At 40.0% G+C, this 57,671-nt stretch carries 53 protein-coding genes; 34 read left to right on the plus strand and 19 right to left on the minus strand.

What is annotated here, in order from left to right; translation table 11 throughout:
* The 3 genes from HY960_00740 to HY960_00750 all read left to right on the plus strand — a co-directional run.
* Window positions 1-4,298, plus strand: a 4,298-nt coding sequence (locus tag HY960_00740; GenBank protein ID MBI5214259.1) for a T9SS type A sorting domain-containing protein, incomplete at its 5' end; no start/stop codon positions are given.
* 832 nt (window positions 4,299-5,130) lie between these two features.
* Complete coding sequence (locus tag HY960_00745) at window positions 5,131-5,592, plus strand: PIN domain-containing protein (GenBank protein MBI5214260.1); 462 nt, start codon at window positions 5,131-5,133, stop codon at window positions 5,590-5,592.
* Window positions 5,582-5,743 carry a hypothetical protein gene (locus HY960_00750; protein ID MBI5214261.1) on the plus strand — a complete coding sequence of 54 codons (162 nt, stop codon included), beginning with the start codon at window positions 5,582-5,584 and terminating at the stop codon, window positions 5,741-5,743. The genes HY960_00745 and HY960_00750 overlap by 11 nt, the downstream gene beginning before the upstream one ends.
* A gap of 190 nt (window positions 5,744-5,933) precedes the next feature.
* On the opposite strand, the gene HY960_00755 is transcribed toward HY960_00750, so the two are convergent.
* The 16 genes from HY960_00755 to HY960_00830 form a co-directional block, all read right to left on the minus strand.
* Window positions 5,934-6,737, minus strand: a complete 804-nt coding sequence (locus tag HY960_00755) for a purine-nucleoside phosphorylase (protein ID MBI5214262.1) — start codon at window positions 6,735-6,737, stop codon at window positions 5,934-5,936.
* Entirely contained in the window at window positions 6,730-8,079 is a 1,350-nt protein-coding gene (locus HY960_00760) for a NupC/NupG family nucleoside CNT transporter (GenBank protein MBI5214263.1), read from the minus strand. The genes HY960_00755 and HY960_00760 overlap by 8 nt, the downstream gene beginning before the upstream one ends.
* Before the next feature lie 33 nt (window positions 8,080-8,112).
* Complete coding sequence (locus HY960_00765) at window positions 8,113-8,688, minus strand: thymidine kinase (protein MBI5214264.1); 576 nt, start codon at window positions 8,686-8,688, stop codon at window positions 8,113-8,115.
* Between the two features lie 2 nt (window positions 8,689-8,690).
* A complete protein-coding gene (gene cdd / locus HY960_00770; GenBank protein MBI5214265.1) occupies window positions 8,691-9,110 on the minus strand; it encodes a cytidine deaminase in 420 nt (139 codons plus the stop codon).
* Window positions 9,111-9,161: 51 nt separating this feature from the next.
* Entirely contained in the window at window positions 9,162-10,595 is a 1,434-nt protein-coding gene (locus HY960_00775) for a B12-binding domain-containing radical SAM protein (protein ID MBI5214266.1), read from the minus strand.
* A 123-nt stretch (window positions 10,596-10,718) separates the two neighbouring features.
* Window positions 10,719-11,750, minus strand: a complete 1,032-nt coding sequence (locus HY960_00780; GenBank protein MBI5214267.1) for a radical SAM protein — start codon at window positions 11,748-11,750, stop codon at window positions 10,719-10,721.
* Between the two features lie 5 nt (window positions 11,751-11,755).
* Entirely contained in the window at window positions 11,756-12,313 is a 558-nt protein-coding gene (locus tag HY960_00785) for a nucleoside deaminase (GenBank protein MBI5214268.1), read from the minus strand.
* Window positions 12,310-14,565 carry a glycosyltransferase gene (locus tag HY960_00790; protein MBI5214269.1) on the minus strand — a complete coding sequence of 752 codons (2,256 nt, stop codon included), beginning with the start codon at window positions 14,563-14,565 and terminating at the stop codon, window positions 12,310-12,312. Before HY960_00790 ends, HY960_00785 begins: the two co-directional genes overlap by 4 nt.
* Window positions 14,566-14,595: 30 nt before the next feature.
* Window positions 14,596-14,805, minus strand: coding sequence for a type II toxin-antitoxin system HicB family antitoxin (locus HY960_00795; GenBank protein ID MBI5214270.1), 210 nt, complete (start codon window positions 14,803-14,805; stop codon window positions 14,596-14,598).
* A gap of 404 nt (window positions 14,806-15,209) precedes the next feature.
* On the minus strand, window positions 15,210-16,853 hold the full coding sequence (locus tag HY960_00800) for a sodium-dependent transporter (protein MBI5214271.1): 1,644 nt from the start codon (window positions 16,851-16,853) through the stop codon (window positions 15,210-15,212).
* A 62-nt stretch (window positions 16,854-16,915) separates the two neighbouring features.
* Window positions 16,916-18,454: a GNAT family N-acetyltransferase gene (locus HY960_00805; protein MBI5214272.1), complete on the minus strand. Its 1,539-nt coding sequence runs from the start codon at window positions 18,452-18,454 to the stop codon at window positions 16,916-16,918.
* A 9-nt stretch (window positions 18,455-18,463) separates the two neighbouring features.
* The gene (gene nhaA / locus HY960_00810) at window positions 18,464-19,630 is read right to left on the minus strand and encodes a Na+/H+ antiporter NhaA (GenBank protein ID MBI5214273.1); all 1,167 of its coding nucleotides are present in this window, start codon (window positions 19,628-19,630) and stop codon (window positions 18,464-18,466) included.
* A gap of 34 nt (window positions 19,631-19,664) precedes the next feature.
* Entirely contained in the window at window positions 19,665-20,210 is a 546-nt protein-coding gene (locus HY960_00815; GenBank protein MBI5214274.1) for a hypothetical protein, read from the minus strand.
* 353 nt (window positions 20,211-20,563) lie between these two features.
* Window positions 20,564-20,914, minus strand: coding sequence for a hypothetical protein (locus HY960_00820; GenBank protein MBI5214275.1), 351 nt, complete (start codon window positions 20,912-20,914; stop codon window positions 20,564-20,566).
* Between the two features lie 111 nt (window positions 20,915-21,025).
* The gene (locus tag HY960_00825; GenBank protein MBI5214276.1) at window positions 21,026-22,234 is read right to left on the minus strand and encodes a cation:dicarboxylase symporter family transporter; all 1,209 of its coding nucleotides are present in this window, start codon (window positions 22,232-22,234) and stop codon (window positions 21,026-21,028) included.
* A gap of 140 nt (window positions 22,235-22,374) precedes the next feature.
* Window positions 22,375-23,010 carry a VTT domain-containing protein gene (locus HY960_00830; protein MBI5214277.1) on the minus strand — a complete coding sequence of 212 codons (636 nt, stop codon included), beginning with the start codon at window positions 23,008-23,010 and terminating at the stop codon, window positions 22,375-22,377.
* 194 nt (window positions 23,011-23,204) lie between these two features.
* Between HY960_00830 and HY960_00835 the strand changes: the two genes are divergently transcribed.
* The 7 genes from HY960_00835 (at window position 23,205) to ccsA (HY960_00865) (ending at window position 29,638) form a co-directional block, all read left to right on the plus strand.
* Window positions 23,205-24,173: an endonuclease/exonuclease/phosphatase gene (locus HY960_00835; protein MBI5214278.1), complete on the plus strand. Its 969-nt coding sequence runs from the start codon at window positions 23,205-23,207 to the stop codon at window positions 24,171-24,173.
* A 151-nt stretch (window positions 24,174-24,324) separates the two neighbouring features.
* Window positions 24,325-25,011 carry a hypothetical protein gene (locus HY960_00840; GenBank protein ID MBI5214279.1) on the plus strand — a complete coding sequence of 229 codons (687 nt, stop codon included), beginning with the start codon at window positions 24,325-24,327 and terminating at the stop codon, window positions 25,009-25,011.
* 237 nt (window positions 25,012-25,248) lie between these two features.
* Window positions 25,249-25,863, plus strand: coding sequence for an acetolactate decarboxylase (locus HY960_00845; GenBank protein ID MBI5214280.1), 615 nt, complete (start codon window positions 25,249-25,251; stop codon window positions 25,861-25,863).
* 138 nt (window positions 25,864-26,001) lie between these two features.
* Window positions 26,002-26,691: a cytochrome c biogenesis protein CcsA gene (gene ccsA / locus HY960_00850; GenBank protein ID MBI5214281.1), complete on the plus strand. Its 690-nt coding sequence runs from the start codon at window positions 26,002-26,004 to the stop codon at window positions 26,689-26,691.
* On the plus strand, window positions 26,692-26,826 hold the full coding sequence (locus tag HY960_00855) for a CcmD family protein (GenBank protein MBI5214282.1): 135 nt from the start codon (window positions 26,692-26,694) through the stop codon (window positions 26,824-26,826).
* 9 nt (window positions 26,827-26,835) lie between these two features.
* On the plus strand, window positions 26,836-27,225 hold the full coding sequence (locus HY960_00860) for a cytochrome c maturation protein CcmE (GenBank protein MBI5214283.1): 390 nt from the start codon (window positions 26,836-26,838) through the stop codon (window positions 27,223-27,225).
* A gap of 76 nt (window positions 27,226-27,301) precedes the next feature.
* Window positions 27,302-29,638, plus strand: a complete 2,337-nt coding sequence (gene ccsA, locus HY960_00865; protein ID MBI5214284.1) for a cytochrome c biogenesis protein CcsA — start codon at window positions 27,302-27,304, stop codon at window positions 29,636-29,638.
* A gap of 3 nt (window positions 29,639-29,641) precedes the next feature.
* Here ccsA (HY960_00865) and HY960_00870 read toward each other — a convergent pair whose 3' ends face one another.
* Window positions 29,642-29,983, minus strand: a complete 342-nt coding sequence (locus HY960_00870; GenBank protein ID MBI5214285.1) for a heavy-metal-associated domain-containing protein — start codon at window positions 29,981-29,983, stop codon at window positions 29,642-29,644.
* A gap of 68 nt (window positions 29,984-30,051) precedes the next feature.
* A complete protein-coding gene (locus HY960_00875; protein MBI5214286.1) occupies window positions 30,052-30,324 on the minus strand; it encodes a hypothetical protein in 273 nt (90 codons plus the stop codon).
* 167 nt (window positions 30,325-30,491) lie between these two features.
* On the opposite strand from HY960_00875, the gene HY960_00880 reads away from it, so the two are divergent.
* The 3 genes from HY960_00880 (at window position 30,492) to HY960_00890 (ending at window position 33,109) form a co-directional block, all read left to right on the plus strand.
* Complete coding sequence (locus HY960_00880) at window positions 30,492-30,734, plus strand: hypothetical protein (GenBank protein ID MBI5214287.1); 243 nt, start codon at window positions 30,492-30,494, stop codon at window positions 30,732-30,734.
* Between the two features lie 218 nt (window positions 30,735-30,952).
* A complete protein-coding gene (locus tag HY960_00885; protein MBI5214288.1) occupies window positions 30,953-32,092 on the plus strand; it encodes a hypothetical protein in 1,140 nt (379 codons plus the stop codon).
* Window positions 32,093-32,110: 18 nt separating this feature from the next.
* Window positions 32,111-33,109: a sigma-54-dependent Fis family transcriptional regulator gene (locus tag HY960_00890; GenBank protein MBI5214289.1), complete on the plus strand. Its 999-nt coding sequence runs from the start codon at window positions 32,111-32,113 to the stop codon at window positions 33,107-33,109.
* Between the two features lie 34 nt (window positions 33,110-33,143).
* On the opposite strand, the gene HY960_00895 is transcribed toward HY960_00890, so the two are convergent.
* Complete coding sequence (locus tag HY960_00895; protein ID MBI5214290.1) at window positions 33,144-34,250, minus strand: glycosyltransferase; 1,107 nt, start codon at window positions 34,248-34,250, stop codon at window positions 33,144-33,146.
* An 84-nt stretch (window positions 34,251-34,334) separates the two neighbouring features.
* Between HY960_00895 and udk the strand changes: the two genes are divergently transcribed.
* From udk to HY960_01000, 21 genes are all read left to right on the plus strand, one after another.
* Window positions 34,335-34,967 (plus strand): uridine kinase, encoded by a 633-nt coding sequence (udk, locus tag HY960_00900; GenBank protein ID MBI5214291.1) that lies wholly within the window; start codon window positions 34,335-34,337, stop codon window positions 34,965-34,967.
* Between the two features lie 11 nt (window positions 34,968-34,978).
* The gene (locus HY960_00905; GenBank protein MBI5214292.1) at window positions 34,979-39,994 is read left to right on the plus strand and encodes a PAS domain S-box protein; all 5,016 of its coding nucleotides are present in this window, start codon (window positions 34,979-34,981) and stop codon (window positions 39,992-39,994) included.
* Window positions 39,995-40,031: 37 nt separating this feature from the next.
* Window positions 40,032-41,414 (plus strand): sigma-54-dependent Fis family transcriptional regulator, encoded by a 1,383-nt coding sequence (locus HY960_00910; protein MBI5214293.1) that lies wholly within the window; start codon window positions 40,032-40,034, stop codon window positions 41,412-41,414.
* Between the two features lie 414 nt (window positions 41,415-41,828).
* Window positions 41,829-42,710, plus strand: a complete 882-nt coding sequence (locus HY960_00915) for an ATP-binding cassette domain-containing protein (protein ID MBI5214294.1) — start codon at window positions 41,829-41,831, stop codon at window positions 42,708-42,710.
* Entirely contained in the window at window positions 42,707-44,323 is a 1,617-nt protein-coding gene (locus HY960_00920) for a hypothetical protein (protein MBI5214295.1), read from the plus strand. The genes HY960_00915 and HY960_00920 overlap by 4 nt, the downstream gene beginning before the upstream one ends.
* Before the next feature lie 112 nt (window positions 44,324-44,435).
* Window positions 44,436-44,708, plus strand: a complete 273-nt coding sequence (locus HY960_00925) for an acylphosphatase (protein MBI5214296.1) — start codon at window positions 44,436-44,438, stop codon at window positions 44,706-44,708.
* Window positions 44,709-44,717: 9 nt separating this feature from the next.
* Complete coding sequence (locus HY960_00930) at window positions 44,718-45,203, plus strand: 2-C-methyl-D-erythritol 2,4-cyclodiphosphate synthase (protein ID MBI5214297.1); 486 nt, start codon at window positions 44,718-44,720, stop codon at window positions 45,201-45,203.
* Window positions 45,200-45,814 (plus strand): DedA family protein, encoded by a 615-nt coding sequence (locus HY960_00935; protein MBI5214298.1) that lies wholly within the window; start codon window positions 45,200-45,202, stop codon window positions 45,812-45,814. Before HY960_00930 ends, HY960_00935 begins: the two co-directional genes overlap by 4 nt.
* Before the next feature lie 49 nt (window positions 45,815-45,863).
* Window positions 45,864-46,406 (plus strand): phosphatase PAP2 family protein, encoded by a 543-nt coding sequence (locus HY960_00940; protein ID MBI5214299.1) that lies wholly within the window; start codon window positions 45,864-45,866, stop codon window positions 46,404-46,406.
* A gap of 84 nt (window positions 46,407-46,490) precedes the next feature.
* Window positions 46,491-48,080 carry an apolipoprotein N-acyltransferase gene (lnt, locus tag HY960_00945; protein MBI5214300.1) on the plus strand — a complete coding sequence of 530 codons (1,590 nt, stop codon included), beginning with the start codon at window positions 46,491-46,493 and terminating at the stop codon, window positions 48,078-48,080.
* On the plus strand, window positions 48,067-49,098 hold the full coding sequence (gene ltaE / locus HY960_00950; GenBank protein MBI5214301.1) for a low-specificity L-threonine aldolase: 1,032 nt from the start codon (window positions 48,067-48,069) through the stop codon (window positions 49,096-49,098). The genes lnt and ltaE overlap by 14 nt, the downstream gene beginning before the upstream one ends.
* A complete protein-coding gene (locus HY960_00955; protein ID MBI5214302.1) occupies window positions 49,095-49,526 on the plus strand; it encodes an acyl-CoA thioesterase in 432 nt (143 codons plus the stop codon). Before ltaE ends, HY960_00955 begins: the two co-directional genes overlap by 4 nt.
* 145 nt (window positions 49,527-49,671) lie before the next feature.
* Complete coding sequence (gene aspS / locus HY960_00960; GenBank protein ID MBI5214303.1) at window positions 49,672-51,438, plus strand: aspartate--tRNA ligase; 1,767 nt, start codon at window positions 49,672-49,674, stop codon at window positions 51,436-51,438.
* Complete coding sequence (locus tag HY960_00965) at window positions 51,435-51,785, plus strand: nucleotidyltransferase domain-containing protein (protein ID MBI5214304.1); 351 nt, start codon at window positions 51,435-51,437, stop codon at window positions 51,783-51,785. The genes aspS and HY960_00965 overlap by 4 nt, the downstream gene beginning before the upstream one ends.
* Entirely contained in the window at window positions 51,785-52,198 is a 414-nt protein-coding gene (locus HY960_00970; GenBank protein MBI5214305.1) for a HEPN domain-containing protein, read from the plus strand. Before HY960_00965 ends, HY960_00970 begins: the two co-directional genes overlap by 1 nt.
* Window positions 52,199-52,206: 8 nt before the next feature.
* Window positions 52,207-53,253: a hydroxymethylglutaryl-CoA synthase gene (locus HY960_00975; protein ID MBI5214306.1), complete on the plus strand. Its 1,047-nt coding sequence runs from the start codon at window positions 52,207-52,209 to the stop codon at window positions 53,251-53,253.
* A gap of 11 nt (window positions 53,254-53,264) precedes the next feature.
* Window positions 53,265-54,416, plus strand: a complete 1,152-nt coding sequence (locus HY960_00980; GenBank protein ID MBI5214307.1) for a thiolase domain-containing protein — start codon at window positions 53,265-53,267, stop codon at window positions 54,414-54,416.
* A complete protein-coding gene (locus HY960_00985) occupies window positions 54,413-54,802 on the plus strand; it encodes a Zn-ribbon domain-containing OB-fold protein (protein MBI5214308.1) in 390 nt (129 codons plus the stop codon). The genes HY960_00980 and HY960_00985 overlap by 4 nt, the downstream gene beginning before the upstream one ends.
* Window positions 54,803-54,954: 152 nt before the next feature.
* Window positions 54,955-56,316, plus strand: a complete 1,362-nt coding sequence (locus HY960_00990) for a DUF1446 domain-containing protein (GenBank protein ID MBI5214309.1) — start codon at window positions 54,955-54,957, stop codon at window positions 56,314-56,316.
* Window positions 56,317-56,334: 18 nt separating this feature from the next.
* Window positions 56,335-57,150, plus strand: a complete 816-nt coding sequence (locus tag HY960_00995) for a hypothetical protein (GenBank protein ID MBI5214310.1) — start codon at window positions 56,335-56,337, stop codon at window positions 57,148-57,150.
* A 26-nt stretch (window positions 57,151-57,176) separates the two neighbouring features.
* Window positions 57,177-57,506 (plus strand): hypothetical protein, encoded by a 330-nt coding sequence (locus tag HY960_01000; GenBank protein MBI5214311.1) that lies wholly within the window; start codon window positions 57,177-57,179, stop codon window positions 57,504-57,506.
* Window positions 57,507-57,671 lie beyond the last annotated feature (165 nt).

Below are 57,671 nucleotides of genomic sequence, written 5' to 3' on the forward strand. Positions count from 1 at the left end.
CGATTACAGTTCAGTTAAAGGATGTGAATGGAAATAATTTGACGAGCGGAGGAGCCACGGTTGCTCTTTCAACAACATCAGGTTCACTTGGTTCGGTAACTGATAATAGCAACGGAACCTATTCAGCGACATTGACTTCATCAATAGTAACAGGAACAGCGACAATAACCGGAACACTGAATGGAAGTGCAATCACGGATGATGCGACGGTGATGTTTACGGTTGGTTCTGCTTCAACGGTAACATCAACAATAACTGCATCGCCAACTTCGATTACAGCCAACGGAACAAGCACGTCAACTATTACCGTGCAGTTGAAGGATGTAAATGGAAATAATTTGACAACAGGTGGAGCGACAGTTGCCCTTTCGACAACATCAGGTTCACTTGGTTCGGTGACGGATAATAACAACGGAACGTACACAGCGACATTGACTTCATCAATCGTAGCAGGAACTGCAACGATAACGGGAACGCTGAACAGTAACCCGATTACAGATGATGCGACTGTAACATTTACAGTCGGTTCGGCATCAACAGCAACCTCCACGATAACAGCCGCGCCGACATCCATCACAGCAAACGGAACAAGCACGTCAACTATTACCGTGCAGTTGAAGGATGTGAACGGAAATAATTTAACAACAGGTGGAGCTACGGTTGCGCTTTCAACAACTTCAGGTTCACTCGGTTCTGTTACGGATAATAACAACGGAACTTACACAGCGACATTGACTTCATCAATCGTAGCAGGAACTGCAACGATAACGGGAACGTTGAATGGAAGTGCAATAACGGATGATGCGACGGTTACGTTTACGGTCGGTGCGGCATCAACAGCAACCTCAACAATAACAGCATCACCAACATCCATTACAGCAAACGGAACAAGCACATCAACAATTACGATTCAGTTGAAGGATGTCAATGGAAATAACTTAACGACAGGCGGCGAAACGGTTGCTCTTTCAACTACATCAGGTTCACTCGGTTCGGTAACTGATAATAGCAACGGAACCTTTTCAGCGACATTGACTTCATCAACAGTAGCGGGTACAGCAACGATAACCGGAACGCTGAATGGAAGTGCAATCACGGATGATGCGACTGTGACGTTTACGGCTGGTTCAGTCAATAATTTTTTAGTTGAATCTGCGAGTGGCGGTTCAATCGGAAGCCAAACAGCAGGAAGTCCATTCAGTATCAAAATTACTGCAAGAGACCAATTTGGAAATACAGCAACATCATTTACAGGAACTGTTACCATCAGTTCAACCGGGACATTGAGTTCAGGAAGTGGAATAACGGCTTCATTTACGGCTGGAGTGCTTTCATCTCATAGCGTTACCATTTCAAATACCGGTACATTCACAATTACAGCAACCAATACGGCTGGAAGTGAAACAGGTACAAGTAATTCATTTACTGTTAACGCCGGAGCGGTGAATAATTTTCTTGTGGAATCATCTGCAGGTGGAAATATCGGAACACAAACAGCAGGGACGTCTTTTGCAATAAAAATTACTGCTCGTGATGCCGGAAATAATACGGTAACTTCATTCACCGGAACGGTGGATATCAGTTCGACTGGTACACTTTCATCCGGTTCGGGAACTACGGTTGCGTTTACTGCCGGTGTATTATCATCACACAGCGTTACCATCACAAATTCAGGAACGTTTACAATTACTGCCACGAAGACGGGAAGTTCAGAATCGGGTACGAGTAATTCGTTCGTCGTTAATGCGGCTACGCTTGACCACTTCCTCGTCCAATCATCATCAGGCGGAAGTATTTCAACGCAAACAGCAGGAACTACATTTGCTATCAAAGTTACAGCGAAGGATGTATTCAACAACACTGTTACAGCGTTCACGGGAACAGTTGATATTTCATCAACCGGTACATTAAGTATGGGTGGTGGTACAACTGCTCCATTCACTTCCGGCGTACTTTCATCGCACAGTGTTACAATTTCAAACACTGGGTCATTTACAATTACAGCAACGAAAACATCAGGTGTTGAATTTGGAACAAGTAATTCCTTCACGGTAAGTGCGGGAAGTGTGAACAATTTTGTAGTTGAAGCGTTTGGCGGCGGAAACATCGGCGCGCAGACGGCAGGGGTTCCATTTGCCATCACCATCACCGCCTACGACGCACTTGGAAATGTAGCAACAGGGTTTACGGGAACGGTGAACGTTACTTCAACAGGGACGATTACTGCCGGGAGCGGAACAACATTGGCATTCACTGCCGGAGTTCTTGCTTCACATTCGATAACAATTTCAAGTGTCGGTACATATACTGTTACTGCCACGAGAACAGGCGGCGCTCAGAATGGTGTCAGTAATTCCTTTGTGGTCAATCCCGGATTGCTCAGTACGTTCTTAGTTGAAAAACAGGGGGGAGGCAACATCGGAAGTCAACGAACTAATATTTCATTCAATATCCGCTTGACGGCGAAGGATGCGTTCGGAAATACAATTCCTACTTTCACCGGCACTGCTGATATATCTTCGACCGGGACGTTGTCGGCGGGAAGTGGTACGACAAGCGCCTTTGTCGCGGGTGTTTTGACTTCGCACACCGTTGCAATTTCTAATAACGGAACATTCACCATAACAGCAACCGCAACTGGAAGTTCGGAGAGTGGAACGAGTAATTCATTTAGTGTTCTTGGAGCGTCGGTCAGCGGCAACGCATATAACGATGCAAATTCAAACGGCGTGAAGGATGTCGGGGAAAACGGCTTGTCGGGTTGGACAATCAATGTAACGGGAACGAATCCGGTAAACAATCAAACCGTTACAACTGCGGCTGGCGGAAATTATACAATCTCAAATCTGGCGGCGGATACGTATACGATTGCTTTGCAGATGCAAACTAATTGGTCAGCAACGGTTCCGGTCACTGCTACATACACTGTTGCCATTACAAACGGAATTGATACAACCGGATTTACCTTCGGTGCGGTTACAGCCGGTTCGGGAACGATGATGAGAACATTTACTCCTCAGGAACTTGGCGTGAAGAAAGCTGTGAAAAAGAAAAATGTCAACACCAAGTTTACATTTCACTTTGTCAACAGAACACGCCAATCGGTTGATGGGTTGAGCGTGGAATTTAATGGTAGCGTAAGTTCAATTGAAGTCCACACGCCGTTCAGTATATATTATGATACCGACCAGAGAGGGCAGGATTGGGAATTCAGGGGAACAACAATAGCCCCCGGCGAAACGGTAACGGTCACCGGTTATACCAATTCGAAAGCAATGGATGCAGGAAAATATTGGTGGACGAGCGGCGGACAAATCATCGAGTGGACAAAAGGATTTTTACGTCCGACCGAAAAAATAAACTTGTTACCGATGCCTAATATGGCAAATGTTCGGGATGATGTATTTGCCCGCATGGGTGGAATTCTCGTTGGCGTTGCACGACCGGATAGTAAAAAAGTGTATGGCTGGGTCAATCTTACAAAGAGCGCCGACTTTCAACGTTCGATGTACGATAAGCATGAACACTACGGACCGGCAAGAGGATTTACCGTCTATGGAAAAGGTCCAAAAGTGATGGGACAACTTCGCAACATGCCTCCATCCCGGTACAATAATAAATTGTTTGCACATGTTACTGCATTAAAATTCAGTATCGAAGCGAGTGCGTTACAGGTTACTCCGGCTGGGTTGGGCGAATTGATTTATGATGAAGGAACGAATCCACTGAGCGGACTACAACTAAAAGAAATTGTCAGAAAGATCGATACGGCTCTGACGTACTGGCGACATCGTTCGCCCGCTGAATATATCAACTACGATACGACACTTGGAAAAATATTAAATGCGTTTAGCGGTTCAATGGATACAACATCGTGGGGCGATAGTTTGGTGTTGGAAGGAACACGACCGATTTCGGATGTTTCGTTCTTACGTGTGAACCCGAATGTACCTCCGGTGATTAAATCCCGCGAGAACGTTGTTACCGTTGAAGAAGAAACTCCTGAGAAATTTGCGTTGAACCAGAATTATCCGAACCCGTTCAACCCGGTTACAAATTTCGGATTTCGGATTGCGGATTTGGGATTGGTGACGTTGAAGGTGTATGATATGCTGGGAAGGGAAGTAGCGACGCTGATTGATAAACAGGAAACCGAGGAGGGAGAATATGAATTTCAATTTGACGGAAGTAATTTACCATCAGGTGTCTATGCCTATCGTCTGACAGTTGAATCAACAAATGATGAAGGAGTGAGCCGGACGTTTACCGATGTGAAGCGGATGATGCTTCTCAAATAGAATGTGAATTAAAGTAGCTGACCATAAATCCTGTCTCGAGAAATTGAGGCGGGATTTTTTGTTTCAATGTTTGGATGTTACGGTAAACACCGTGATGCGAATGTTTCAGGTTACAGAGTGGTTTGTGACCTCCGGACAGGATTAATTGGTAGTGACTGATCATAAAGTAGCTCAGAGCATTGGATTGGCAAGTACGCACGCCTGTATACCAGAAGCGAAAATTGGGCAAGACAGCCATCTTTGCCTCATGCCGGAAGGGGTTGTTGATGCTAACAAGCCTTGTTGTTGGTGCGCCGGAAGGGGTCGTTGGTGCTAACAAGCCTTGTTGTTGGTGCGCCGGAAGGGATTGTTGGTGCTAACAAGCCTTGTTGTTGGTGCGCCGGAAGGGATTGTTGGTGCTAACAAGCCTTGTTGTTGGTGCGCCGGAAGGGGTCGTTGGTGCTAACAAGCCTTGTTGTTGGTGCGCCGGAGGGTGTTGTTACTGCTAACAAGCACTGTTGTTGCCGCGCCGGAAGGGGTTGTTGGTGCTAACATGCCCTGTTGTTGCCACGCCAGAAGAGGTTGTTATTGGCAACAGATGCCTTTGTTAATGTGGAATATGTCTAAAATAGCCTATATTTGATAGATAGCTGAATTTCCGAGCTATTTTACTTGGGTGTCACGTTCCACACCGTGACACGGACGTTCAGGTCACGGAATTGTCGGTGACTTCCTTGTAAACGATTCTCCTCATAGGTTATCAACGTATGAATGTAATATCAGACGCTCTTCGTCCAACCTCAATTCCTTTCTCTTTTGGTTTTTCCATCGGAGGGAAGTACATTCATTGTAGATGAAACAACGAATATACATTGATACGTCTGTTATCGGAGGTTATTATGATGCAGAATTTGAAGCAGATACGAAGCGATTTTTTGAGAGAATCGGAAAGAAAGATTTTCTCGTTCACCTTTCGGAAATCAGTACAATCGAATTAATGCCCGCGCCGGAACGTGTGAAAGATGTCGTGAGAAAAATTCCGGCAGATTGTTTAGTATCGCTGGAGTTTACCAAAGAATCTGAAGAGTTATCGAATCATTATCTTGAAGAAAAAATACTTGGCATGAACAGTCTGAACGATGCGTACCACATTGCAATTGCAACGGTGAATCGCATTGAAGTTCTCGTAAGTTGGAATTTTAAACATATAGTGAACTTAGATAAGATAAGACTTTTTAATGCCCTGAATTTGAAATATGGCTTTCCTCTCATTGATATTCGTTCACCAAAGGAAATGATAAAATATGAAGACTAACAACCAACCACCAAGAGAATTTGATACGGTCGCATTCTTTCGGAGCGTAAAAGAAAAAATTGCAAAAGAATTAGAGGGGAAATCATTTGAACAACAAAAAGAAGTGATGAGAAAATTTCTCTCGGGAGAACAAAAACTTCAGATGGAATGAGACGTAACCGACCATCTACTTTCTTGGGTAACTAATTAGATGGGGTCGTCTCAAAAATTAGATTTCTCCGTAGGCGCAACCTTCATGGTTGTTACTTGGGTGTCACGGTCCACACCGTGACACGAATGTTCAGGTCACGGAGTGGTCCGTGACCTCCTTGTAAAACGCAGACATAAAGTCTGCGGCTACATTAAAATAATGGAATGATGGATTTCAGCAAAAGCGTAAATTTCTTCTTTGCCAAGTTCGCGGTTTCTGTCACTTCTGCGTGGGAGAGTTTCAAGTCTTTGATTCCGGTTGCGTAGTTCGTGATGCAGGAGATTCCGGCTATCTTCATCCCAAGCGCGTGAGCGAGACTGACTTCGTTCACGGTTGACATTCCCACAGCATCAGCGCCGATTCTCCGAATCATTTCAATTTCTGCGGCGGTTTCGTAGGAGGGACCTTTCACGCCGCAATAAACTCCCCGTTGCAACGGAAGAGAATGTTGAAGAGCAGTCTTGTAAATTATTTCCTGCAATAAAACATCATACAAAAAAGAAGAACGGATTTGCTTCGAGGGAGTCTTTCCTCGTAACGGACTTTCAAACGTCAGGTTGATTTGGTCGGTAATCAACATCAAATCACCAGGGTTGAATTGTTTGTTCACGCCTCCAGCCGCATTGGTGACGATGAGCGTTTTCACTCCAAGCGCACGTGCAACCTGAATGGGGAAGAGGATTGTGTTGAGTGTTCCCGTCTCATAGAAATGAACTCTGCCTTGAAACGCAAGAAGTTCTGTTTTCCCGATTCTGCCAAATACTAACTTGCCTTTATGTCCTTCGACGGTGGAAACAGGGTAGTGGGGGATTGAAGAAGTATCAATTGCGATTTTGTTTGATAACGAATCGGCAAAATCACCTAAGCCGGAACCAAGAACGATTGCGACTTTGGGTTTCGCTTTTGTTCGTGAACGAATAAACGAACCTGATTCTTTGAGTTGATTCTTATCCAAGAAGTATTCCCGCAATTGTTGCTGTCAGTAATGTCGCAAGAGAACCGCCGAGAACTGCTTTCAAACCGAGCGCGGCAATATCTTTTCTTCGCTCAGGCGCCAATGGACTGATACCGCCGATTTGAATTGCAATGGAAGAAAAATTTGCAAATCCACATAATGCGAACGTTGCCATCAATACGCCTTTCTCGGTTAATGCCCCTTCCTTGACTAAGGCAGCGAGGTCGAGATAGGCGACAAATTCATTCAGCGCCACTTTCGTGCCGATTAAACTTCCAACGTTGAGCGCATCCTGCCAAGGCACACCGACAGCAAAGGTCAAAAACTGTAAAATATATCCTAACATGAATTGCAACGTGAGCGGCTTATGATATACTGCCATGAGATACGTGTTCAATCCTGTTACCGCGCCGAATTGTTCGAGCAGGTAATTAATGAGCGTGATGAAAGCGATGAACGCTATCAACATTCCACCAACATTGAGTGAAAGTTGAAGTCCATCCGACGCGCCGCCTGCCGCCGCTTCGATAACATTTGATGCTTGTTTCTCAACTTTCAGTTTGACTGTTCCTTTTGTCATTGATTCTTCAGTTTCAGGATAAAGAATCTTCGAAATAGCTAATGAAGCAGGAGCCGCCATTACGCTTGCGGCAAGAAGTTGAACTGCAAATTTTAATTGAGCCGTTTGCAAATCAAGATGTTGGGCATCCGCGAAGGATTGACCGAGCATCTGAATGTATGCCGCCATCACACCTCCTGCAATCGTCGCCATACCGCCCACCATAATCGTCAGGAGTTCGGATTTTGTCATCGTACCGATATATGGTTTAATAAGCAATGGCGCTTCGGTTTGTCCGACAAAAATGTTTGCAGTATTCGAAAGCGATTCTGCGCCGCTTGTTCCCATCAACCGAGCCATTACCCACGCCATTCCCTGAACAACTCGTTGGAGGATTCCTAGATAATAAAGGACTGACGTTAAAGAAGAGACAAAGATGATTGTCGGAAGGACCTGAAACGCAAAGAAAAATCCAAGGCTACCTGGACCGGAATTGATTGCCAGATTTCCAAAGACAAACTTCGCCCCTTCGATGGTGAAGTTAAGAAGGCTGACAATCGCTCCACCAAGCCAATCAATTACTATTTTGGGAAGTCCGAGGGGGAAGAAGAAATTCTTCAGTGGCTCATGAAGAATAATGAAAATTGCAAACACAAGTTGAATCGCCAATCCCATTCCGACAAGTCGCCAATTGACTTTTTTCTTATTGTTAGAAAAAAGAAACGCGATGCCGAGGATGACAGCAATACCTATGATGCCTCTGATTACTGATTCGGGATTCATGAGAAAGGTTGGAGGTTAGAGGTTTGGAGATTGTTATTCTTTCGGGGGCTCGAAGCATTTCCGGCAACGGGCTTCATACACACCTTTTGCGCCGACGAGGACACGCTTTTGTTGTTTCGTGATACGCTGTGTTCGGTCGGCAGGATTTCCGCAGACAACACAGATGGCGAGCGTCTTTGTAATGTACTCAGCAACTGCGAGTAAATGGGGAATTGGTTCGAATGGCTTACCGCGATAATCCTGGTCAAGTCCGGCAACGATGACCCGTTTACCCATCGCCGCAAGTTTCTCACAAACATCAACTAAATCAAGTGAAAAGAATTGTGCTTCATCTATGCCAATCACTTGCGAGAAGAGTGCCTTTTCAAAAATCTCAGACGGTTTTGTAACGACGATTGAAGGGAGTGATTGCGTGTTATGAGAGACGATATTACTTTTGCTGTACCGTTTGTCAATTTTCGGTTTGAAGATGATAACGTTTTGCTTAGCAATTTGCGCCCTGCGAAGTCGGCGAATTAATTCTTCTGTTTTGCCGCTGTACATACAACCGGTAACGACCTCAATCCAGCCGGTGCCGCTTGGTGTGCTGTGTGGAGTTCCAATTTCCATTGTCAATCTTTCTGTAACATTTCAGGTTTGAATGCCATCGGCAGAAGTTCAGATGTTTTCTTTGTTTGAACATTGCCTTTTTTATTTGTCATGATAATATCAATGTCGCCGGCGAGTTCCATAATCACCTGACGACATGCGCCACACGGAGGGATAAATTCATCTGCGTCTGTTGAAAGAGCAATCGCTTTGAATTTTCGTTTCCCATCAGAGATTGCTTTGAAAAGCACAGTTCGTTCTGCGCAGTTTGTCAATCCGTACGAACTGTTTTCGACATTACAACCAAGAATGATTTCTCCGGTTGATGTCAACAACGCCGCGCCAACGCGAAAGCGGGAGTAAGGAGAATAAGAATTCTTCTTCGCTTTCGCTGATGCGTCTATAAGTTTTTTATATGTGGATGATAACCGTTGCTTTTTCATGGCTCGCCAATATAGGAAAATGAAGGGAGAATGAAAAGCCTAAAGGCGTTTTCACCAGTTTTCATGATGAAGAATTCTATGACGCACAAAGTTAATCATCCGTTGTTCGATTGGAAAACCGTATGAATCATTTTTGATTCGTAAGCCTGCAAGTTTCTGAAATGGTCGGATGAATCCCTTTGAATATCGTTGCTCGGTCGCGAGTTTTGTATAAAACTTAAACCGTTCGACATAATCTTGCTCAGACTTACTCACCCAGTAACCGGAATAAAGAATGAAATCAATATCACTCCACTCGGCAAGCGTCTGCGGAACGTGAAATCCTTTCTTCACAATGTAATTGAATAATTCGGTGCCGGGATAAGGCGTGAAGAAGAAAATACCAAACTCAAAATTTTGATTTACTTTCTTAATTGATTTGATGGTTTCGAGGGTCTTCAGTGTGTAACGGAATTCTTCCTCAGGAAAACCGACAATGAAATTAAACGTCGCACCGATATTGTGGCGGCTAAGCTTTTCTGCAGAGATGACTGCTTCTTCTGCAAGCGTATCTTTCTTCATAAAATCAAGCATTTCCTGAGAGCCGGATTCTGTTCCGATGGTAACACGACGCAGTCCTGCTTGCGCAACTTCACGAAGGAAATCATCTTCGAGCGGAGCCAATTGGTCTGCTCGCGAAGTTACAGCCCAAGTAAAGTGCATGTTCTTTTGATTGATTCCCTGACTAAACTCCAAGACACGATTTCGATTGGCAAAGAAGTTTTCATCCTGAAACAAGACATCATCAACAGAATATTTTTGAACAATATCAAACACATCATTCAACATGCGCGAGCCTTTGAGACCTGACCAGCGACGATTATAGACAAACGGGTCAGCACAAAACGCGCAGCGATACGGGCAGCCTTGCGATGAGTAAAAATCAATCTGCCTGATTCTTTTTAGTTTGAAATATGTTTCGGTTGGAATAAGACTATAATCGTACGTCGGAAAGTTGTTTATGTCAATAAATTTCCGCTCGGCGTTTTCCATGAATTCACCCTTGTTGAGATACGCTAATCCGAGAATCTTTTCAAACCCGGAGTTGGATTCAATCGCTTCAAGCAGTTCAAGAAATGTTATTTCACCCTGACCGAAAATGCAATAGTCGGCGTAACCATCTCGCATACATTGTTCCGGCAAAATAGAAGGATGCCATCCGCCCCAAACGATTGGAATGTTCGGTGAAACTGATTTTGCAAGTTTGGAAACCTCTACTGCATCTTTTATTGGTGTTCCGGTGATGACAGAAATTCCGAGACAGAACGCATCGTTCAAAAGTTCTTTTACTTTTTCATGCGCGTGTCGCGTACTCTTTTCAATTCGTGCATCAACGATTTTTACATCGTACTTCTCCCGGTCAATTACCGATGCCAATGCAAGGAACTGCAATGGCATTGTGTAGTACGGTGCTTGGGGATTATAAAGAACAATTGTTTTCTTCATGGATGAATTTATATGTTGATGTTCTGAGTATGCAAAAATTGAAATGAAAAACCAACTTGAATTCTTCTTTGCGTAGTCTGCGTCTTTGCGGTTAAGATTCAACCACAGAGGCACGAAGTGTTATTAAAATCTATCCATGAACGCATTCATAGCGGGAACTTGCAGGGTGCAAACACACTGCTGACATTGTTTGAGTGAATACTCTTTAACCTTCTTTCTTGTTTGGCAAATGGATTCAGAGTTCACTATCGAACGGATTATTTCTTCTCTAATATTACCAAACTTCGGAAGGAAGTAACAGGGGAGGATATCACCTGTTGAAGTAATAACAGCCGAAACGTTCGGAGCGTTACAATGATTTCTAGGGAAATCCGCTTCGCCAAGCAACGCGCGAAAATATTGTGCAATATGATTGAGTTTCTCAGATGATTCACTGATAAATCCGTTTTGAAATTCATTTCGATAATCAACAGAAAGTTGCTTGACTATTTCTGCAAATTCAATACATTCTTCGTGATTCAAATTCACTGAACTTTCTGAAACTGTCTGTCCTGTTTCCAATCTGCCATACGCAACCGAACGAACATCAACGGCAAGAAAGGAAATCCTATCTATCTTCAACGACCGGGCAAGTTCAATCATCATCGGCATTTGCCGGAAGTTTGATTTTTGTATGACAATACGAAATGAAATTAGTGGACGCTTACTTGCAGAAACAACCTTCTCTACTCCTTGAAGAATCGTCTCAAATGAATCAACACCTCGTATTGAAGTTTGAACTTCAGAGGTTGCACCATCGAGTGAGACAATTATCTCATGGAAATACGATTGGATTTCTATATACCGTTTTGATAACAGCAATCCGTTGGTGAGAAGTGTTTGCTTTACTTTCTCCCGCGAAAATAGCTGACAGATTTCTGGAAAGTCCTTCCGCAATAACGGTTCACCGCCTGAGAAAGCAATGTGCCTCAACCCAAAACCGAATAACTCGTCGGCGAGTTTTCGAATTTCATCAAGTGAAAGTTCATTTGGTAACGGTTTACGGTATGAACACATTTGACATTTGAGATTGCATCCTTCGGTTACATACAGAATGACAATCGGTAATGTCCAACAACGGTTACCGAGTGTGTTGAGATATGCTTTGTAGTTCAACAATGTTATTCTTTGTAATCGGGATGTAATCGGAAAAGAGAGTCTTGTAGTTCATTCGGTGAAACCTGAACTCGTCTCCATTGATAGCGATACGAGCGATAATCTTCTTTCAACCAATGAAGAATGGATTTTTCTTTTAAGAATTGAACGTGCTTGATGTTGTACTCTAAGATGGCTCCTTGACACATCAAACATGGTTCGTACGTGGAAATAAGGAACAAAGAATCTTTCTCAAGTAAAGCGAACTCTGTTCTTGAAAATGTATGTAGTGCATCTGAAAGAGCATTGATTTCTGCATGACCGCCGACATTTATGTCACGAAGAACTGTGTTGTAACCTCGGCCGATAATCTTACCTTTGTAAAGAATAAGCGCGGCAATTGGCGCATCTTTGTGTTGAAGAGCAGTGGTTGCAAGCGCTCTCAGTTCGTTCAGCAATGAATCGGATAAGATAACATCATCACGAAAGAGTGAAGCGGATTTGTATGTTGCAACTTGAAATCCAAACAACACTGAAAGAACGATAAGCGTTATGATAACGTATGAGCGAAAAGAATTTTTCATTTCTGTTCGTGTTCAATATACAAGAATTTGTCGTACAACGCTTTCACTTGGTTGACACTCCAGCGTATATCATGTTCGGTTGCCCAATCGTGAGCGGAGTTTCTTAGTTTCTCGATTCGTCCTTTGTCATTAAGAAGTTTGAGTACTTCATTTGCCAACGATTGATAATCACCTACATTCACAGCTACAGCTTTTTCAGGTGAAAAGTCAGAAAGCAAGCCGACGTTAGTTCCACATACGACGACGTTGCACGCGGCGGCTTCAACGATAATCATCCCTTGCGCTTCATGGCGAGAAGTATGGAGGAGGACATCAGCCCATCGGTAATAGTCAATCATTTTTTCATATTCTACAACACCGAAGTATGTAACTTTCTCATCCAATCTTAATTGATGAATCATTTGTTGAACTGCACCGTTCAGGTAATCAGCGCCTACTAATTTAAGTTCACAATCTACTTTCCCTGAAATAAGTTTGAACGCTCGCAACAATGTTTCATGGTCTTTTACTTTGTTGAGTGTACCAACGTGGAGAAAATGAAATGGAGGTACAAGCTCTCGTTTTTCATGAACGGCGAACTGTTCTGTATCAACACCAAGCGGAATGATGTGTACTTCTTTTGGATCCATTCTGAGTTGATTTATTTGCTGATGTTGATAGTTCGTTAGAAGGACAAGAGCGTCAGCATTCTTTGTCAACCAAAGCATCACTGAACGCAAAAAAAGAGAGCGCATGTTCCCATAAGAAATCTCAAGTAGATTTGCAGTTTCTCCACCCAGGAAACTTACGATGCTTGGAACTCCGAATAATTTTCCGATGATGACAGCCACAAGTCCGGTCGGAGTTCCCCACAGTCCATGAATCAAATCAAACTGCTCGTGTTGTTTGATGAAAGCTTTGATTAACAAATATAATTTCTTGATGAAAGAATCACTCGGTTGAGCATTGAGAAAAACAATGTCAGCGTTTCCGCATTTGCTGATGTTGTTTTCAGAAACTCTAATCAAGGAAAAGATTGTCATGTCGTAATGCTCTGACAAGCCGCTGAGGAGTTGAACCAAAGCGGGGACTTGCAACCCGGATTGAGGAGAATCAATTCCGCCGGGGACAAAGACTGCAACTTTCTTTTTCACTGAATTTCGTTTTTCATACGTGGCTTGATATGCATTCAACGCCTGTTTGCCAAGCGCGAGATAACTTAATACTCTATCGAAAAAGTCGAGAACATCTTCTCTTGTTCGTTTTTTCTTTGACGCTTCTACAATTGCCTGAGCACAGGATTCAACAACTCCAACACTCCATAACTTCCCGATTTCTCCGTTGTTGGTGATTTTTCTGAACGAGGGAATATCAGTTACAATTGGAACGACTCCACAAGCGAGTGATTCCAACAATGCAAAGCCGCTTCCTTCATGATGGCTTCCAAGGAGAAAATAATCAGCCGCGCTGTAATATTGTTCAAGAAGTTCATGCGGCTGTTTACCAAGTAGATGAATTCGTTCAGTCAGTCCGAGTGCTGCAATAATCTGTCGAACTTCATTCAACAAATTTCCCTCATGAAAAATCATATACAAATGGGCATCACGGAGATGAAGTAATGCCTTATGAAATCCTTTGATGACCGTGAGCGGATCTTTGTTTGCATCCAATCTCCCAACCCAAAGAAATATTTCTTCACCTCTCAACCCTAACTGAGTTCGTGATAGTTGTTTTCCTTGTGGGTGGAACGATGATGAACTTTCAATCACTTCATGAACTTCTTTATGCTTGCTAATGATTTTCTTCTTTTTCCATGAGTGGGAAATTTCAAGAGAAGTGAAGAGGAAGGAGTCAACGACATCGAATCCGGTTTGATAGAACGGACGAGAATACCATTGCGGCATTCCTCCGCCGTGATGTTGCCAAACGATTGCAGTTTCTTTCGACAATCTCGGTCTGAGATGAATTAGCGGATAAGCCCAGCCGTTATGGTGAACTACATCGGGCTTTAGTTGAACAACAACATCGTGTATATTTTGAAATGAATCGAGAGGAGTAGTAAGGTTTCCTAAGCCATCAGAAACAAAATAATAATGAATTCCCTCGTGAATGAGATGAGAATTTTTATGGAAACGTTGAACGACCGAAACGCTGTTTGCTCCGGCTTTGAGAACGGCTTTGCACCATTCAGTAGTTGAGTTGTAGCGAGTGAGTAAACTCGTTTCATTCTCTACATCCTTATCATAGAAGTATGATAAGAATACAATATTCATGAGGAAGGGAAGAGATACGTGGAAAAATATTTAAGCGAAAACCAAACGACCCTTTGGTTCCGGAATCGGCCTTCCTAATTCTTTGGCAGTTTCAATCCACTCATGGATAATTACTTCAACATTTTCTAAAGCTTCTTGGTAGGTTGCACCATCAGATGCGCAACCTGGTAATTCAGGAACCTCAGCGATAAAGGCGTTATCGCACTGACTCCAATAAATAATCACTTCATACTTGTTCATAATGTCATACCCAATTTATACTTTACAATTACAGTTCTAACTTGTTTAACCTGATACGGCTTGGCATGAAAGCCTTTAGGTTGCAAGTTTAATATTTCTTCAATACCAAGTTTTTGTGAAAAAATGATGACTACCCTTTGTTCTTAGAGTGAAACCAAGTACTTGGAGTAAGTGGCAAAGCTCTGAGAATGACACGTTACTGTCCGAGTGTCCACGAAGTACCTGTTCGAGGACTTTCTCATATTTCGACATTGGGCGCACTCATCAAGAATATTTTACTTACCCCCATCCTTCTCCTGAGGAATATTTAACACCTTCACAAAAAATTTAATTGTGTAATAGGCGATGATTGTCCACGCGCCAATCATGGTAACAAGTGCAGATGCTGACATAATGTTTTCTCCTTATGAATGTTTCTCTCGTTTTTGCCATGCAACTTTGATAGCCCATGCAATTCCGATAAACGTAACCATGAGCAGAATTCTCGTTGCATCTATGATGAATGTGTTTGTCGGAGAGCCATCAACAAACCAACGGGTGTCTTCAATTCCAATGTGGAGTATTTTTCCGATGATACTTCCACCATCGAATGCCCAGCCTTGACCGCTGAATAATTTACTGAACGCGCCTGACCAGTCACCACCGGCAGGACTAATCAATGAACCAAGAAATACAACAAGTAAAAATGAAGGTGTAATGTATTTGATGACAAATTTAAAGAAGTTCGGGATTTTAATGTCTGCACCACGATTGATTTCCTCCCAACCCTTGTCAATGCCGAAAATCCATGCAAAGGCGATTGATTCAAGCAGGGCAAAGACGACGAGCGCAAACGTTCCCGACCAATCATCGAACTCACCAAATGCACCTGCACCGAAGAAGATGATGCACCAGAGAGCAAGGATAAACGTAACGATGCCAAAATAGATTGCAGATTTCTCTCGTTTCATTTTGAATTCATCTTGCAAGAATGCCATAACAGGTTGTCCCATTGCAAGTGAACTTGTAATTCCTGCAAAGAAGAGAAGTCCGAACCATGCGAGACCGGCAAGGGCGGCAAAGATTGGTCCCCAGTTTTGGAACAACACAGGCATTGTTCTGAAGCCCATCATCAACCCGACATTACCGGGAGTTTGAATCCATTCCAATCCGAAATATGCGACGGAAATCGGGATGACAATTGAACCGCCGAGAAGAACTTCGACGAACTCATTCATCCATCCGGCAGAAGCGGCGTTCAAAGCGATGTCATCTCTTTCTCTCAAGTACGCGGCATAACAATGTATCGAACCCATACCGACAGAGAGGGTGAAGAAAATTTGTCCTGCGGCGGCAAGCCACACTTTCGGATTCGAGAGCGAATCGAATTGTGGTTCCCAGAGAAAGTTCAAACCGACGGTTGCATCGTTCACTGCGTTTTGGTCACCGGCATCAAGCGTGAGCGCACGAATCGCGAGAAAAATTCCAAATAAAATAAGTATCGGCATTCCGATCTTGCTCGCAATCTCAACTCCTTTTGCCAAACCGCGGGAAAGTATCCAAAGATTGAGTCCTAAGGTAATAACAAAGAAGAAGAGCGCTTCGGGAGGAAAGTTAAACAATCCGCCATTCGTTGTCCCGACATACTCGTTAAAAAATCCCGCTATTTGCTCAGGAGTTTTTCCTGAGAAACTACCGACGACCGAGTGATAGGCGTAGGAAAGTGTCCACGATTCAAGATAACAATAATACGCGGCTACGGTAAGATTAGTAAAGATGCCGAACACGCCGACGTATTTCCACCAACTTGATTTTCCAAGAACTGCAATCATTCCCGGAGTGGAGTGGTGTCCATACTTTCCGCCATGCCGACCAATCGCCCATTCAATCCAGAGGAGGGGTATTCCCATTAACAAAAATGAAACGAGGTACGGAATAATAAACGCGCCGCCGCCGTTAGCAACAGCCTGTGCAGGGAATCTCAAAAAGTTTCCAAGCCCGACTGCATTGCCTGCCATCGCAAGCACCAGCCCGACTCGTGAACCCCACCGTTCTTTATGTGTTGACATAGTTACTCAATGATATTGGTTGAAAAAGAACTCATTGAGTATAAGGAAAAAAAAGTGGTTTGTCAAGAATTATTTTCGTTTAACCTCACTTCATACAAATCTTTTCTTCGGTCTAACCAATTTAAAACACTGCCGGTCTGCCGATGCCGTTTGAGTAATTCGAGGTCAACATCATCAATGATGACAGTTTCGATGTTCGGCGTACATTCCGATGCAATCGCATCCCGAGTGAAAGGAATGTCTGATGGAGTATAAATTCCTGATTGAGCGTACTGAATATCAAAATTGTCAATCGAGGGTAAATTTCCTACAGTTCCCGCCATTGCAACATACACATGGTTTTCTACACAACGTGCTTGTGCGCAGTAACGAACCCTGAGATAAGCGTAGCGCTCGTCCGTACAAAATGGGACAAAAATTATTTGAGCCCCTTTTTCAACTGCGATTCTGCTGATTTCCGGAAACTCAATGTCATAGCAGATTTGGATAGAAATTTTTCCTCTATCAGTTTCGAACACCTCTATTTTGTTCCCAGGTTGCACGCCCCACCATTGTCGTTCGTTCGGAGTGATGTGTAATTTATACTGCTTTCCAATTCCACCGTTCCTTTTGAATAGATATGAAACGTTGTAAAGTTTTTCTTCCTCAAAAGTGAAGTGTGAACCTCCGATAATATTTATATCATATTTAATTGCAAGATTTGAAAAGAGGTCAAGGTACTCCGGTGTAAATTCTGAAAGTTTTCTCACTGCAAGTCCCGGACGCATTGGCTCAATACAAGAAAGGAGTTGCATGGTAAAGATTTCAGGGAAGAGAATAAAATCGGATTTGTAATCTGAGGCAACATCAACGAAATATTCACACTGACGGGCAAATTCCCTGAAGCTTTTTATTTCTCTCATTTGATATTGAACGGCACATATACGCACTGACTTTGACCGAATAAACTTTTGATGCGGGTCAGGTTCATAATCGAGGTTGGGCCACTCAAGTAATGTCGCGTAGCCCATAGATTCCTTATCAGATTCCATATAAGCATTTATAAGGCGCTTCAAAACAAATCCGTTTGAGATTTGGGTGGTTAGAACAGGGTCAACCAGATCTTTTGAAATAACCTTATCAACATATTCACGTGCAGTCATTTTGTCTGCATGTTTTGAATATCCGGGAATTCTGCCACCAAGAACAATACGCATAAGATTCCGTTCACTTGCAAGTTTTTTCCTTGTATCATATAAACGACGGGCAAGTTTCATTCCTCGGTATTCAGGGTCAACCATGATTTCGATTCCGTACAGCGTGTCTCCTTCGGGATTGTGGTTACGAATAAATCCTTGGTCGGAGATTTCTCGCCAACTATGCCATTCATCGTACATGTTAAAATCTAAAATGAGACTGCTCGACGAGGCAACGATTTTTCCTTCATACTCGACACATATTTGACCTTGAGGAAAAATCTCCAACTGACTTTGTAGTTGTTCTATCGTCCAAGGTTTCATAGCAGGGAAGCATTTCAATTGTAAACTGACAACTTGTTGGTAATCAGAAACGCGTAAAAGCCGCACAGATATTTTTTTGTCTAACGAGGTTATTTCCACGATTGTCTTCCTTCAATTAATGTTGTTAGAATTTATTGTTTGATTATTTTCCAGTGATTGTTTCAACCAGAAGTACCCTACAGTACCAGCAATAAGCGATGCAAGAAGAATCATAATTTTAGAATTGTTGATAATATCACTTTCATCAAATGCAAGTAAAGTGATAAATATTGACATGGTAAACCCAATTCCCCCAAGAAATCCTACGCCGGATAATTGTTTCCAGTTGATATCCGATGGGAGTTTACACAGTCCAATAAACACAGAGAAGTAACTAAATACCATGATGCCTACGCTTTTACCAACAACTAATCCGAAAAATATTCCGAGTGCAAACGGTTGTACGAAACTATCCTGAAATGTATGCAAAGAAAGCGCTATGGCTGTATTCGCGCAAGCAAAGAGCGGGAGAATAAAATATGCAACAGGTTTATGCAAAGTATGTTGTAAAATGAAAGATGGAGATTTATCCTTCCCGTCGCCAAAAGGAATTGCAAACGCCAGCAACACGCCACTGATTGTTGCATGAACGCCGGAGTGAAGCATGAAATACCACATGACGATTCCTCCCAGTACATAAGGAATCAACGAATGAACTTTCATTCGGTTAAAAACTAACAACAGTAAAAATATTCCGAGAGCAATAAATAAGTTAGTCCATACTAAAGTTTTCGTATAAAAAAGGGCGATAACAATAACAGCGCCTAAATCATCTATGACGGCAAGTGCAGTCAGGAAAACTTTCAGGGATAGAGGAACCCGATTTCCTAAGAGCGATAAAATTCCCAATGCAAAAGCAATATCAGTTGCCATCGGAATTGCAATGCCTGATTGTGTTGATGTTCCGAAATTAAATAACAAATAGATACTTGCAGGAACAATCATCCCGCCAATAGCCCCGGAGATAGGCAGGAGAGCATTTTTGATGTCTGATAACTCCCCATCATAAATTTCTCTTTCCAATTCCAAACCAATCAGCAGGAAGAAAACTGTCATCAATCCATCATTTATCCAATGGAGAAAAGTATGACCGGCAAATTCATAGTCCCAAATTGCGAAATAATAAGATTGAATTGTTGAATTTGAAAGAAAGAGGGAAACTCCGGTACAAAATATCAGAATTAGTCCGGCGGATTTTTCACTTTCAAAAAATTCTTTGAATAGTCTTGTGATTCGCATTATCGGGTGGTCAAAATTTGAGTTTCTTTATTGGCTATCGTTTTTTTACAAGATATTGTGAATACAATTTTTCCATACACTCAGGACACACTCCATGCGTGAAATCTGCATTACTACGTTCTGAAATATATTTTTCCAATGGTTGCCATTCGTTCGATTCATCCCGAATCTTTTTGCAGGAACTGCAAATCGGAAGCAATCCTTCTAAGTGTTGCACATGTGTTTCGAGTCGCTCTTTCTTTGTTGCAATATCCGTCAGATACGCCGTCATCATCATTACGAGAATTCTTATAACTGAATTGACCGCGACATTGGCTAAATCCCATCCCACTTCCCAACGTACATTGAAATAAAATTGGGTAAGCGGTAATGCAATGGCGAAGAAGAATCCCCAATATTTTCCATTGAACCATGATGAAAGTATCACGGGCAAAACAAAGAGTATTGGGAATTGAATTGTCGGACCGGATAGATAATTAATAAACAGGCATACAATTGCAAGGAGAAACCACAAGACCAAGAGTTTGCTCTTGTTCTTCTGCGATTGCTGAAAAGAAAATAGATTTACCGCGTCATTCATTTTGAATTTCATCTTGCTCATCTTTCTTTTGTGGTGTGCGTAAAACTTTGATAAAAAAACGAGTTACAAAAAACAGTATGACAGTCCACGCTGTCAGCATGGTTACTAACGCTGATGTTTTCATAAGAATGCTCTTAAAATATTTCCATAACTCGGAGGACGATGAATAGTACTCCAAAAGCAATGGTTGCAAGAAGAATCTTTAATTCAAGTGGAAATTTTCCATCTTCGGGTTGTGGATTATTGTTCGACATAGTTCAATCTCTTTCATTGAATAAAATGAAATACAACTGTACCAGGCAACAGTTGTTTACCGGAGTTGCCCGGACAGACGAATTAAAAAATGAGAATGACTATGATAAAGGAGGCGAGCGGGGGGAGGAATCTGAGAAGTGATATTCGGTGAGATAATTGCACTCGAAACTCGGTAGAACGAATGAAATACACTCACGAGTTGGGATTTCCGTTGTTAAAGTAATTTCGGCTGATGGAAGTTCAGCCTTGACTGAATGGGTGGTATGTCGACGAAGATTCCACCAGAGTTTCTGTTCAATCTTCAGTGGTTTTGAACTTGAACTTTCTTTGTTGATGGTTTTTGGAGAACAAAGCGCAATCTTAAATACTTCAATACGACTGATTGAAGTCGTAAGTACATACACTCCAAGAAGGAGACAGATGATGATATTTTTAAGTTGAACTTTCATTCGGTCATAAGATACTTCATTTTCAAGAAAGATACAACGGAAAAATAATATTATGTTTCAATATCGGAAGATTTGGGTGCCAACACTTTTTGGATTGAAACTAAAATAGTGTCAACTGTTGGTCGGTTTATATTCACCTTCCCATTTCGCCACAACAACGCTTGCTAAACAATTGCCGACAACATTCACCATCGTTCTTCCCATGTCCATGATTTCATCAACCCCGAGAATGACAGCAACACCTTCGAGCGGAAGATTGAACGATGCGCATGTTCCTGCAAGTATAACAAGCGAAGCGCGGGGAACTCCGGCTACTCCTTTTGTCGTCAGCATCAGTGTCAGCATCATCAGTAATTGTTGCTCAATTGATAAATCAATTCCTGCCGCCTGTGCCACGAAGATTGATGCAAGGGAAAGATACAACGTCGAGCCATCGAGATTGAAACTGTAACCGGTCGGTATAACAAACGAAACAATTCGTCTTGGAACTCCCATTGCTTCCATTGCGAGCATTGCTTTTGGTAGCGCGGCTTCTGAACTTGTAGTTGAGAAGGCAATGAGCGCCGGTTCTTTCACCGCACGGTAAAATTGTTTGAGTGGAATCTTGAAGAAAAGCATCACACCTCCAAGTACGAAAACAATAAACACAATCAATGCCCCGTACATTGTCAGAATCATCAAACCAAGGTTCCAAAGCACGCCTAATCCTTTGTGACCGACTGTTACGGCGATTGCCGCACCAACACCAATCGGAGCGTACTTCATTACGATGTTTGTGAACTTGAACATCGTCTCAGCAAGCGATTCACAAAAAGTAATTATTACTTGTCGTTTCTCAATCGGGACAAGTGCGAGAGCAAAACTGAAGATGAGTGTGAAGACAACGATTTGCAGAACTTCGCCTTCAGCCGCCGCCTGAATAAAACTTTGAGGGAAAATATGGGTGATGATTTCTGAAATGGATTGTTTCTTCGCAACAAAATCCTTCGCCACTTCTGCTGATTGTAATTCTACACCAACGCCGGGTTGAGTTAAATTCACTGCAACCAATCCGATAATCAAAGCAAGCGTTGTTACAATCTCAAAATAAATAATTGATTTGATTCCCATTCTTCCAACCTGCTTGAGGTTTCCATGTCCGGCGATGCCAACAACAAGAGTTGAGAAAATAAGAGGAGCGATAATTGATTTAATCAACCGGAGGAAAATTGTACTCAGCGGTTTGAGGTCAACAGCAACATCAGGGAACAACCAACCCCAAAGCAATCCCACACCCATGCCGATGAAAATCCATTGTGTTAGTGTTGGTTTGTAGTTCATTGTTTCGTTGTCAGTTGCTTAAGGTTTTAGGTGATAGGTTTTAGGTTGTAGGAAATCTAAACTTCTGAGTAAATTGTTTCGAATCAATGTTTCAATCTTCAATCGTAAATCCGAAATCACTACTCACCAATCACCAATCACTAATTAATGTCAGTTGTGGGTTTTAATTTATGTTGAACATATTTGATTATCAACGGCAGAATCGAAAGGAAGATAACAACAGCGATAACGTATTCAATTTTGCTTTCGATGCCGGGAATAAATCGCCCAAGAAAATATCCGGTAAGTGTCATGCTTGTAATCCACCCGATGCCGCCAAAGATATTAAACATTGCAAAGCGACGGTATTTCATTTCAGCAATTCCTGCAACTACCGGAGCGAATGTTCTTGCAAATGGCATGAAACGGGCAAGCACGATTGTTATTCCGCCATACTTCTCATAGAACTCTCTTGTCTTGAGAAGATGGTCTTTCCTGAACCAACGGGATTGTTCCCGGCTGTAAAGTTTATGACCGGCTTTCAAACCAATCCAATAGCCGGTTGCATCTCCTGTTATTGCGGCGATAATAAGAAGAACATTCAGCCAAACAATATCGAGCGAACCTTGCGCGGCGAAAAGTCCGGCAGTAACGAGAAGCGAATCTCCCGGCAGAAAGAAGCCGATGAGCAATCCTGTTTCAGAAAAAATAATGGCAAACAGTCCGATGTATCCGCCCCAGACAATTATTTCTTGGAGCGTCGGTAGTTGAGGGAGTATAAGTGACAATAATTCCATGATGTTATAAAAATTCGGTTGTGAATGTAAGAAACTAAAGGAGAAAGAAAAAATGAGCGACTTTGTTCCGTCAATTCCTTTTTCTTATAATCAACAAAACTAAACTGGGAAGGAGTTCTACTCCTGACCAATGTCAGGTCGGCAGTTGAACCGCCACCCGGTATAAAACATTCATTTACAATTTTGGATGAGTTATGAAACAGCACTTCATTGCATGGTGGAATCTCGAAAATCTTTTTGATGTTGAAAACTCAGCATTGCGTCCTGAGTGGCTTGCAAAAGAACTTGCAGGCGAATTGAAAGGATGGACAAAGGAGGTTCTTGATAAGAAATTGACCAACCTTTCCAAAGTCATTTCAAAAATGAATAACGGAACAGGACCCGATATTCTCGGAGTCTGTGAAGTTGAAAATGAAAATGCGTTGCAACTGCTGACAAAGAAATTAAAACGAAAATATAAAGTCGCCCACAAAGAGACCAAAGACCAACGTGGAATTGATATAGCGTTTCTGTATGATTCCGAAAAATATTCACAGGTTGGCAAACTGTTTTCGTATGAAGTTATCAAACGGTCTGCAACTCGGGATATCTTACAAATTGAATTGAAAATCAAAGGGACAAACAAATCATTTATTTTGCTTGGAAACCATTGGCCATCAAGAAGCGCAGGACAATATGAATCTGAGCCATTCAGAATTATCGCCGCTGAAACATTAAGTTATTGGATTGAAAGGATTCCGGAGAAAACAACTCCGACAATACCGATAATTGTCATGGGAGATTTTAATGACGAACCGCACGACCGTTCTCTTCGTGAATATGCGTTGAGTTTGAAAAACAAATCGAAAGTATCGAGCAAGAGAAATACTAATCCATATTTGTTCAATGCGATGTGGGAGATTGCAGGACAACGGCAAGGAACGTTCTTCTTCGAGAACGAGCCGAATGTGTTAGACCAATTTCTGTTTCACCGCAATGCTCTGACGACGGATTCTTACATCACGTATGTTGATAGTTCCGCCCGTGTTGAGATATTTGATGACCTCAACATGCGAACAAAAAACGGCGCTCCAATCAAATTCTCTCGCCCAAGCGAAAGCGGATTTAACGAGAATGGTTTCAGCGACCATTTTCCGATTTCGTGTTTGGTGGAGGAGAAGTAGTGGTTCGTGAGATAGACTCCACCTGACATGTGTGCTCCATCTGTAACGAGCAATTTTTTGTTTGATTGAAAAAATGAATGGTATATATTTACAGGCAATCTTTCATCTTTTCCAACTTGCTCTTGCAACAAAAAAGTAATTGATCATCGAAATGGATAAGGAAAAACCAAAAAGTAAAAGTAAGAAATTTATTAGCAACGACTTAAATTATGATAAAAAGAGAAGTTCTAGCTCTGAAAAGAAATTGTCTAAAAGACAATACCTAGGAAATATTACAGCTTTTTGTAACATAGCCATTGCTGTTGGAACACTCATTCTTGTTTTCTATACAATAAAGCAAGTTAATTTTTCTATTCTTTTTGCAGAAAAAACAATAGCGCTTGCAGATAGTAGTATGAAACTCGATCATAGACCTTGGGTTATCTTTCAAAAAATCATTCCAGATAGTTATAATATTGATAGCATGAGTGAGGGAAGTGTTTGGATAGATAATTATGGAAAAACACCTGCTATCGATCTTGACCTAGTTGTGGGAATGTTTTATGATTCTGTTTTCGAGATTACGCGATTACCTTTAGATGGAGAAGACAATGTTTCATTTAAAAGTAAGGCTATTATACCACCGTCTCGTCCTTCTCAAATTGTTTGCAATGACTTTAGTTTTTTGAGCCCAGAAAGACGTAAAAAAATTCTGCAGAAAAAAGGATGGTTATTCGTTTATGGAGTAATTACATATACTGATGTGTTCAAAGGCCACGATACCACAGTATTCTGTCAGGTATATGATGTTGATTCTCGCAGTTTTGTTTTTTTCAAAAAATTCAACACTGCTAAATAATTAATTCCACCAAAATTACTCTTAATTCAGATTTTTTTACCACACTCTCTAATGGGTTTACTAAAGTAAAAATTGAGAAGAAATGGAACAATGAATTAATTTATTGAGAACAGAATGATTAACAAGAAAACTACAATTAACAATTTCATAAAACTCCTTATCCTCTCAATTTCATTATTGATGAATTTCACTTCGTTCGCTCAACAACATGGCAACACCGTTCATGTCGTTGGCGCGATGAAAAACGTTATGTGGAAGGGGGAACTCTTCGGAACAATTAACCTTGATACAATTTCAAACAAACAACATCTCTATGGAGTCGGACCGGTTGAATATCTCACTGGAGAAATTCTTATTGTTGATGGTAAATCATACAAATCAACCGTTCTTACCGACACAACTATGAAGGTTGAGGAAACCTTTAAAGTCAAAGCCCCGTTTTTTGTCTATGCAAATGTTGAGAAATGGAAAGAACAAAATATCCCCGAAAGTATTCGGACGATGCCGCAGTTGGAAACATTTTTAAACCAAATTACCAAAACTGCAAAGCGACCTTTTACATTCAGGTTAACAGGAACAATTGAATCGGCAACCATTCATGTTGTTAATTTACCAAAGGGTTCAAAGGTAAGTTCACCGGAAGATGCACATCAGGGACAAAAGGACTATCAATTAAGAAACGAACAGTCAGAAATCATTGGTTTCTTCTCGACTGAACACAAAGCAATCTTTACACACCACGATACATTTCTTCACATGCACTTGATAACATCGGATAAATCTGCAATGGGACACTTGGACGACGTACTTTTCAAAAAGGGGATGATGAAACTATTTTTGCCAACTGAATAATTTTGGGCAGAAAGCATGACAAAGCCTACTTACTTGATGAAATCAATGTCAGTACACGTTGAGAGCGTTCTTTGTTGAGGAACCGGAATTTTCTTATCTTGGTTCCGTTCATGCAGTTATCACAGCAATAGCACTAAAGTGACAGCATTAAAGTTCTTTCTTGGCATCTGGTTGACAGTTGTTTTTACTGTCGCCTTAGTATTTCCCATGGTTCAAAATCCTCAATCGTGGTATGAATTTCCGATTATTCCCGGTTTAGAAGATAAAGCCCGAATCCTGTTCTTCCATGTCCCGATGGCATGGGTGACTGTGGTTGCATTCATGGTTGCGATGGTTTATGGAATCAAATATCTCGCAAAGAGAAATCTTGATGATGATTCAAAATCGGTAGCATCGGCTGGCTTGGGATTATTGTTTTGTGTTCTGGCGACAACAACCGGTTCGCTCTGGGCGAAGTTTAGTTGGGGTTCGTTCTGGAACTGGGACCCGCGTGAAACATCAATATTTATTTTGCTTTTAGTCTATGGGGCATATTTCGCACTTCGTTCTGCATTGGAGACAGAGGAGAAACGAGCAACTCTATCAGCTGTTTATTCAATTATTGCAGGCGTAACGGTTCCTTTTTTTATTTTTATCATGCCCAGACTTGTTGCAAGTCTCCATCCCGACCCGATTGTGAACAATAGGGGAAAGATTGACATGAACGGAACAATGTTGGTTATCTTCCTCAGTTCGTTGGCGGGATTTACAGCGTTCTATGTTTGGCTATGGAACTTAAAAGTCCGTTCACTTCGTTTAGAATCAAAATTACAAACTCACGGAGAATAAATGTCTGAGTTTTTATCACAAAATTCATTATATGTAGTTTTAGGTATCGTTCTTATTTGTTGGGTCGGTATTTTCGGGTATGTTGTTAAACTCGAAAAGAAAATCAAACAATTAGAAAATCAAATCAATCAATAATATCGTTCTATGAAAATTAAAGTTATTCTTGGAAGTCTCCTTATTTTGGCGGCAATTGTTTTCGGCTCTATCTCGTTTATGGAAAGTAATATCGAGTATGGAGATTTTCAGACGGCAATTTCATCAAATAAAAAAATTCAAGTCAAGGGTGAATGGGTTCGTGAAATGGAAAGCGACTTCGATGCGAACTCCGGTAAGTTTACTTTCTATATGAAAGATGACAACGGCGAAGTATTACGAGTTATTTTCGATGGAGCCAAACCGAATAATTTTGAATTAGCGACGAGTGTTGTGGCAAAAGGCAAATATGAAAATGATTGCTTCCACGCTTCAGAGATTTTAACTAAATGTCCTTCAAAGTATGAAGGTGATACTGAAGCAATAAAAAAATCGCTTTAGATTATTCTTCTTGTTGTAACCTTTTATAAAATCAGACGCTGTCTGATTTTTATTTTTTCATCAATATCAGATGTTTATGCTTGGTCAAGCGCTTGTTCTTTTTGCATTCATTAGTTCGCTCATTTCAGGTGTTTCATATTACCTCAATCATAAACGTGGTGATATTGTAAATCTCAATGTTGCCCGATATTCCTATCATGCGGCGGTAATTTCAGTCATGGGCTTTTGCTCGTTTCTGATTTATCTTATCCTCACTCATCAATTCCAATACACCTACGTTTGGAATTACAGTTCAACTGACTTACCAACGCCACTATTAATTTCGACCTTCTACGCGGGACAGGAGGGGAGTTTTTCACTTTGGGCTTTGTACACAGCAATTATCGGTGTTGTGTTGATGGGGTACGCCTCAAGACGAAACTATGAATCATCAGTCATGTTCGTTTGGAATTGGATATTGGCTTTTCTTTTATTGATGTTGATTGTAAAAAACCCATTTGAAAATATTTGGGAAGCATTTCCAAAAGAAATTATTCAAACCGGACCAATACCACCGACAGTAACAAATTTTTTATGGCTTGATGAAGTGAAAGGAATTTGGGCTCAAATTCCACAGGAAGGAAGAAGTCTTAATCCACTACTTCAAAATTATTGGATGGTCATTCATCCACAAATTTTATTCTCGGGATTTACAGCAATGGCGATTCCATTTGTTTTTGCAATTGCAGGATTGTTGAAACGTGATTATCAGGGTTGGGTGCGAATTGCAAAACCGTGGTCTGTTTTTGCGGCAACAGCGTTAGGAACAGGAATAATTCTCGGCGGCTATTGGGCTTATGAAACACTTGGATGGGGTGGATATTGGGGCTGGGACCCTGTTGAAAACTCATCACTAATTCCCTGGCTTGTTTGTATAGGATTGATTCATACAATGATGTCTCAAGCACGTTCGGGCGCATTTGTGAAAACGAATTTTGTCTTGAGCATACTTGCTTACATGCTTGTTTTATACAGCACGTTTCTCACTCGCAGTGGCGTGTTGGGAGAGACATCCGTTCATTCTTTTGTTGACCCGGGAATGTATGCGTATTGGTTACTTCTCAGCGTAATATTTTTATTCGGTGGTACCGGGTTCTATCTGTTGTTAAGCAGAATGAAAGAGATGCCGAATGTAAAAATCGAACACAGTATATATTCACGCGAGTTTGCATTATTTCTTGGAGCGTATGCTATTTGTCTCTCAGCATTGTTTATTGTGATTGGGACATCAGCGCCAATTATTACACAAATTTTACAAGGGAAATCATCAGCAGTTGATACTTCGTTCTATGTAAAAACTACACTACCGATTGGAATAGCAGTCTCCTTTCTTGCCGGATTCGGGCAACTGTTATGGTGGAAAAATTCTAACAAGAATAAAATAATCCAAGGATTAATTCTTCCTTTGATATTATCTGTATTGTTTACGGTGGTAATGGTTCTCATAGGCGTAACTGAAATACAAGTGCTATTATTTCTATTCACAGCCGGCTTTGCATTATTTGTTAATCTGATTATTGGATTTCAAATTTTCAAAGGCGACCCTAAATATTCAGGCGGCGCATTGTCGCATATCGGACTTGCTTTTCTTTTTCTTGGATTTGTCTCGAGCGAAGGATTCGATAGAATGGAAACCGTTTCACTTGAACGAGGAAAGCCATTGCAAGTTTTCAGTGATTATCAATTGACGTATGTAGGAATGAAAAATGTTGATGCGGAACGATATGGTTTTATGGTTGACGTCGAACATGGCAAGGAGAAGTTTACTGTGATGCCAGTGATGCATTACAGTAATTATACACAAAATGTTTTACGTCATCCGGATGTAAAAAACATGTACACAAAAGATTTTTACATTGCACCGATGTCATTGGAAGAATCTGATGGAAAGCAGGAGTCAACAATCAGTTTATTGAAGGGTGAAACAAAGAATTTACAAGGAATTCAAGTTAAATTTATTGACTATGATTTTAGTAATATGGATAAGACAAAGATGTTAGAGGGGGGAGGATTTTCAATAGGCGCAATGTTGGAAATTCGCTCAGGTGAAAAAGTTGAACAACTAATGCCTCTCATGAAAAATGATGGGGGACAAGTAAATTATATTCCTGTAAAGTCCACGTTTGCGGATATCGAATTGAAAATAAATAAACTTCAACCGAATCGTGAAGACCCAACAAAATCAAGAGTGGAATTAAGTTTTGTTTTACCTAATGGAAATTCACAATCAGTGAAATTAGAAACACTTGTTGTTGAAGCAAGTATAAAACCTTTAATTAATTTAGTTTGGGTTGGAACAATAACCCTACTTGTTGGTTTTATAATAACAATAGTTCGTCGGTCTCAGGAAACTCGACTGAAAAGTCAAGTATAGTAGTTAATCTTTTTTACAACAATCCGGCAAAGAAGCGTAAATTTCAGGATTACGTTTTCTGTTATTCGCGTCATAGCCCGAATTCGATATAGCCATTTCTATTGTCTCAAGATTTGTTTGTGCGGAGTTGAATTTTACATGAGTAATTTTTTTTTCCAAATCTACTTCCACACTTTTTACACCCTCTAATCCGAAAACAGTTTTCTTGATAGTTTCTTCACACATTTCACAAACAACAGTCGGTACTTGAATACTCACTTCGGTGAGTTGTGAAGTTTGTTTTGAATTATTGTCCTTGCAACTCAGCAAGATAAATGTAAGGAAGATAAAAATATATAGTTTCATAAGCTTCTGAATTACCTAAAAAAAAAAGCCGTCCCAAGTGGAACGGCAAAAACGAAAAGTATTAAAAATTACTTCGAATCTTTTGCTAATTTTACAACTTCATTCTTTGCATCTTTTTTTGAATTACTGGCTTTTGAATTTTTCAATTCCTTCTTGCAGCAATCCATTTGATTAGATGCTTTCATCTTCGAATCATCACATTGCTTGGACTTAGCCATCTCAACGCTACAATTCTTAGAGTCATTTTTTGCCTTTGATTTATCACATGTACCGCCGCCTGCAGTTGCAGATACAACATAGAGAGCGAGAGCAGCAATAATGAAGAACAGTCGAATTTTCATAATATCACCTAAATGAATAATGATTAATAATAATTATTTTGTCAAATATAATAATTATTTTTTCAAAAACAATCGTATTAACAAAATAAATTTTATTTAATTATTGACTTTCTAAAAAAAAATCTACATATTGTATAAAGTTTTTAGGAATAGGTAATCAAATTTCTTTGACTTTAGGAATTTTATGTGATTATTTTTACGGTCTCGGTGAATCAGGTAATGTCGGGATTCCAGCCTTAGGTCTGGGTGAATCCGGTAATGTCGGGATTCCAGCCTTAGGTCTGGGTGAATCTGGTAACGTAGGAATACCTGCTTTACGACTTGTAATCCCAGTAAAAGAAAGAGCAAAATTTACAGCAAAAACAAGAAGTATGGTAATGATAATTGAGCGGAATTTTTTTGCATTTTGAGAATTGTGTAACATTGGTAAACCTTTATATATTTGTTAATAATTAAAAACTATTTGACTAAGTCAAAAATAATCTTTCATTATCTAATTATCAATAAAAATATATGATGCAGAAGTATTTTTATACGAAACAAATTTGTGATAAGACTCACTCATTTTATTTAGATAAGCAAATAACTACGATACATAATACCAAATAATTACAATAATGGTTAGTTTATGAAAATATTTCCAAAAATAATTTACATTTGGCTTGGCATAGTAGCCTTTTTTTATACTGGATTATTTTTCTTTGAACATAAAGAAATTCAATTTTCTGGTCTAATAAATCTTCTTTCATTATCTCTGCTCATGATTATATGCTACTTTTTATATGAAAAGACTCCGGGAAAAAGTACAAAGTTCATTTTTCTTAATTTTTTAATTTTCTTTTCTTTTTCAATTCTAGCATTCCTTCATTTATTTATTGGAAAATCTTTTTTCACGGATTATAAATTTGCTGACCATTACTATTTTCAATATTACACTGCCTTTTACATCTTTGCCTTAGCATTATCCGTTGTTTACCTTGTCATTGACGTGGTACTGGCAAATTTTCGAGTTAGTCAAAAATATTTTGTAGCGTTATCTATTTGTGTATTATTTTTCGGTTTTTATTTTACTCCGATTTTGAGTGACCCGCATTATTTGTATAAAACGGAAGAAATTCAACAATGGAAAACATTAGCAAACTATGTTGATAAGGTTGGGAATTATTATACATCTGAAGAGCTATCGAATCAAGTAAACCTAAAATCATGGAATTACGACAAACCCATTGGAGATTTATATCCAAGTGAGAATCTTGCCAAAATTGAGGAGTTGTTACCATATTTAGAAGGTGAAAATTATCGGACACTTTTAATTTATCCGCTATATTCCAATATCATCAATATTGAAATAATGATAATTGGATTCATCATTCTCTTTTTTGGTTATCAATATAAAAAAGAACCTCCACAAGGTGCATACATGGATAAAATTGTTTTTGCACTATTACTTTTCACCTCGACCGACATTTTACATTATTGGGGATATATGAAGAGTGTAGAATGGAATTCTCTGACAGAGTTTTTTACTGTCGGACAATATATCTCAAATATTATCTTGTTATTACTTGTAATACTTTTTGCCTTGAGACTAAAATTTGTTGTTTCTCCACAGGGCGCATTTTACGAGAGCGAATTATCTTCTAATCCAAGTGGAATTAGTCGGTGGCGTGATTCAGTTGATGATTTCATCATGAAAAAATTTTTTGTCAACAAACCTGTTCAAGGCAGACTATTTGAACAAAGTGTTAATAAAAATCATACAAATTAAAAAACAAGGAAGGTTAATATGAATAGTGAAAAATTACCATATCAGATGATTGTAAAAAGTAAAGCCAGTGATGCTATTCTTAGGCAAATAGCTAAAGTCTCTAAGGAATCTAACGATCTACTAATAGTAGGTGAATCCGGTGTAGGAAAAGGAACTATTGCTAAGAATATCCACGCTATTTCAAAAGCTGGTTCTGAAGGAACTCAGTTTTCTTCTGTGAATTTATCCGTTGTGGACGATAGTGAGTTAGAGGAAATTCTCTTTGGTTATGAGCGTTACGGTAAGAGTTATGGAGGAGTCACCAAAAAAGGGATTTTCGAATTGGGGAACGGAGGGACTGTACTTATCGAAGAAATTGAAGAGGCAAGTTTTAGAAATCAAATGAGAATTTTGAATTTTTTAGAACAACGCCAAACAAGTAGGTTGGGTAGTATTGAAGAAAAAGAGGTAGAAATCCGAGTAATTATTACCGCTAAAGAAGATATTGATATTCTTTACGACAAGCACAAGTTATATGAAGATTTGTATAGGAAAATCAGAAGCTATGAAACCATTAGAGTCCCGGCACTACGCGAACGTCCGGAAGATATCCCTTTGCTTGTTAAACACTTTGCAAATGAGTTGTCTAAAGAATTAGGGATAAGCGAATTAATTATTGATATAAATGCAATTGATATTTTAGTTCGTCAGCCGTGGAAGGAAAATATCCGTGAATTGAAAGCAGTGGTCGATAAGTCAGTGTTATTCTCTTCGGGTGGTCGTTTCATGTTACCTCCGGAACTTGTTGACGAAAAAACCGAGGTAATTAAGATGATTACAAATATTGATACCGGTCAGGAATTTTTACTTGAAAATTCTTTGGATATAATTGAAAAAGGTATCATTGAGCGTTCTCTTAAGAGATTTGGTTTTAATCAATCCCGAGCAGCAAGTTTTCTTGGATTGACTGAACAAACTTTGAGATATAAACTCAAGAGATTAGGAATACTGAGTTCGCGTATGCGTTCAAGAATCTAACAAAAAAAATGCCCTTCTTAGAAGGGCATTTTTTTTATAAACTTCGCTCTTTCCAAATAACTTTCTTGCTAAACAAAGCAACAAACGGAATAAACACGACATACAATGTAAAATACAACTCAAAAAATAATATGTACTTTAATAAAGAATATTTATTTAATTTCTTCAACAAATTGAACAAATATATAAAGTCAATTAAGAGTTTTAAAAGAACTATTTGACTAATAAGTATCGAATTAGCTGTGAATAGCCCGACGAGAAGTGCAAAACTTAATGTCCACGTCAGAGAAAATATTATGATACCATGAGGAATCATATCCAAACCGCCAATAGCCCATCGTTGCTTTTGTCTGAATAATTGCTTTACAGATGAACATGCTTTGCTTGAAATGGTTGCACTTGAGAGTAAAGGAAACTTCAGTTTATATTTTGTTTTGCTAAGAATACTTCGAACAAGTGCATAATCCTCAGTAACACTAAATGGAATTGAATAATACCCGCCCGATTGTTCATAAGCCTCTTTCCTCACAGAAATATTATTTCCAATTGCAGTTAGTGGAATCTTCCAGCCTGCTGTACCGGAGGATGTAGAAAATAGAATAAGCCAATCCAATGCTTGAATTCCTTCAAATGCCTTCGTTGCCTTGAGAGTTGTAAATCCTCCGACAATGCCTGTTTTATCATCAAAATATTTTACTGTTTGACGAATCCATTCAGGAGAAACCGTACAATCCGCATCCGTGAACATCAAGATTTCACCTTTGGAAACTTCTATTGCCTGGGTAATTGCGTTTGTTTTTCCTCTTAGATTTCCTCTTTCAGGTTTTGCCTCTAAACAAATAAGGTTTGGATGAGTCTTAGAAAATTGATTTACTATTTGAAATGTATTATCCGATGAGTGGTCACTTATTACAATAATTTCGAGTTTCTTATTTGGGTAATTCAATTGGAACAGCGACTCTACACACTCACCGATATTGTCTTCTTCATTTCTTGCTGCGACAATAACGGTAACGATTGGTTCATAGTTTATAACCGTTCCGGCATTATTTGCTTTCCATAATCCGATTTGAAGAAATACAAATTCAAGTGCATAAAGAATTAGCGCTATAAGAAGCAAGGATTCAATTGGAGTCAACATAAAATTGAGTTGCAATGTAAGAAATGTGCATCAGCAAAGCAATTGAATCTTGCAACTACAGCGAGTTTCATTTATATTGGAGCCATGAATGTACATCCTTTAATCATTGGCATCGCAGGAGGTAGTGGCTCTGGAAAAACAACAGTTACTCATAAAATTCTTGAGCGATTCGAACTGACTGAAGTCGCAGTCTTGAAACATGATTTTTATTATAAAGATATTTCATCGTTCAAAGATAAATCCCTCCATGAAATAAATTTCGACCATCCTGATTCGCTCGAAACAAGTTTACTCATACAACAACTAAAAACGTTGAAGGGCTGGAATAGTATTGAACAACCTCTTTACGATTTTACCACAAGTAAACGGTTGACTGAAGTGACGATTATTCACCCTCGACCTATCATTATCGTAGAAGGGATTTTGATTTTTGTTGAGAAAGAACTTCGTGATTTAATGGATATTAAAATTTATGTTGATACCGATGCTGATGAACGGTTATTACGCCGTTTACGCCGTGATTTAATCGAACGGGGAAGAACAATTGAATCGGTCATGCAACAGTATATTAAGAATGTCAAACCAATGCATCTTGAATTTGTGGAACCGAGCAAACATTGGGCAGATGTTATTATCCCGCGTGGCGGTGAAAATGCAGTAGCCATTGATATGATTGCTTCAAAAATTAATGGCATGTTAAATTCAACTAAAGACTAATCTTCTTTTTCATGAAATCTCGTTCTACTCCAAATCATTCTTCTGAGAATATTAACATTACTGAATTATTGCAAAAAGAAAAATTGCATCAGGCAATGTTGGATATTTCGAATGTAGTAAATACTTCTCAGCAACTGCAACAACTCTATACTTCAATTTTTGAACTGCTAAAGAGTTCTCTTCACATTAAGAACTATTACATTGCCTTTCATACACCAAAACAAAATCAAATAACCTTCCCGTTTTCTTTTGATGAAAGGTCAAAAGAATTTCTTAGTAGAACTTCCGGGAAATATTTAGAGGAGATCGTTCTTCATGATGCGACGACGTATGTATGTACACAAGACGATTTTCTAACTTTTATCAATCAAGGAAGGCTTATTGACGACACATTTCCGATGAAAGTTTGGGTTGGGATTCCATTAGTTGTCCAACAAACTGTCGTTGGCGTTTTAGCACTCTATGATTATACAAATGAAAAATTATTTGGCAAACATGAACTTGAACTGGCAAAATATGCTGCAACACAAATTTCGTTCGCACTTGAACGAAAACTTGCTGTCATGGCAATTCAGGAACATGAACTGAACTTACTCGCCCTGTTAGAAAATACTGATGATGCAATTTGGTCAATTGATAATGATTATTCAATAGTTACGTACAATTCACAAGCGAAGAATATTTTCCGTAAGATATTCAACATAGAATTAAAAGAGGGTTTGAATTTCAGAGATTCAACTCAAACAGAAGAAAAAATGTTCTGGGAGGAAATGTATTCACGTTCGTTCAACAATGAGAGATTTTCTGTAAATCGAAGTTATTTGAATGGCGAAGATAGACTTGAATTGAATATTTCTTTCAATCCAATTGTTAATGAGCAAAAGATTGTAGCCGGTGTTTCTGTTTTTGTTAAAAACATTACCCAAATTAAAAGAGAAGAAGAGTTAAAACGTGAGCGAACGGAACTTATTCTAAGAAATCAACGTGTTCTTACCGAACTTGCAAAAAAAGAGTACGATTCACTTGAAACAGCATTAAATACAATAATTGTACGCGATGCGCAGACACTGGGAGTAGAACAAGTCAGTATTTGGTCGTTCTCTCAAGACAGGAGAGAAATTCAATGTGAGGCATTTGTCAGTCTTACATTCGCGAAATCAATGAAGGGGGTAAAACTCCATTCAAAAAATTATCCAACATATTTCAATGCATTGGAAACTTTGTATGCTGTTGTGGCAGATGATGCTCGAACAAATTCACTGACAAGTGAATTTACTGATTCGTATCTCATCCCTCATGGAATCACTTCTATGATGGATACGCCAATTCACTTACACGGAAAAGTAATTGGTATCGTTTGCCATGAACATATCGGTCCTGCCAGGAAATGGACATTAGAAGAACAGGAATTTGCTACATCGATAGCTGAGTTAGTTTCTATTGCCTATGAAACTTCAAAAAGAAAGCAGGCGGAAATTGCATTACGCGAAAATGAAGAACGATATAGAATGTTCATTCTTCACAGCACAGAAGCAATCTGGCGATATGAAATCGAAGAACCGGTTCCCGTCACATTACCGGTCAACGAGCAGATACAAATGTTTTACAAACACGGCTATCTTGCTGAGTGTAATGAAGCGATGGCTAAAATGTATGGGTTTGATAACATTGAAGATTTCATTGGGAAGCGATTAGCAGAAACACTTGTTCCGGAAGAGGAACAAAATATCGTAATGCTTCGAAAATTAATTGAATCAAATTACAAATTGGAGGATATGGAAACGATAGAATACGACCGGAATGGAAACATAAAATATTTTCTTAATAATCTGGTTGGTATTGTTGAGAATGGCTATTTGAAGCGTGCATGGGGAACACAACGTGACATAACCGAGCGAAAATCAGCGGAAAACTCTTTGATGAAACTCGGTCACGCGTTACGAAGCATCAGTGAGTGCGTTTGCATTACAGATATGGATAATAAAATTATCTTTGTCAATAAAGCATTTACCAAGACATACGAATTTTCTGAAGAAGAATTATTAGGTCACGATATCGGTCAATTCCATTATTCAGGAAATGGGAGCGGACATGTTCAGGAAATATATGAAATGACACTGAAAGGGGGATGGCAGGGAGAGGTGATTAATTCTAAAAAAGATGGAACCCTATTTACAAGTTTTCTTTCGACTTCTATTATTCGGGACGAAAAGGGTGTTCCGATTGCTTTAATAGGAGTATCGAATAACATTGAAGAAAGGAAAAAATCAGAAAAATTAATTAAAGAAAGTGAGCAACGATTCAGAGTCCTCACGGAAACAGTTGAATCAGCAATCATCATTTACCAAAACGAGAAATATGTCTACGCGAATCCGGCGGCAGAGCGCTTGCTGGGTTATTCAATGGAAGAATTACTCGGTATGAATTTTTGGGATGTCGTTCATCCGGATTTCAAAGAACTCATTCGGCAGCGAGGTTTAGCGCGGCAACGTGGCGAAAAAATTCCTCCCCGATACGAATTCAAAATTCTCTCGAAAAATGGTGTTGAACGATGGATTGATTTCACGGCGGCTGTTATTAATTATCAAGGGCTACAGGCTGTATTAGGAACAGCATTCGATATTACTGAACGAAAGCGTGCTGAGCAATTGCAAAGTGCAGTGTATCGTATCGCACAGGCGGCTGAAGGAGCTCCTGACTTAAAAGAATTATTCAAGGCGGTTCACTCAATTGTAGCCGAGGTTATGTATGCAAAGAATTTTTACATTGCATTATATGATGATGAGACAAATACTGTTAGTTTCCCATATTATGTAGATGAAGAAGATGAACCGCCACAACCACAACAAGCAGGACGAGGTTTAACTGAATATGTTTTACGAACCGGCAAATCACACCTATCAACACTTGAAGACCATGAAAACTTAGTGCAGTTGGGCGAAATTGAGAGCATCGGTTCTTTATCCCCGATTTGGCTTGGTGTACCGTTAATCATCGGGAAGAAAACAATTGGCATAATGACGGTTCAACATTATTCTGATCCCAAAACCTATGGCGAGACAGAGCGACAAATGTTGGAGTACGTTTCGACTCAAGTAGCGAAAGCAATCGAACAAAAAAAGACGGAAGATTTATTACGGACGAACGAACGACGATTCAGGACCCTCATTGAAAATAGTTCCGATGTCGTTGTCATGCTGGATAAACAAGGAAGGATATTGTACGAAAGCCCTGCGATATTTCAAGTGTTAGGCTTTACGGCTGAATCCCGAATCGGGAAATCAATTTTTGAAAAGATTAATCCGGATGACCTTCAAGATTTGAAACGAATTTATCAGGAACTCCTTGAACAGCCCCATCAATCTGCTTCGTCAACCTTTCGTGTTTCTCATGTTAATGGAACCTGGCGATGGATTGAGGCTATCGCCACAAATTTTTTATTTGACCCGAACATTCAGGCAATCGTTTCGAACTATCGTGATGTTACAGAGAGAAAAAATGCTGTCGAATCATTGAGGGATTCCGAGGAGAAATTCAGAAGTTTGTTTGAAAGTGCTACGGATGCAATTTTTACTGTTTCGCTTCAAGGCATATTTACTTCTCTCAATCCCGCTTTTGAGAAAATCACCGGTTGGAAATGTTCGGAGTGGCTTGGTAAGTCATTCAACACCATACTTCATCAGGAAGATTTGCCATTAGCGAACAGATTGTTTCAGGAAACAGTCAGCGAAAAACCTCATCCGGCATATGAACTCAGAATTAAAACAAAAAACGATGATTATTTTGTCAGCGAAATAACCACAACTCCCCGACGCCAGAACAACCAAATCATTGGAATACTTGGTATCGCACGTGATATAACAGAGCGAAAAAAGATGGAAGAGGAAATCCGTTACATTCAAAAAATGGAAAGTATCGGAATTCTTGCTGGAGGTGTCGCCCACGATTTCAATAATATTTTGGCAATTATTAATGCCTACACAGGTTCGATTAAACTTTCTGAAAATCTGCCGACACCATTACTCCATAACATTGAAATAATTGAAAAGACAGTACGAAGAGGTGCTCGTGTTGTTCAGCAATTACTGACATTGGCTCGAAAGACAGAATCATTTTTTAGTATTATAACAGTTGACCCGATAATCGATGAATTATCAAAGTTGCTTCATGAAACATTTCCGAAAACAATTACTTTTCAAAGTGATATCAAACAGAAAGATGTTTCAATTGCAGCTGACAATAACCAGATATATCAAGTTCTCTTAAATCTTTGTTTGAATGCACGCGATGCCATGCCATTGGGAGGTAGTCTAACTATTGCGACAGAAATTACTTCATCGGAAATTGTACAAGAACTATTTCCTGAAGCGACGGGCGAACGGTATCTGAAAATTTCCGTGGCTGACACGGGAACAGGTATTGATGAGAAAACAAAACATCGAATTTTTGACCCATTCTTCACAACGAAGGAACGTGGACAGGGAACAGGACTCGGATTATCTGTGGTTTTTGGAATCATCGAAAATCACAAAGGATTTATTAATGTTGAAACTGAACTTAACAAAGGAACGACATTCAATATCTTTCTACCTTTGCCTGAACATCTTCCTGGCGATGATGTACTTGCCTCTCAAGTTGAAACTGTAGCGAAAGGTGGAAACGAAACACTTCTTTTGGTAGAAGATGAAGTTCCACTTCTTGAATTAATGTCAAATATTTTAGAGGGATACGGTTATAAAATTATTCCTGCATTCGATGGAGAAGAAGCCGTTCAGATATTTGCTGAACGTAATGAAGAAATTAAGTTAGTGCTCACAGATATGGGATTACCAAAACTTGGTGGTTTCGAGGCATTTCAGCAAATTAAAGGCATTCGTTCGGATGTGAAGATAATTCTTGCAAGCGGGTATCTTGATACAAAAGTGCGCGCTCAAATGATCGAGGCAGGTGCAGATGATTTTGTACAAAAGCCATATGATGTTCTTGAAATTGTTACTCGCATTAGAGAAATCCTTGATAGGAGATAACGAATAATTAGTAGTTAAAGAAAATCGTGTAGAAATTATGATTGATAAAAAAATATATCATGTACTTATAGTTGATGATGAAGCAGAAATCAGGAAACTGCTGGGAGAGGGTATCCGGTACCTGGGATACTCTGTTTCGGTAGCGGTTGATGGAGCCGATGCTATTAACTTAGTGAACAGTAACCATTTCGATATTGTGATACTTGATGTCGAGATGCCACGTGTGGATGGATTAGAGGTATTGCAACATATAAAAGAACATTCACCATGGACTGAAGTCATTATGCTCACTGGTGTGAAAGATATTCGTATCGCTGTCTCTGCTATCAAACTTGGCGCTTCCGATTACTTAACGAAGCCTACATCGTTCGATGAATTGGAAATTGTTATTGAGAAATGTCTTCGACAGAAATCTCTTCGTACCTCTACTTTTCTAATGCAACGCTCTCTTGATAAGGCTTGTCTCTTTGATGCTGTTGTCGGTAATAGTGAACCGTGGCTCGCACTTCTTGAAAAAGCGAAACGGTTTGCAGATGACGATTATCTAATTCACATAGAAGGAGAATCAGGAACCGGAAAGGAAGTACTTGCACATTATATTCATACACAAAGCCGAAGAAAAGAACATCCGTTCGTTATGGTTGATTGTGGTGTTCTTCATAGTACATTGATAGAGTCTGAATTATTCGGGCATATTAAAGGTTCATTTACAGGAGCAGACACAAATAAGGAAGGATTGGTTGAAATCGCACAGGGCGGAACTCTCTTTCTGGATGAAATCGGACATATTGATTTAACATTTCAACAAAAACTGTTGAAGTTTGTTGAGACAAAAACGTACCGGCGGGTTGGAGATACAGCAACACGAACAGTTGATGTGAGAATAATTACGGCTACAAATAAAAACCTTGCAGAGGAAGTTCGTGTTCAGCAATTCAGAAATGACCTATGGTACAGATTGAACGTTATGAAGTTAGAAATTCCTCCTCTACGTAGCCGACGTTCCGATATCAAACTTTTTGCAGAATATTTTCTTGATAAGTTTAAAAAACTACAACAACCGAAGAAATTAACAGAAGAAGCCCTAACCGCGTTAGAACGATATCAGTGGCCCGGAAATGTTCGTGAATTACAATCAACTATACAACGTGCAATAGCCCTCTCCGGTGATGATTTCATAACGATAGAAGACCTCGCAATTGAACCCAATATCTCTATTCATGTTTCTGACAAATTCGATTCCAACGTTTTACATACCGCTTTAATTTCACTTGCCGAGAGTGAAAACAAACATATTCAATTCGTTCTTCATTCAGTTGACTGGAATATTTCTCAAGCCGCCAAGATTCTCCAAATTGGGAGAAACACGCTTTATGCAAAAATGAAAGAATATGGAATTGAACATATTGTATCTAAATAGTGCTGACGTTCGTCGATTGTACTATTTATGAACACTGTTCGCGCTCGGAACGATTCCTATTTCAAGGATTCTATTTTTTCCTCCTTGAATAAATGAGTTCAATGAAGTTTCAGTGGCATCAACTTTGTAATATTTCTCTTCAGGAGTGATTTTCTTAGCAATGTGAATTAGTGAACTGCGACAAAACAAAAAGCGTCCGTGATTACGGACGCTTTTTTTTTGCCTTGAATTGTTCAATGATAGAACAACGTTCTATCATTGAACATATCCTTTATACAGTATTTGAATACAAACATCTTTTCTCGAACAAATAAGCCACTATTATTTTATTTTCAGATGGCACAAGTGTTGAATGGTTTTAACAAAAACAATGAATAAACAACACTAATCATAAATAATTCTGTTGAGGGTATTATGAGATTAATTGCTGAAAATATTAGCAAAGTCTATCAGAAGAAATTTTGGGGACTGAAAGACTTTAGTATGGACATAGATTCCAAGCGAATAGGAATTCTGGGTCCGTATGGGTCGGGTAAATCCACGTTAGTTCACATCTTAACTACTGTAACAAAGCCAACAAAGGGAACCGTAACTCTGAACGGTACCGATATTTCTCAATCACCGGATGAATTGCGTTCGCATTTGGGGTACATGCCACAAAACTTCGGAGTATATTCGACGTTGACTGCACTTGAGTATTTGGAATATATTGCCGCATTAAAAGGAAAAAATAGAAAATTCAATCACGACAATATTATTGAACTGATGGAGTTGATGAAACTAACCGAAGTGAGAAAACAAATATTGGGTACTCTTTCACCGGGGATGCGGCAAAATTTAGGCATCGCCCAGATGTTCTTAAATGACCCAAAACTATTTGTCGTTGATGAATTATCCGACGAACTTCTTCCTGAAGAACGCCATGATGTTTTGAGAATTTTATCTGAGCGTTCTCAAGGAAAATTATTGTTCATCACAACCGAAAGAGCATCAGACTTAGAAGGCTTGGTTGATGAAATATATATCTTGTCAAACGGTTCCTTGTTAACAAAAACAACTCCTGATGAAATGAAACAGATTGTCAAAGGAAAAGTTTGGGAGATGACAGTTCCCAACTCACAATTATCAGCCGTACGCAGACGATTTTTCACCGTAGGGCTGGAACATACACGACAAGGAGACACGATAAGAGTAATTTCGGATGAATCACCGGGAGAGAGCGCACTTAACGTAACACCCACGCTCAATGATGTTTACCAATATGTTCTTCATATCTGGAAAGGAAGCATCCAATGAGTACGTTGAGAATTCTACTACAAATTGTCATTTCCAATTTCTATGATGAAATACGAAGAGACAAATTTTTCCTGACAAGTCTGGCAATACTTGCAATTATCGTTGCCGCAGTTCCACCGCCCGATGCAAGCCATACAATTATTAACTTGGGGAATTATCGCCCGCTGTATAATTCTGCATGGATTGGGACAGTCGTGGCGGTTCTCACATCCATGATAATTGCTCTGACTGGATTTTATCTACTTCGTGGAAGAATCGAAAAGGATAAATACTTAGGTATCAGTGAACTGTATGCAACAACAAAATTAGGCAAAGCGACCTACATCTTTGGAAAATTTCTGAGTAATGTTGCTGTTCTCTCATTGATTGTACTCCTTACAGCCTTAGCAAGTATTATCCTTCAGTTGAATTTCGGAGAAGAACCATACATTCATCTTTGGTCAATCCTATCTCCTTTTTTAATGATAACGTTGCCGGTAGTACTTATTGTTTCTTCATTAAGTATCTTTTTTGAAATTTCAAGAGGTTTGAATGGAACAGTTGGAAATATTCTGTACTTCGTTCTTTGGATTGGATTTCTCTATAGTTCCGTGCAACCATTAGAACAAACCACTCACCTTTTTCTTGGTACTCAAAACGACGTTTTTGGAATTACGCCTACTCTGTCCGAACTAAGTTCATCCATCAAAGAAAAACATAATGATTATACCGGGATGATATATTTTGGCATTTCCATAAAAGACCTTAATAAAATCATTACAGCAGTTGAGTGGGAGGGAGTTGAGTGGAAGCACTCAACTTATTCAGCAAGAATAGGATTAGTCGGAGTTTCTTTATTGTTGATGTCTTTATCCGGGCTATTGTTTTTCCGATTTGACCCTGCGTATGAACGAAGAAAGAAATTCCGAAATAGTTTGAGAGACAGGAGTTACATACGTAACGAAGAAACAAACATTATCTTCCCTGTAGTGCAAAAGATCATCACTCCCATTTTATCGGTGCAACGATGGATGAAATTTGAACAGATGCTCTACTCAGAAATGAAGAAATTGGTGAAAGAAACTACATGGTGGTGGTTCGTTGTCTCAGCCGTGTTATTAGTCGTTTGTGTTGTCGCTCCTTTCGAGATAATGAGGGAGTGGTTATTGCCTGCCGCATGGGTTTGGCCCCTGTTCATCTGGAGTAGGCTCGGTATGAGACTCAGTGAACATTACCGACACAAAAATAAAAATCAAGATGCACAACGAGATGCAATGTTGATGCAAGTTCTCTGGACAGTAGGAGTACTTGTCGCATTAGTAACCGGAGCGGGTGCTGCCATTCGATTTGTTCTGGCTGGTGAATGGTCGTCGTTAGCCGCGTGGATAATTAGTGCGACTTTTATTCCTTCACTTGCTTTTGTCTTATCAATCTGGACGAACAGTAATTATGCCTTTGAAGGAATTTATACGTTACTTTGGCTCGTCGGCTGTACAAGCAAACAGCCCCTTCTTGATTTTCTTGGAACGCTACAAGATTCTGTCGTCGTACAAAATCCGTTTTTATATTTAATCTGGACCATTGCATTGATAACGTTTGCCGCGGTGGGGAAACAGAGACTCATAGAACATTAATACACGAACGTAGTACCCTCAACAACCCTACCAGACGCCCCTCGTGGAGTAATCCATGAGGGGTGTTTGTTTTTGATTTCTTTCCATTTCCTTGTATTTTCATTCTCACACTATGAATTGTTCAGCAAAGATAGTAGTCAAAGGTTTAGTGCAGGGCGTCGGCTTTCGATATTTTGTTTACTCAAAAGCCGTAAAACTCGGTATTCACGGTTACACAAGAAATTTGTTTAACGGCGATGTCGAAATCGAAGCGGAAGGAACTCGTGGTTCAATCGAAGAATTAATTAAAGAAGTGAAAGTCGGTCCACGCATTTCTCATGTTTCGGACGTTGTCATTGAGTGGAATGAGCCAACCGGAATATTCAATCAATTTTCTATTCGGTAAAGAGGACACATGCGATTCGGTATCGGGTACGATGTTCATAAATTCATTGAAAACAGGAAACTAATTCTTGGTGGAGTGGAAATTCCTTTCGAGAAAGGACTTGATGGTCATTCTGATGCAGATGTACTGTGTCATGCCATAGCAGATGCATTGCTTGGCGCAGCTGCGCTCGGCGATATCGGAAAACATTTTCCCGATACTGATCCGAATTACGAAGGTATTTCCAGTTTGGTCTTGTTACAACATGTTGCAGGTTTACTGAAGCAACATCAATTATCAGTTAACAACATTGATGCAACTTTAATAATGGAGAAGCCCAAAATTATTTCGTTTGTTGAATTGATGAGAGAACGTATAGCTCAATCTCTTTCTATTAGGGTTGCAGATGTATCAATAAAGGCAACAACAAATGAAGGATTGGGTTTCATCGGTAAAGGTGAAGGAGCCGCCGCATTTGCAATTGCATCACTCCAAGAAGTACCGGGGTGTGATTGAACGAAATCATTACTCTGCTTTCTCAGGTAGATCCGTTTTGGATTTATATTATTATCTTTGGCGTTGCATTTATTGAAAATTTATTTCCCCCCTTGCCTAGCGATGTTGCAGTAGTATTCGGTGGCGCTCTCGCTTCCTTAGGGAAAGGTAATTTTCTCCTTGCGTTGAACGCAGCAGTATTCGGTAGTACATTAGGCTTTATTGCTATGTTTACATTGGGAAACTGGTTCGGAAAGAAGATTCTTGATGAGGGGAAGTTAAGGTTTATCCCAAGGGAGACCGTAAACAAACTCGATGGATGGTTTGAGAAATATGGCTATTGGTTAATAGTCGGGAACAGATTTTTAGCCGGTACTCGCGCCGTTGTCTCGTTCTTCGCCGGTGTTTCACATCTTGACCCATTCAAAACGACGGTGCTTTCATTTTTTAGTTCTTTATTCTGGTATTCAATTCTTGTTTATGCCGGTTATTCGTTAGGAAAGAATTGGGAACAGATTGGTTTTTACTTAAGCGCTTACAGTCAGGCAGTTACCGGAATATTGATTATAGTGATAATCATTTTTACTGTTCGATATTTCATTAAACAACGAAAGGCAAAATCGAATGTCTGAGTTTCTACTACAAATTGACAAATCTCTTTTTAATCTTTGTAACCAGGGAATGGCAAATTCTTTCTTTGATGCAACAATGCCATTTCTTACCGACCTGAACAAGCATTGGTTCGGTTGGATTTTGTTCGGTAGTCTTTGGCTTCTGTTACTTTGGAAAGGAGGGAAGAAGGGACGAATCATTGCTCTTGCTCTTATTCCTCTAATCGTATTTAGCGACCAACTTAGTAGTACATTCATCAAAAAAGCAATTATGCGTCCACGTCCTTGTCACGATATTAACGGGAAGATTGTTATGGAGCATTTGCGGTTGCTCGTTCCATGCGGAAGCGGATATTCATTTCCTTCCTCGCACGCTGTTAATAGTTTTGCTGCTGCAACATTTCTGGGCGTGTATTATCGAAAATTTGCTTGGGCATTTTTTACCTACGCAATAGTTGTGGCGTTCTCCCGTGTATATGTTGGAGTTCATTATCCCTACGATGTCTTCGTCGGAGGAATTATTGGTATTGTTTGCGGGTTAATCATCGTTTCGTTACTACAGTTTACTGGTAGATTGATTCCTTCACTTGAGATAAAAAATCTTCCGGATTAAGTGGAACAAAATGTATTTTCAAATAACCGAGGCGCTACCAAACGAAACTTAATTTTCGCTTTGGCTACCGGAGTATTGTTGGGTATGTCATTTCCACCAATTCAAACCGGTGTTACAGCATTCGTCGGTATTACACTTCTATTATTCCTTATGGAAAAATTGGAGAGTTATCTTGATGCCTTTCGATTTAGTTACGTTGCTTTTTTTCTCTGGCATATCATTGTAGGATACTGGGCAGGAGGTTTTACCCATGGACGGGACATTTACCAAATGCTTGGCGGCGCAGGATTACTTCTTCTCAATCCTTTTTTTTATTTAATTCCCATAGCCGCATTTCAGTTTATCCGACGTTACTTCAGTTTTAATGTTGCAGTACTATCTTTCCCTTTTTGCTGGATTGGGTTAGAGTTATTTCGTGCAAAAACCGAACTTGCACTCCCGTGGCTTACACTTGGTAACACTCAGACATATAATCTTTCTGCAATTCAATTTGCTTCTTTCACAGGTGTCTATGGAGTTTCCTTTTGGATTCTCTGCATCAACATTTGCCTCTTTTTCCTGATAAGAAAAATACTAAAACATGAGTGGAAACTTGTTGCAAGGCAATCTCTCCTCTCATTCCTATCTCTTCTCATCATCTTCCTTGTTCCATATGTTCATGGATTTATTGTTTTACAAGAACAAAACAAAAGTAATCATTCTGAGAAAGTGCGGGTTGCGCTCATTCAACCAAACATTGACCCATTCGAAAAATGGAAGGCAGATAAGTTTGAACCGTTTCTTCTTCATCGTGAAATGACAAGGACTCTCGCGGGGAAGAACATTGACCTCGTTCTTTGGTCTGAAACTGCTATTCCTTTTTATCTCTTACATCGCAATAATCAGTATTACCTTGAGCAACTCAAGGAGGAATTACTCTCCGCAAAACTCAATCTTGTTACAGGCGTGCCGGATATTGTGTACTACTCAGATAACAAAACTGCACCGAGCACAAGTAAACACAATCAAGAAGGTAAGAGATATGAAAATTTTAATGGCGCCATTTTATTAGAGTACAACTCAGACACGGTTCAGAGGTATCACAAAAAATTGCTTGTCCCGTTTGCAGAGCGAGTTCCATTTTCAGATGAATTGAATTTCCTCAATGCATTTCAGTGGGACTTAGGTTTAGGAGGATGGGGAAGAGGAAAAGAGCATACTGTATTTCAATTTCAAACAAAAAATAACACAAACGCGAAGTTTTCAACTCTTATCTGTTTTGAATCAATCTTCCCTGGCTTTGTTACCGAATTTGTTCGGAACGGAGCGCAGTTCCTCACAATCATTACCATTGATAGTTGGTGGGGAAAAACATCAGGAGCCTATCAACACTTGCAATATTCTGTATTTCGAGCAATTGAAAACAGACGCTGGCTTGCTCGCTGTGCAACCGGAGGTATTTCTTGCATAATTGACCCATTTGGTAATATATTAGAGCCGTCTGAGCTATTCACGAGGCAAATTACTATTGGCGAAGTCGAGTTACGTCATGAACTTACTTTTTATACTCGATACGGTGATTGGTTTGCAACGCTTTGCATAATACTTGCAAGCATGTTTATAGTTTCAGCATTAGGCAAAAAATATTATTTATTAATTAGAACTCAACAAGAGAAACAAAATGAAATATATTGATTTACGAAGCGATACAGTTACAAAACCTTCTCAAGGTATGTTGGAGGCGATGATGAAAGCAGAAGTGGGCGATGATGTTTTTGGTGAAGACCCGACGGTCAACAAACTTCAGGAACGTGTAGCATCAATGTTCGGAAAAGAAGCTGCGCTCTTTGTCCCAAGCGGTGTGATGGGAAATCAAGTTTCCATTAAAGTTCACACTCAACCCGGTGATGAAATATTGTTGGATCAGGATTCACATATTTTTGTCTATGAAACAGGCGCATCCGCATTTCTCTCCGGCGTACAAATGCGAAGTGTTATGGGCGTGGACGGAATGATGACTTCAAAGCAACTTCGAAAGATGATGAGACCAAGAGCTTATTATCTACCGATACAGAAACTCATTTGCCTGGAGAATACTTTTGGCAGAACCGGTGGAACAATTTATCCTTTCCATGAAATTCAACAAATCCATCAACTTGCGAAAGATTACAAACTAAGAATGCACTTAGATGGAGCAAGAATATGGAATGCCTGCATTGCAACAAAAATTCAACCGCGTGAATATGCTCATTACTTTGACTCGATTTCTGTCTGTTTCTCAAAAGGACTTGGCGCACCGGTTGGCTCCATGATTATCAGTTCACGTGAGTTTATTGACCGGGCAAGAAGGTACCGAAAACTCTTCGGTGGTGGAATGCGACAGTCTGGTATTCTTGCTGCGGCAGCTCTCTATGCGTTAGATAACAATATTGAACGCTTAAAAGAAGACCATGAGAAAGCAACTTTCTTTGCAAATGCTTTGAAGGATGTGCAAATGCTTCATATTGATAAAAATACTGTCCAAACTAACATGGTAATTATTGAGATTCAAAAACTAAAAAAATCTCAGCAAGAAGTTCTTACTATGTTAAAAGAACAAGGTGTATTGATGACTCCGGAAAGACATTCTTCCATACGTGCAGTCTTCCATCTTGATGTAAGTATGGATGAAGTGAAAGAAGCCGCAGACGTACTTCAACGGCTTTTCGGATGAGAGACAACTTCCGATTCAAGTCTCAGGTTCGCGTACGAAATTTCGAGGTAGATTGGCAAGGCATTGTCCACAATGCCAACTACCTCTTATATTTTGAAATCGGACGCATTGAATACTTGAAACATCTTGGTATTCATGTTTCAATGGAGAGCATTATGGGAAATTCAAAGATTGTTGTTGCCCGTAATGAAATAGATTATCGTTCACCCGCCCGCTTCGATGAAGCACTTGATGTTTATACAAAAATCTCCCATGTTAGCAATACAAGTTTTGTGTTTGAAGGGAAGATATATGAAACTATTTCTAACCGATTGATTGCGGAGAATGTTGCAGTCCATGTTTGGCTTGATTCAAAATCTGATATGCCGGTTCGTGTACCTGACGATTTCAGAATCAAGATAGCTGAATATGAGGGAGTCAAGGAGTAAGCAACCTTCAAATAATACTTTTTTATTGTTTAGCGGTTTGTCAGTCATACCCGATTTTCCTATATTTCTTCGCAATTTGTAGGTCAGGTTTCTAATTTGACCTACTTCGTTTTTTACTTTTCATCATCATTTATCAGAGCATCATTTGAATAATTTTACTAAGCGTACTCACACCTGCGGAGAACTGCGTGTGGGCGATATTGGAAAAACAGTTACACTTACCGGCTGGGTTGATACACGTCGTGACCTTGGCGGTGTTATTTTTGTTGATTTGCGTGACCGCTTTGGTAAAACACAGGTCGTGTTTAACCCTCAGAACAATGCGCAGGTTCACGAACTTGCTGGTGCGCTACGAACTGAGTTTGTTGTTTCTGTCACCGGTACTGTCGAGCATCGCCCTGAAGGAACAGATAATCTCTCGTTGCCGACGGGTGAGATTGATATTATGGCGACGAAACTGGAAATACTGAACAAAGCAGATACAACGCCGTTCCCGATTGAAGACCAATTGCAAGTGAACGAAGAAGTACGTCTGAAGTATCGTTATCTCGACCTACGTCGTCCTGCTATGCAGAAGAACTTAATAACACGTCATAAGATGTATCTCATCACGAGAAACTATTTCGATGCTCAGAATTTTGTTGAAGTAGAAACTCCGATTCTTATGAAGAGTACTCCGGAGGGAGCAAGGGATTATTTGGTGCCAAGCCGCATTCATCGGGGGAGATTTTATGCACTGCCTCAGTCTCCACAGACCTACAAACAAATCCTGATGGTTGCAGGAATGGACAGATATTTTCAGATTGTCAAATGTTTCAGGGACGAGGACTTACGAGCAGACCGTCAGCCGGAGTTCACTCAGATTGACGTAGAAATGTCATTCGTTGATGAGGAAATAATCTACGGGATAGTTGAGGGATTGATGCAACGGTTCTTCAAAGAACTGAATGGCATCGATATCCAATTACCGTTTCCCCGTATATCCTATAAGCAGGCGATGGAACTTTATGGTTCAGATAAACCTGATACACGTTTCGGATTGACTTTTACTTGTATCAACGATATTGTTGCTACAACAGAGTTTAAGGTATTTAGTGAAACAATAAAAAAGGGGGGAGTTGTTTCGGGATTTACAGCACCCGGTTGTGCAACCTACACACGTAATCAACTTGATGTATTGACTGATTTTGTAAAGAGCAATGGTGCGGGTGGTTTAGTTTGGATGCGTGTAACTGAAAATGGTGTCGAAACTCCGAGCGAGAAGTTCCTTGGTAAAGAAACTATCAATGCGATTAAAGAAAAGATGCAAGCAAACGTCGGAGATATGATTTTTCTTATTTCTGATTCTTGGTCGAAAGCGTACAATATTTTGGGGAGTTTACGATTGGAAATGGCTCGTCGTCTCAATCTCATTGACGAAAGCAAGAACAATTTGCTCTGGGTAACAGATTTCCCGATGTTTGAGTATGATGAGACAGAAAAGCGATATGTTGCAGTTCATCATCCATTCACCTCGCCCAAGTTTGAAGACGCAGAGTTACTTGATTCTGACCCTTCAAAAGCCCGCGCCCGTGCGTATGATTTAGTTTTGAACGGTAGCGAAATTGCAGGCGGGAGCATTCGTATTCATGATAGGACATTGCAAAGCAAAGTATTTTCACTTCTTGGTATAGGAGAGGAAGAAGCAAAACAAAAGTTCGGATTCATGCTTGATGCCTTTCGTTACGGCGCGCCGCCACATGGTGGAATCGCGTTCGGGTTTGATAGAATTTGCATGTTGCTGAATGGTGAAAAATCCATTCGCGATGTCATTGCGTTCCCGAAAACAACAAGCGCAATGTCACTGATGGATGATGCACCGTCAGATGTAGATGAAAGACAATTGAAAGAATTGCATATTAGAGTTGTATGAAGAAGAAAATTGCTGAAATAAATCTTGAACCTAAAGAAAGAAAGGCGATTAAGGAGTTTTCAAAGAGAATAAAAAAATCTCTCGGAAAACGATTACTAAGGATTTTACTCTTTGGTTCAAAAGCACGTGGAGATTTTCACGTAGATTCTGATATTGATGTTTTCATAGTAACGAAAAAGAGTACCGTACAAATTATAAGTAAAATAGGACAGGTAACAGCAGACATCTTTGATGAGTTTGATGTTTTGATTTCTCCAGTTGCTTACAGTGAATACGAAGAGCAGAGGAACCTTGAAATGCATTCGTTTTTCTTTGAAGATGTTTACAAAGAAGGCATAGCTTTGTAATGGAAAATCATCATAAAGATTTAGCAAAATATCGGCTTGAGAAGGCAAGCGACAATCTACGGATAGCAAGACAGCACTTTCAACTTGGAAATTATGGGGATGCAATAGGGAAAGCATATTATGCTGTCTTAACCGCGATGCGTGCATTGCTCGCGTTACACCATAAAGATAGCAAGCGACACGAAGGCGTAATAATTTTATTCAATGAATTTTTTATCCGTACGAAAATATTTCCAAAAGAATTCAACAAAATTATCAAAACATTGAAAGTATTTCGAGAAGATGCTGATTATGGTGATTTCGTAGAGTTCAGTCGGCAAACTGCTGAAGTGGAAATTAATAACGCAGAGCGATTTATAAAACTTTCTGAAAAAGTTTTTCTTCAACTTATAACAGACAATAACAAAATATAGGAAATCTTATGATCGGAATAGTTGGTTACGGTGCGTATGTACCCCGGTATCGCATCAAAGCAGAAACAATAGCACATCAGTGGGGAGCGGACGCGGAAGCAATACAGCGCGGACTGCAATTGATTGAGAAAACAGTTCCCGGTCAGGACGAAGATACAATTACAATTTCCGTTGCCGCCGCGAAAAATGCTCTCAAACGTGCACAGATTGACCCGCAGGAAATCGGTGCTGTGTATATTGGCTCTGAATCTCATCCGTATGCGGTCAAACCAAGCGGAACAATTTTAATTGATGCGCTCGGAATCGGACCTCATGTTCATGTTTCAAGTTTCGAATTTGCTTGCAAAGCGGGAAGTGAAGCCATGTACGTTGCATATAGTCATGTAAAATCGGGTGAAATGAAATATGCACTTGGAATTGGCGCTGATACTTCTCAAGGTGCGCCGGGTGATGCACTTGAATATTCTGCATCCGCAGGCGGAGCGGCATTTATTATGGGAACAGAGAAGGTTGTCGCGGAAATATTATTTACTAATAGTTATACTTCAGACACTCCGGACTTTTGGAGACGTGAAGGTGAATCGTATCCTCGTCATGGTGGAAGATTCACGGGAGATCCGGCATACTTCAAACATATTATGGGCGCGGCAAATGCTTTGCTTGAGAAATCAAAAATGAAGCCGGAGGATTTTCAGTATGCAATCTTTCACATGCCGAACGGAAAGTTTCCACAAGAAGTAGGCAAACGACTTGGTTTCACGAAGAAACAACTAGAAGTAGGTTGGATTGTTCCTTTGATGGGAAATACGTATTCAGGTTCATCTCCAACAGGACTTGCTGCAGTTCTCGATGTTGCAAAACCGAATGATATGATTTTCATGGTTTCATTTGGTTCGGGCGCGGGAAGCGATGGTTTCATTTATCGTGTAACCGATGAACTTCCAAAAGTACAAGACCGTGCGCCAAAGTTTCGGGATATGTTGGACAAAAATAAAATCCATCTGAACTATGGAGAGTATGCAAAGTTCCGTCGTAAAATTAAGTTAAACGAATAAGGAGAACGAAGATGAGAGACGTTGTAGTAATTGGAGCAGGCATGACAAGGTTCGGTGAACTTTGGGACAAATCTATCAAAGATATATTTGTTGAAGCCGCTCTCAAAGCAATTGAAAATTCCGGCGTTGACCACATTGATTCGATGTATGTCGGCGCGATGTCATCCGGTTTGTTTGTTGGACAAGAACATCTTGGCGCTGTAATGGCGGATTATCTCGGAGTGAATCCAATACCTTCCACGCACGTAGAATCAGCTTGTGCTTCAGGAGGTGTTTCTTTCCGTCAAGCTTTTCTTGAAGTCGCATCCGGCATGAGCGATATTGTACTTGCAGGTGGAGTTGAGAAAATGACTGATGGTGCAGATGTTACTGAAGTACTCGCAACCGCCGCAGATCAGGAATATGAAGTTTTTCAAGGTGTAACGTTTCCCGGTTTATATGCGATGATTGCAAAAGCGCACATGCAAAAGTACGGAACGACACGCGAACAGCTCGCCGCAGTTGCAGTAAAAAATCATCGCAACGGAGCAAAGAATCCCAATGCTCAATTTCGTTCGGAAGTAACGATGGAACAAGTAATGAAAGCGACTATGGTTTCCGACCCTCTTCGTTTGTTAGATTGTTCACCCGTGAGTGATGGCGCTGCGGCTGTAATCGTTACCACAATGGAAGTTGCAAAAAAACTCGGAAAGAATCCGATTCGAGTGATTGCATCTTCACAAGCATCAGATACGATAGCTCTTCACAGCAGGAAGGAAATCACTACACTTGGTTCAGTTGTGAATGCGGCTAAGAAAGCGTATCAAATGTCAAACAAAAAGCCGAGCGATATTAACTTGGTTGAAGTTCATGACTGCTTTACCATCGCTGAGATTGCTGTAACTGAAGACCTTGGCTTCTTTGAAAAAGGAAAAGGTGGTGAAGCGGCACTCAATGGCTGGACATCAATCGAATGTAATCGAATCCCTGTGAATACAAGCGGTGGATTGAAATCGAAAGGACATCCTGTTGGTGCGACAGGCATTGCACAAATTATTGAATTGTATGAACAGCTCAATCAGAATGCAGGAAGTCGGCAAGTGAAAGATGCTCATGTTGGAATGGCACAAAACATGGGTGGTAGTGGTGCAAGTTGTGTTATACATATTTTGGAGTCAAAATGATTACGGCAAGATACCATCGAGAAGTTCCGCAACGTTATCGTCTTGAAGCGGCAAAATGTTCGTCGTGTGGAAATATCAGTTTCCCGCCTCGTCTCATTTGCCCTGAATGTAAAGCGAGAAAGTTTGAAACCATTAAACTACATGATGAAGGTAAACTCATCACGTACACAGTTATCCGGGTTGCCTCTGATAAATTTTCTAAAGAAACTCCGTTTGCCGTCGGCATCGTTGAACTGAATGACGGAGTCAGAATTACTACACAGATTGCTGATGTTGAACCGGAAGAATTGACAATAGGTCAGAAGGTTCGATTGGTTTTCCGTCGTATCCAGGAAGATGGCAAAGCAGGAATTTTGTGTTATGGGTATAAAGCGGTAACTGTTTGACATTATGCAAATAGTTGTTGATACATCCGTTCTTATTGTAGTGATTGCGGAAAGTGCAAAGGCATCTCCATTAGATATTGAAGGAATCGAATTAGGAGTTTCTACAAAAAATGTTCTTAAGACAATACGCACTGGAAGAAAACGAGTTAGCTTTGAAAAATAAAATTCGTATCGCCTCAGGTCAAGGTTTCTGGGGTGATTTACCGTCAGCACCGTACAACCAAGTATCGAAGGGTCAAATTGATTATCTCATGATGGATTTCCTTGCAGAAGTAACGATGTCCATCATGCAAAAACAAAAGCATCGTAATCCTGAGCATGGATATGCAAAAGATTTAGTCACCATTGTTGAACATATTCTTCCAATTTGTTTGGAGAAGAAGATTAAGATTATTACCAACGGTGGTGGCGTAAATCCTAAAGGATGCAGTGATGCAATTCTTAAATGGGCGCATAAAAAGGGAATCAAGGGGCTGAAGATTGGAATTGTTTCCGGTGATGACCTTTTAGGAAAGTTTGATACGCTTGCCCAACAAGGTATTTATTTGAATAACATGGAAACGGGTGAGAAGTTCGACAGTGTTGGACATAAGATTCTTAGCGCAAATGTTTATTTTGGAGCAAGACCGATTGTTGAAGCATTGAAGCAGGGCGCGGATATTGTTATCACCGGAAGAACGACAGACACTGCGCTCACGTACGCGCCGATGATTCATGAATTTGGTTGGTCGTGGGATGATTGGGATAAACTTGCAACCGGAGTCGTTGCCGGACATATCCTCGAATGCGGCGGACAGGCAAGCGGCGGAAATTGTATGTACAATTGGAAAGATATTCCCGACCTTGCACACATCGGATTTCCGATTGCTGAAGCATTTCCGAATGGTGATATGATTTTTACAAAGCATGAAAACACAGGCGGACTTGTTTCTGTTCAAACAATTTCTGAACAGTTGATGTACGAGATTGGAAATCCATCCAACTACATTACGCCGGATTGTATTGCTGATTTTACGACTATCAAATTAGAACAGGTTGATGAAAACCGGGTGAGAATGTTCAATGTCAAAGGGAGACCTGCAACAGATTCATACAAGGTTTCTATGTCCTACAGCGATGGTTGGACTGCAATCGGAACATTGACGTATGCATGGCCCGATGCTCTTGAGAAAGCAAAGAAAGCTGACGAGATTCTTCGAACAAGATTACAAGATTTAGGTTTGAAGTTTGATGAAATACGAACGGAGTTTCTCGGTTTGAATTCGTGTCACGGTCCGTTGGCGGAAATGCCAAATGTTATCAATGAAGTAGTGTTGCGTGTCGGTGTTCGCGGGCATGACCACAAAGCAGTCGAATCATTCGGCAAAGAATTAGCGCCATTGATTTTGACAGGACCACCATCCGTTACAGGATTTGCAGGTGGAAGACCAAAGCCGGGTGAAGTAATTGCGTATTGGCCCTCGTTAATTCCAAAAAGTGCCGTGCAGCCAGAAGTGATTGTAACAGAGGTATAATTTAGATTTTTTTTTAAAATGAAAACGCGATTTCTTTTACATACGACATTATGTCTATTTGTTCTTCTTTTGTCTTGTCAACGTTCAAAAAGGGATAATCGGCTTTCACAAAAACAAACCTTGTCAAATTCAAGCATACTGGACACACTTTCTCCAGAAAAATGTTTATCTCTTACAAAGGATGATTCCCTCTCACTCCATTATGCAAATAGTGATACCATGGTAAAATCACGGAATATAAATGATTTAAGGAGAGAAGCGATAGCCGATGATTCTCTTCAGTACTATATTCATACAATCACCAATACGCTCGACAGTAAGCACAGTATTTTTGATTATTGTTCTTTAATAATTCTATATTCTAAAGTAGAATCGTTGTCAAATGTGTATAAAATTCAAATCGATTCAATCGAAGTTTCCACGGGCGCCTTATCTATGTTTGAACAAAGTATGCAAGTTATTGATGTGAATTACGATGGTTATAAAGATATCATTATTTCTTTTACGGAAAATACTGCTGGCAATGTTGGTAATAATTGGTTTGTAACTTACGATTCTAAACAACAACGCTTCTATTTGGATTCTAGCCTGACTGCAATGTTTGGTCGACAGGATATTTACATCGATACTGAGAACGAACAAATAACAACTGGTGGAAGAGTGGGTTTGAATAAATATAGTCATTCCGAATATCAATGGAATGGTACAATGTATGAACTTTCCGCAAAAGAAAGTTCAGAATCTACTGATGACGGTAAAGCGACTGTTGAGATACGGAAAGAATTGATTAATGGTCAATGGCAAATCGTAAAACAGGATACTGTCCAAGAATAATTACACCAAGACATTAGATCAAATTTATGAAACTCCAACTCTCAAAAATCTGTCACGCCCGCTCCGGCGATAAGGGCGACACAGGAAATGTCGGCATCATCGCGCTGAAACCTGAGTATTATCCAATTCTGCAAAAGTATGTAACTGCGGAACGAGTGAAGGAACATTTCGAAGGCATTTGCTTAGGAAAAGTAGAACGATTTGAACTACCGAATCTGAATGCCTTGAATTTTCTCCTTCACAATTCGCTTGGCGGAGGGGGGACGGTTTCATTGAAAAACGATGCGCAAGGAAAAACCCTCAGCAGTGCAATGCTCAGAATGGAAATCGAAATTGAAGAAACGATTGACATATAGTTTTAGGAATATACAACTCAGGGCTTGAAGCCGACAATTAGCAATATTTCGTCGAACGCTCTCGCTATAAACCATCGCAACCATGCTTCTATATTCAATGTACTCGCATATTTTCATTATTTGAATGCTTCCACAAAGCACTTTCAGGCAAAAACTTTTTGCATA

It is taken from the genome of Ignavibacteriota bacterium, from assembly GCA_016212665.1.
Lineage (GTDB): Bacteria > Bacteroidota > Ignavibacteria > UBA10030 > SZUA-254 > FW602-bin19.

Bases quoted from the DNA above. Each gene is read 5' to 3' on its own strand.
- HY960_00930 (MBI5214297.1), top strand. From the start codon at position 44,718: ATGCGATTCGGTATCGGGTACGATGTTCATAAATTCATTGAAAACAGG.
- udk (MBI5214291.1), top strand. From the start codon at position 34,335: ATGAATGTACATCCTTTAATCATTGGCATCGCAGGAGGTAGTGGCTCT.
- HY960_00905 (MBI5214292.1), top strand. From the start codon at position 34,979: ATGAAATCTCGTTCTACTCCAAATCATTCTTCTGAGAATATTAACATT.
- HY960_00835 (MBI5214278.1), top strand. From the start codon at position 23,205: ATGAAACAGCACTTCATTGCATGGTGGAATCTCGAAAATCTTTTTGAT.
- HY960_00745 (MBI5214260.1), top strand. From the start codon at position 5,131: ATGAAACAACGAATATACATTGATACGTCTGTTATCGGAGGTTATTAT.
- HY960_00815 (MBI5214274.1), bottom strand. From the start codon at position 20,210: ATGAATGACGCGGTAAATCTATTTTCTTTTCAGCAATCGCAGAAGAAC.
- HY960_00860 (MBI5214283.1), top strand. From the start codon at position 26,836: ATGAAAATTAAAGTTATTCTTGGAAGTCTCCTTATTTTGGCGGCAATT.
- HY960_00890 (MBI5214289.1), top strand. From the start codon at position 32,111: ATGAATAGTGAAAAATTACCATATCAGATGATTGTAAAAAGTAAAGCC.
- HY960_00985 (MBI5214308.1), top strand. From the start codon at position 54,413: ATGATTACGGCAAGATACCATCGAGAAGTTCCGCAACGTTATCGTCTT.
- HY960_00790 (MBI5214269.1), bottom strand. From the start codon at position 14,565: ATGAATATTGTATTCTTATCATACTTCTATGATAAGGATGTAGAGAAT.
- HY960_00855 (MBI5214282.1), top strand. From the start codon at position 26,692: ATGTCTGAGTTTTTATCACAAAATTCATTATATGTAGTTTTAGGTATC.
- HY960_00830 (MBI5214277.1), bottom strand. From the start codon at position 23,010: ATGGAATTATTGTCACTTATACTCCCTCAACTACCGACGCTCCAAGAA.
- HY960_00885 (MBI5214288.1), top strand. From the start codon at position 30,953: ATGAAAATATTTCCAAAAATAATTTACATTTGGCTTGGCATAGTAGCC.
- HY960_00980 (MBI5214307.1), top strand. From the start codon at position 53,265: ATGAGAGACGTTGTAGTAATTGGAGCAGGCATGACAAGGTTCGGTGAA.
- HY960_01000 (MBI5214311.1), top strand. From the start codon at position 57,177: ATGAAACTCCAACTCTCAAAAATCTGTCACGCCCGCTCCGGCGATAAG.
- HY960_00800 (MBI5214271.1), bottom strand. From the start codon at position 16,853: ATGTCAACACATAAAGAACGGTGGGGTTCACGAGTCGGGCTGGTGCTT.
- HY960_00795 (MBI5214270.1), bottom strand. From the start codon at position 14,805: ATGAACAAGTATGAAGTGATTATTTATTGGAGTCAGTGCGATAACGCC.
- HY960_00895 (MBI5214290.1), bottom strand. From the start codon at position 34,250: ATGTTGACTCCAATTGAATCCTTGCTTCTTATAGCGCTAATTCTTTAT.
- lnt (MBI5214300.1), top strand. From the start codon at position 46,491: ATGTCATTTCCACCAATTCAAACCGGTGTTACAGCATTCGTCGGTATT.
- HY960_00765 (MBI5214264.1), bottom strand. From the start codon at position 8,688: ATGGAAATTGGAACTCCACACAGCACACCAAGCGGCACCGGCTGGATT.
- HY960_00785 (MBI5214268.1), bottom strand. From the start codon at position 12,313: ATGAAAAATTCTTTTCGCTCATACGTTATCATAACGCTTATCGTTCTT.
- ccsA (MBI5214284.1), top strand. From the start codon at position 27,302: ATGCTTGGTCAAGCGCTTGTTCTTTTTGCATTCATTAGTTCGCTCATT.
- ltaE (MBI5214301.1), top strand. From the start codon at position 48,067: ATGAAATATATTGATTTACGAAGCGATACAGTTACAAAACCTTCTCAA.
- HY960_00840 (MBI5214279.1), top strand. From the start codon at position 24,325: ATGGATAAGGAAAAACCAAAAAGTAAAAGTAAGAAATTTATTAGCAAC.
- HY960_00870 (MBI5214285.1), bottom strand. From the start codon at position 29,983: ATGAAACTATATATTTTTATCTTCCTTACATTTATCTTGCTGAGTTGC.
- HY960_00920 (MBI5214295.1), top strand. From the start codon at position 42,707: ATGAGTACGTTGAGAATTCTACTACAAATTGTCATTTCCAATTTCTAT.
- HY960_00970 (MBI5214305.1), top strand. From the start codon at position 51,785: ATGGAAAATCATCATAAAGATTTAGCAAAATATCGGCTTGAGAAGGCA.
- HY960_00975 (MBI5214306.1), top strand. From the start codon at position 52,207: ATGATCGGAATAGTTGGTTACGGTGCGTATGTACCCCGGTATCGCATC.
- HY960_00955 (MBI5214302.1), top strand. From the start codon at position 49,095: ATGAGAGACAACTTCCGATTCAAGTCTCAGGTTCGCGTACGAAATTTC.
- HY960_00750 (MBI5214261.1), top strand. From the start codon at position 5,582: ATGAAGACTAACAACCAACCACCAAGAGAATTTGATACGGTCGCATTC.
- HY960_00925 (MBI5214296.1), top strand. From the start codon at position 44,436: ATGAATTGTTCAGCAAAGATAGTAGTCAAAGGTTTAGTGCAGGGCGTC.
- nhaA (MBI5214273.1), bottom strand. From the start codon at position 19,630: ATGCGAATCACAAGACTATTCAAAGAATTTTTTGAAAGTGAAAAATCC.
- cdd (MBI5214265.1), bottom strand. From the start codon at position 9,110: ATGAAAAAGCAACGGTTATCATCCACATATAAAAAACTTATAGACGCA.
- HY960_00915 (MBI5214294.1), top strand. From the start codon at position 41,829: ATGAGATTAATTGCTGAAAATATTAGCAAAGTCTATCAGAAGAAATTT.
- HY960_00820 (MBI5214275.1), bottom strand. From the start codon at position 20,914: ATGAAAGTTCAACTTAAAAATATCATCATCTGTCTCCTTCTTGGAGTG.
- HY960_00875 (MBI5214286.1), bottom strand. From the start codon at position 30,324: ATGAAAATTCGACTGTTCTTCATTATTGCTGCTCTCGCTCTCTATGTT.
- HY960_00910 (MBI5214293.1), top strand. From the start codon at position 40,032: ATGATTGATAAAAAAATATATCATGTACTTATAGTTGATGATGAAGCA.
- HY960_00845 (MBI5214280.1), top strand. From the start codon at position 25,249: ATGAAAAACGTTATGTGGAAGGGGGAACTCTTCGGAACAATTAACCTT.
- HY960_00760 (MBI5214263.1), bottom strand. From the start codon at position 8,079: ATGAATCCCGAATCAGTAATCAGAGGCATCATAGGTATTGCTGTCATC.
- HY960_00940 (MBI5214299.1), top strand. From the start codon at position 45,864: ATGGCAAATTCTTTCTTTGATGCAACAATGCCATTTCTTACCGACCTG.
- HY960_00775 (MBI5214266.1), bottom strand. From the start codon at position 10,595: ATGAAGAAAACAATTGTTCTTTATAATCCCCAAGCACCGTACTACACA.
- HY960_00965 (MBI5214304.1), top strand. From the start codon at position 51,435: ATGAAGAAGAAAATTGCTGAAATAAATCTTGAACCTAAAGAAAGAAAG.
- HY960_00825 (MBI5214276.1), bottom strand. From the start codon at position 22,234: ATGAACTACAAACCAACACTAACACAATGGATTTTCATCGGCATGGGT.
- HY960_00995 (MBI5214310.1), top strand. From the start codon at position 56,335: ATGAAAACGCGATTTCTTTTACATACGACATTATGTCTATTTGTTCTT.